Annotated in this window: 43 protein-coding genes and 3 pseudogenes (1 of these 46 only partly in view); 9 read left to right on the top strand and 37 right to left on the bottom strand. The window is 38.6% G+C overall.

Translation table 11 applies throughout. From position 1 onward, the window contains the following. From HUS26_RS19515 to HUS26_RS19470, 10 genes and pseudogenes are all read right to left on the bottom strand, one after another. Nucleotides 1-705, bottom strand: a 705-nt coding sequence (locus HUS26_RS19515; protein WP_173918693.1) for a glycosyltransferase family A protein, incomplete at its 3' end; no start/stop codon positions are given. Nucleotides 706-1,601: 896 nt separating this feature from the next. Then, on the bottom strand, nucleotides 1,602-2,846 hold the full coding sequence (locus HUS26_RS19510) for an oligosaccharide flippase family protein (RefSeq protein WP_173918692.1): 1,245 nt from the start codon (nucleotides 2,844-2,846) through the stop codon (nucleotides 1,602-1,604). Between the two features lie 54 nt (nucleotides 2,847-2,900). After that, nucleotides 2,901-3,785 (bottom strand): UTP--glucose-1-phosphate uridylyltransferase GalU, encoded by an 885-nt coding sequence (gene galU / locus HUS26_RS19505; RefSeq protein WP_173918691.1) that lies wholly within the window; start codon nucleotides 3,783-3,785, stop codon nucleotides 2,901-2,903. A 14-nt stretch (nucleotides 3,786-3,799) separates the two neighbouring features. Then, a complete protein-coding gene (locus HUS26_RS19500; RefSeq protein ID WP_173918920.1) occupies nucleotides 3,800-5,644 on the bottom strand; it encodes a nucleoside-diphosphate sugar epimerase/dehydratase in 1,845 nt (614 codons plus the stop codon). A gap of 31 nt (nucleotides 5,645-5,675) precedes the next feature. After that, a pseudogene (locus tag HUS26_RS19495) lies at nucleotides 5,676-6,435 on the bottom strand (tyrosine-protein phosphatase). A gap of 295 nt (nucleotides 6,436-6,730) precedes the next feature. After that, nucleotides 6,731-7,498 (bottom strand): tyrosine-protein phosphatase, encoded by a 768-nt coding sequence (locus HUS26_RS19490; protein WP_173918690.1) that lies wholly within the window; start codon nucleotides 7,496-7,498, stop codon nucleotides 6,731-6,733. A gap of 156 nt (nucleotides 7,499-7,654) precedes the next feature. Beyond that, nucleotides 7,655-7,993, bottom strand: coding sequence for a helix-turn-helix domain-containing protein (locus HUS26_RS19485; protein WP_256371073.1), 339 nt, complete (start codon nucleotides 7,991-7,993; stop codon nucleotides 7,655-7,657). 363 nt (nucleotides 7,994-8,356) lie between these two features. Continuing rightward, on the bottom strand, nucleotides 8,357-9,124 hold the full coding sequence (locus HUS26_RS19480) for a tyrosine-protein phosphatase (RefSeq protein ID WP_173918688.1): 768 nt from the start codon (nucleotides 9,122-9,124) through the stop codon (nucleotides 8,357-8,359). Nucleotides 9,125-9,685: 561 nt separating this feature from the next. After that, nucleotides 9,686-10,015, bottom strand: a complete 330-nt coding sequence (locus HUS26_RS19475; RefSeq protein WP_173918687.1) for a helix-turn-helix domain-containing protein — start codon at nucleotides 10,013-10,015, stop codon at nucleotides 9,686-9,688. 164 nt (nucleotides 10,016-10,179) lie between these two features. Next, complete coding sequence (locus HUS26_RS19470) at nucleotides 10,180-10,431, bottom strand: hypothetical protein (RefSeq protein ID WP_173918686.1); 252 nt, start codon at nucleotides 10,429-10,431, stop codon at nucleotides 10,180-10,182. 275 nt (nucleotides 10,432-10,706) lie between these two features. Here HUS26_RS19470 and HUS26_RS19465 point away from each other — a divergent pair, with 275 nt between their 5' ends. Next, entirely contained in the window at nucleotides 10,707-10,949 is a 243-nt protein-coding gene (locus HUS26_RS19465) for a hypothetical protein (protein ID WP_173918685.1), read from the top strand. A 181-nt stretch (nucleotides 10,950-11,130) separates the two neighbouring features. Here the strand turns inward: HUS26_RS19465 and HUS26_RS19460 are convergent, their stop codons facing one another. Then, the gene (locus HUS26_RS19460) at nucleotides 11,131-11,745 is read right to left on the bottom strand and encodes an HAD family hydrolase (protein ID WP_173918684.1); all 615 of its coding nucleotides are present in this window, start codon (nucleotides 11,743-11,745) and stop codon (nucleotides 11,131-11,133) included. A 188-nt stretch (nucleotides 11,746-11,933) separates the two neighbouring features. On the opposite strand from HUS26_RS19460, the gene HUS26_RS19455 reads away from it, so the two are divergent. The 3 genes from HUS26_RS19455 to HUS26_RS19445 all read left to right on the top strand — a co-directional run bounded on the left by HUS26_RS19455 (nucleotide 11,934) and on the right by HUS26_RS19445 (nucleotide 14,310). After that, a complete protein-coding gene (locus HUS26_RS19455) occupies nucleotides 11,934-12,233 on the top strand; it encodes a hypothetical protein (RefSeq protein WP_173918683.1) in 300 nt (99 codons plus the stop codon). A gap of 83 nt (nucleotides 12,234-12,316) precedes the next feature. Beyond that, a complete protein-coding gene (locus HUS26_RS19450; protein ID WP_173918682.1) occupies nucleotides 12,317-13,810 on the top strand; it encodes a potassium/proton antiporter in 1,494 nt (497 codons plus the stop codon). A 263-nt stretch (nucleotides 13,811-14,073) separates the two neighbouring features. After that, nucleotides 14,074-14,310 carry a hypothetical protein gene (locus HUS26_RS19445; protein ID WP_173918681.1) on the top strand — a complete coding sequence of 79 codons (237 nt, stop codon included), beginning with the start codon at nucleotides 14,074-14,076 and terminating at the stop codon, nucleotides 14,308-14,310. 238 nt (nucleotides 14,311-14,548) lie between these two features. Here HUS26_RS19445 and HUS26_RS19440 read toward each other — a convergent pair whose 3' ends face one another. The 3 genes from HUS26_RS19440 to HUS26_RS19430 all read right to left on the bottom strand — a co-directional run bounded on the left by HUS26_RS19440 (nucleotide 14,549) and on the right by HUS26_RS19430 (nucleotide 16,566). After that, nucleotides 14,549-15,184 (bottom strand): hypothetical protein, encoded by a 636-nt coding sequence (locus tag HUS26_RS19440; RefSeq protein WP_173918680.1) that lies wholly within the window; start codon nucleotides 15,182-15,184, stop codon nucleotides 14,549-14,551. A 15-nt stretch (nucleotides 15,185-15,199) separates the two neighbouring features. Continuing rightward, nucleotides 15,200-15,832, bottom strand: coding sequence for a hypothetical protein (locus tag HUS26_RS19435; RefSeq protein ID WP_173918679.1), 633 nt, complete (start codon nucleotides 15,830-15,832; stop codon nucleotides 15,200-15,202). A gap of 116 nt (nucleotides 15,833-15,948) precedes the next feature. After that, nucleotides 15,949-16,566 carry a hypothetical protein gene (locus HUS26_RS19430; protein WP_173918678.1) on the bottom strand — a complete coding sequence of 206 codons (618 nt, stop codon included), beginning with the start codon at nucleotides 16,564-16,566 and terminating at the stop codon, nucleotides 15,949-15,951. Between the two features lie 380 nt (nucleotides 16,567-16,946). Here HUS26_RS19430 and HUS26_RS19425 point away from each other — a divergent pair, with 380 nt between their 5' ends. Further along, nucleotides 16,947-17,816 carry a DMT family transporter gene (locus tag HUS26_RS19425; RefSeq protein WP_173918677.1) on the top strand — a complete coding sequence of 290 codons (870 nt, stop codon included), beginning with the start codon at nucleotides 16,947-16,949 and terminating at the stop codon, nucleotides 17,814-17,816. A 312-nt stretch (nucleotides 17,817-18,128) separates the two neighbouring features. After that, a complete protein-coding gene (locus HUS26_RS19420) occupies nucleotides 18,129-18,305 on the top strand; it encodes a hypothetical protein (RefSeq protein WP_173918676.1) in 177 nt (58 codons plus the stop codon). A 117-nt stretch (nucleotides 18,306-18,422) separates the two neighbouring features. Here HUS26_RS19420 and HUS26_RS19415 read toward each other — a convergent pair whose 3' ends face one another. The 14 genes from HUS26_RS19415 to HUS26_RS19350 all read right to left on the bottom strand — a co-directional run bounded on the left by HUS26_RS19415 (nucleotide 18,423) and on the right by HUS26_RS19350 (nucleotide 32,534). Beyond that, nucleotides 18,423-18,716 carry an antibiotic biosynthesis monooxygenase gene (locus HUS26_RS19415; RefSeq protein WP_173918675.1) on the bottom strand — a complete coding sequence of 98 codons (294 nt, stop codon included), beginning with the start codon at nucleotides 18,714-18,716 and terminating at the stop codon, nucleotides 18,423-18,425. Between the two features lie 110 nt (nucleotides 18,717-18,826). Then, entirely contained in the window at nucleotides 18,827-19,489 is a 663-nt protein-coding gene (locus tag HUS26_RS19410) for an HAD family hydrolase (RefSeq protein ID WP_173918919.1), read from the bottom strand. Between the two features lie 645 nt (nucleotides 19,490-20,134). Beyond that, a complete protein-coding gene (locus HUS26_RS19405) occupies nucleotides 20,135-21,385 on the bottom strand; it encodes an MFS transporter (protein ID WP_173918674.1) in 1,251 nt (416 codons plus the stop codon). 317 nt (nucleotides 21,386-21,702) lie between these two features. After that, nucleotides 21,703-22,278 carry a flavodoxin family protein gene (locus HUS26_RS19400; protein WP_173918673.1) on the bottom strand — a complete coding sequence of 192 codons (576 nt, stop codon included), beginning with the start codon at nucleotides 22,276-22,278 and terminating at the stop codon, nucleotides 21,703-21,705. Continuing rightward, on the bottom strand, nucleotides 22,279-23,493 hold the full coding sequence (locus HUS26_RS19395) for an MFS transporter (RefSeq protein WP_173918672.1): 1,215 nt from the start codon (nucleotides 23,491-23,493) through the stop codon (nucleotides 22,279-22,281). It lies immediately after the preceding gene. A 172-nt stretch (nucleotides 23,494-23,665) separates the two neighbouring features. After that, nucleotides 23,666-24,901, bottom strand: a complete 1,236-nt coding sequence (locus tag HUS26_RS19390; RefSeq protein ID WP_173918671.1) for an ATP-grasp domain-containing protein — start codon at nucleotides 24,899-24,901, stop codon at nucleotides 23,666-23,668. Nucleotides 24,902-24,926: 25 nt separating this feature from the next. Then, on the bottom strand, nucleotides 24,927-25,850 hold the full coding sequence (locus HUS26_RS19385) for a transketolase (RefSeq protein ID WP_173918670.1): 924 nt from the start codon (nucleotides 25,848-25,850) through the stop codon (nucleotides 24,927-24,929). Continuing rightward, the gene (locus HUS26_RS19380; RefSeq protein ID WP_173918669.1) at nucleotides 25,847-26,662 is read right to left on the bottom strand and encodes a 1-deoxy-D-xylulose-5-phosphate synthase N-terminal domain-containing protein; all 816 of its coding nucleotides are present in this window, start codon (nucleotides 26,660-26,662) and stop codon (nucleotides 25,847-25,849) included. The genes HUS26_RS19385 and HUS26_RS19380 overlap by 4 nt, the downstream gene beginning before the upstream one ends. After that, on the bottom strand, nucleotides 26,631-28,520 hold the full coding sequence (locus tag HUS26_RS19375; protein ID WP_254434252.1) for a M20/M25/M40 family metallo-hydrolase: 1,890 nt from the start codon (nucleotides 28,518-28,520) through the stop codon (nucleotides 26,631-26,633). Before HUS26_RS19375 ends, HUS26_RS19380 begins: the two co-directional genes overlap by 32 nt. Beyond that, nucleotides 28,511-29,554 carry an N-acetyl-gamma-glutamyl-phosphate reductase gene (argC, locus tag HUS26_RS19370; RefSeq protein WP_173918668.1) on the bottom strand — a complete coding sequence of 348 codons (1,044 nt, stop codon included), beginning with the start codon at nucleotides 29,552-29,554 and terminating at the stop codon, nucleotides 28,511-28,513. The genes HUS26_RS19375 and argC overlap by 10 nt, the downstream gene beginning before the upstream one ends. Beyond that, nucleotides 29,551-30,870, bottom strand: coding sequence for a DegT/DnrJ/EryC1/StrS family aminotransferase (locus tag HUS26_RS19365; RefSeq protein WP_173918667.1), 1,320 nt, complete (start codon nucleotides 30,868-30,870; stop codon nucleotides 29,551-29,553). Before HUS26_RS19365 ends, argC begins: the two co-directional genes overlap by 4 nt. Continuing rightward, complete coding sequence (locus tag HUS26_RS19360; protein WP_173918666.1) at nucleotides 30,860-31,480, bottom strand: degT/DnrJ/EryC1/StrS aminotransferase; 621 nt, start codon at nucleotides 31,478-31,480, stop codon at nucleotides 30,860-30,862. The genes HUS26_RS19365 and HUS26_RS19360 overlap by 11 nt, the downstream gene beginning before the upstream one ends. Further along, complete coding sequence (locus tag HUS26_RS19355) at nucleotides 31,473-32,336, bottom strand: RimK family alpha-L-glutamate ligase (protein ID WP_256371087.1); 864 nt, start codon at nucleotides 32,334-32,336, stop codon at nucleotides 31,473-31,475. Before HUS26_RS19355 ends, HUS26_RS19360 begins: the two co-directional genes overlap by 8 nt. A gap of 24 nt (nucleotides 32,337-32,360) precedes the next feature. Continuing rightward, nucleotides 32,361-32,534 (bottom strand): lysine biosynthesis protein LysW, encoded by a 174-nt coding sequence (locus HUS26_RS19350; protein WP_173918664.1) that lies wholly within the window; start codon nucleotides 32,532-32,534, stop codon nucleotides 32,361-32,363. A 133-nt stretch (nucleotides 32,535-32,667) separates the two neighbouring features. Here HUS26_RS19350 and HUS26_RS19345 point away from each other — a divergent pair, with 133 nt between their 5' ends. Both HUS26_RS19345 and HUS26_RS19340 read left to right on the top strand, forming a co-directional pair. Then, a complete protein-coding gene (locus HUS26_RS19345) occupies nucleotides 32,668-33,558 on the top strand; it encodes a LysR family transcriptional regulator (RefSeq protein ID WP_173918663.1) in 891 nt (296 codons plus the stop codon). Between the two features lie 167 nt (nucleotides 33,559-33,725). Continuing rightward, a pseudogene (locus HUS26_RS19340) lies at nucleotides 33,726-34,448 on the top strand (AraC family transcriptional regulator); the annotation flags it as partial. A gap of 490 nt (nucleotides 34,449-34,938) precedes the next feature. Here the strand turns inward: HUS26_RS19340 and HUS26_RS19335 are convergent. The 8 genes and pseudogenes from HUS26_RS19335 to HUS26_RS19300 form a co-directional block, all read right to left on the bottom strand. Next, complete coding sequence (locus HUS26_RS19335) at nucleotides 34,939-35,076, bottom strand: hypothetical protein (protein WP_173918661.1); 138 nt, start codon at nucleotides 35,074-35,076, stop codon at nucleotides 34,939-34,941. A 106-nt stretch (nucleotides 35,077-35,182) separates the two neighbouring features. Further along, the gene (locus HUS26_RS19330) at nucleotides 35,183-35,323 is read right to left on the bottom strand and encodes a hypothetical protein (RefSeq protein ID WP_173918660.1); all 141 of its coding nucleotides are present in this window, start codon (nucleotides 35,321-35,323) and stop codon (nucleotides 35,183-35,185) included. Nucleotides 35,324-36,110: 787 nt separating this feature from the next. After that, nucleotides 36,111-36,581: a peptide-methionine (S)-S-oxide reductase gene (locus tag HUS26_RS19325; protein WP_173918659.1), complete on the bottom strand. Its 471-nt coding sequence runs from the start codon at nucleotides 36,579-36,581 to the stop codon at nucleotides 36,111-36,113. Nucleotides 36,582-36,808: 227 nt separating this feature from the next. After that, on the bottom strand, nucleotides 36,809-37,390 hold the full coding sequence (locus HUS26_RS19320) for a type 1 glutamine amidotransferase family protein (protein ID WP_173918658.1): 582 nt from the start codon (nucleotides 37,388-37,390) through the stop codon (nucleotides 36,809-36,811). Between the two features lie 397 nt (nucleotides 37,391-37,787). Beyond that, nucleotides 37,788-38,159, bottom strand: coding sequence for a sporulation protein (locus tag HUS26_RS19315; RefSeq protein ID WP_173918657.1), 372 nt, complete (start codon nucleotides 38,157-38,159; stop codon nucleotides 37,788-37,790). A gap of 524 nt (nucleotides 38,160-38,683) precedes the next feature. Further along, nucleotides 38,684-41,011 carry an RNA polymerase recycling motor HelD gene (gene helD / locus HUS26_RS19310; protein ID WP_173918917.1) on the bottom strand — a complete coding sequence of 776 codons (2,328 nt, stop codon included), beginning with the start codon at nucleotides 41,009-41,011 and terminating at the stop codon, nucleotides 38,684-38,686. Between the two features lie 158 nt (nucleotides 41,012-41,169). Then, nucleotides 41,170-41,361 (bottom strand): annotated as a pseudogene (locus tag HUS26_RS19305) (PEP-utilizing enzyme); the annotation flags it as partial. A gap of 401 nt (nucleotides 41,362-41,762) precedes the next feature. After that, nucleotides 41,763-42,287: a cysteine hydrolase family protein gene (locus HUS26_RS19300; protein WP_173918656.1), complete on the bottom strand. Its 525-nt coding sequence runs from the start codon at nucleotides 42,285-42,287 to the stop codon at nucleotides 41,763-41,765. Between the two features lie 283 nt (nucleotides 42,288-42,570). Here HUS26_RS19300 and HUS26_RS19295 point away from each other — a divergent pair, with 283 nt between their 5' ends. Then, nucleotides 42,571-43,428: a triacylglycerol lipase gene (locus HUS26_RS19295; protein WP_173918655.1), complete on the top strand. Its 858-nt coding sequence runs from the start codon at nucleotides 42,571-42,573 to the stop codon at nucleotides 43,426-43,428. Between the two features lie 142 nt (nucleotides 43,429-43,570). On the opposite strand, the gene HUS26_RS19290 is transcribed toward HUS26_RS19295, so the two are convergent. Beyond that, nucleotides 43,571-43,590, bottom strand: the end of a protein-coding gene (locus tag HUS26_RS19290; RefSeq protein WP_173918654.1) for a PTS mannitol transporter subunit IICB. It continues 1,417 nt past the right edge of the window; the window shows 20 of its 1,437 coding nt (coding positions 1,418-1,437); its start codon lies beyond the right edge, outside the window — the gene reads right to left on this strand; the stop codon is at nucleotides 43,571-43,573.

Below are 43,590 nucleotides of genomic sequence, written 5' to 3'. Positions count from 1 at the left end.
ATACGTATCTATAGCACCTTTAAACATTTTTATAATACTTCCACTAAGACCATCTCCCAAAAAAGGATGAGAATAAGATTTAGATAAAGGTACATCTAGTATTTGAATTTTATAATTAGAAGCAGCCACTTCTAGCCAAAGGAGGTAGTCTTCAGAATGATATTTCCCTTGTCTAAATCTATTTTCTATAGACCTTTTTAACATAACTGTTCGAGTTCCTATTCTATTTCTATACAGTAGTTGTTTAAATTTAATACTTTCAATATTAAACTGTTGATCGTCTAAAATCTCCTCTGAAGACTCAAATTGGCCTTCTAAAACTTCCAAGTTTTTATGACAGGTAAAATCTACACCAGGATTATTAATCATATAATTATACTGAATTTCGATCTTTTGCTTATGCCAAGAATCATCGGAATCTAAAAATGCTATAAATTCCCCATTACTGACCTTCCACCCGGCATTCCTTGAGACTCCAGGTCCTTTGTTACTTTGGTTAAGAAGAATTTTGAAATCAAAATAATCACTGTATTTGGTTTTTATCCTACGTAACACTTTCTCCATTCTTTCGTCAGTGCTGCAATCATCAACGATAATTACTTCTTTAGGAAGAAGGCTTTGGTTAGCAATTGACTTAACTGCTCTTTCGATAGTGGAAGTGCTATTAAAACTAGGAATTATTACACTAACTGATGCTTTATTCATTTAATTTTCCTACCTTTTAATATTTTTTCTATTTTCTCATCCAATATGTTCATTTCATTTGCCATAGTGCACACTTCCAAACCAAGCTTAAACTGACAAGAATTTTTAATCAAGACTGTTAATCTTGTTACAAGTTCATCTTTGTTTTTTTTCTAATGTCAAAGAAAGCTTTTTATTGTAATTAGTATGATGCATAAATTCTAGACATTTTTGGTGATAAGAAAGATTAAACTGTGGAACTTTCGTATATGCAAAGACAGCCACATGAAACCTCCTACTTAAGCTTATTTCTTTCTCAAAGATTCGTATGGAGTTTTGATTTGGTACGATCTTTTGGTTATTTGTAGCTAAGCAAAAAAAAAGTAAGATTAATATTAGGGTATAATTGTTTTGTTCTTATAATAGCTTTTTTAATATTATTAAATAATTGATTTTGAACTTTTATATTCTCCACTAGTGTTTTTGTGAAAAGGGAGAACAATGATACCCAAATTTAAATCTTTAGGAAGTTTATTAGCATCCTCTTTACTATCTTTTATTTAAAATGTAAGATCCGGTAATTGGATTAATTGGACCAATACTAATTCCTAAATGAATTAGCAAGTGATATCCTTATTAATTTAAATATAAAACCTTTTATATTTTGTCTCTCCCCAAAATCTTGAAATTGACTCTCCCTCTACCAATTACTAACGTAATATGGACCGATATTTGCTTTAAAATATTTATATTATATTTAATATTCTCGCACCTAAATACCCTTATTATTAGAAAGTACAGTAACTTTATATTTAGACCTATCATTAAAAACTTTATTTAACATTGTAGAAAGTAATGCGTCATCTCCAAAGTTATTATAGCCATAGTAACCTCTTAAAAGTATATTCTTCATTTTTTCACATCTCTCTCTTTAATCTTGCTGATAAAAAATAATATAATAGGAATATGAATATTTCTGTTATTACAGTACTTATCGCTGCGCCTATTACTCCTATTTGATTAATAAAAATGAGATTGAGGAAAATGTTAAGTAATGCTCCTCCTGCTTGTATATAAACTTTATAAGTGACCATTCTTTCAGTAGCAAAAATCATTTCTAACGAATTAGTAACAAATCTAAAAGGAACTGATAATATAAGCACTTTAAATAATAATGCAGAATCTAAGAATTCAGCTCCAAACAATAAAGTAATTAAAAATTCACCTATATAAAAAAGAATTAAAGTGATAGAAATCCCCAAAAGAAATAAAATAATTGACAATTTTTTCCTTATGAAATTTATTTTATTTAATTCATTATTAGCTATCCATACATTTGCTTTAGGTAACAAATATATTTGAAATAAAATGCTAGGGAAGACAAATATTAACGATACTATGGTGAAAGAGGCGTTATAAAGCCCTGTTGAAGTTGTACCCAAGAAAAAAGTTATCATCAGTATGTCTACTTGGTAATAAAGCATATATAAGATTCCTTGAGCTCCAAAAGGCCATGCTAATTTTAAAACCAATTTTGTTTTAGGTTCTTCTATCACACCACTCATTTCTGCCCTATATGTAGATATGTTATAGAATCCTTTTACTATAGTTAAACTGTAGAGAAGGACTAATAATGATAATATTCCATATATAGCAACAAAGGAATTGAAATCAAATAGAAACAATATTAGAGCAGACAACAAAAAAATTGAATTCTTAATTAACATATAATAGGATAGTTTATTATATTTACCTAAAATTTGGAAGCAAGCTCTCACTATCTGACTAAACCCTTGGAAAATCAAAAGTGGTAATAGGGCCAATGAAATAAACAAAGAGTGTTCTCCCAAAGAGAAATAAGGAACTATAAAATATATAGGCATAGTTATTCCAGTTAGACATATCCCGCTCATTAACGAGGGCTTTATCCATCTTTTTACATTAAATCCTTCGACAGCGTATCTTCTAAGCCAAAAATTTCCTAACCCATAACCGATAATTGAAGATAAAATATTAATAAAAACTATATAAAAAGATACTGTCCCATAATCTTCTTGAGTTAGCAATCTGGCAAGAATTATTTGTGCTATAAAAGCAAAGGATGATGCTACGCCCTTGGATGTAAATAAATAAAGTAGATTTTTAAGGTGTTTTAAAAACATTTTTGTCACTACTCTCTAAGGTAGAAAATATTCCTCAACTAGTTTCTCAGAATGTTACTTATTTATGATGGAATTTTCTTCCAATATTGACCTTAAATATATAAGTAAGTCATTTTTTAATTCTTCGTTTTCCAATGCTAAATCAATTGTAGTTTTAACGAACCCTAACTTTTCTCCCACATCATATCGTCTTCCTTTGAAATCATATGCATAAACCTTTTGCACCTTATTTAAGGTTTGAATTGCATCAGTAAGTTGAATCTCTCCGCCAGCACCAATTTCTTGTTTCTCTAAAATTGGAAATATTTCAGGCGTAAATATGTACCTCCCCATAATAGCCAAATTAGAAGGAGCGGTACCTTGTCGAGGTTTTTCTATAAAATCATTTGCTTGATAACGTCTTCCTTCGCTTGCAAAAGGGGCTACTATACCGTAACGATGAGTTTCATCATCTGCTACCTTTTGCACTCCCACTATTGAACATTGCGTATTATTATACTCTGAAATAAGTTGTTCCAAACAAGGTGTTTTTGCCCTTACTATATCATCGCCTAATAAAACTGCAAAAGGCTCTGATCCAATAAATTTCCTGGCACTCCATACAGCGTGACCTAAACCTTTAGGTTCTTTTTGACGGATATAATGGATATCGACATTAGAAGTTTCGTTCACTTTTTCAAGTAGATCAAACTTTTCTTTCTTCATTAAATTATCTTCTAGTTCAAAGTTATTATCGAAATGATCTTCAATCGCACGTTTCCCTTTACCAGTTACAATAATAATGTCTTCAATTCCGGATTGAATAGCTTCTTCAACGATGTACTGGATTGTCGGTTTATCTACAATTGGCAGCATTTCTTTTGGCATAGCTTTTGTTGCTGGTAGGAATCTTGTTCCTAATCCTGCTGCAGGAATTATGGCTTTTTTTACTTTTTTCATCTTACATCCTCCCATTAACTAGATATAGAGACTTTATCTTCTATTAAATGGAATACCGTCTCTTTCACTTCATCTGTAGTAATTTGTTCGAATTCTACATTTATAAAATTCGCGAGTTCATCTATTGGAAACTCATTGTTCTTCCCAATATATATCTTTGGGTAAATCTGCTCTGGGTGAACTTCCTTATCCCCAAGTAATTCTTCATACATTTTTTCCCCTGGTCGAATCCCGCTGAATTCAATTGGAATCTCTTTTTCAGAGAAGCCAGATAGAGAGATTAAGTTTTTTGCAAGATCTACAATTCTTACCGGCTCTCCCATATCTAGCACAAATATCTCTCCTCCACGAGCTAATGCCCCTGCTTGAATCACTAATCGAGAAGCTTCAGGAATTGTCATGAAATATCTTGTCATATCTGGGTGAGTGACAGTCAGCGGACCTCCATTAGCAATTTGCTGTTTAAATAACGGAATTACACTGCCTCGGCTTCCGAGCACGTTTCCAAATCTCACAGCGACGAATTTAGTTTTACTTGTTCTACTTAATGATTGAATCACCATTTCAGCTACACGTTTAGTAGCTCCCATGATATTAGTAGGGTTAACGGCTTTGTCAGAAGAGATGAGAACAAAGTTCGGTACTCCATAAGTGTCAGCTGCTTCCGCTATGTTCTTAGTGCCAAACACATTATTTTTAACCGCTTCTTTAGGGTTTGCTTCCATTAATGGCACATGCTTGTGTGCTGCTGCATGATAGATATAAGAAGGGGCATAGTCTTCCACAACCTCAAAGATTCTCTCCCTGTCCTGAACATCCGCTATAGCTGTAACCAGTTCGGTTTCGAGGCCTAACTGTCTTAGTTCCATATGAATAGTATAAATGCTATTTTCGCCATGACCTAGAAGGATAAGTTTGTCAGGTCCAAACTTAATAAGCTGTCTGCAAATCTCAGAACCTATGGAACCTCCTGCTCCTGTAACTAATACGGTTTTTCCATTGACCTCGCTAGAGATGGACTGAATATCTAACTCAACCGGATCTCTTCCCAATAAGTCTTCAATAGAGACATCACGAATGCTGTTTACTGAAACATTACCTAATGCTATATCCTCGATCATTGGAAGTGTCTGCACGTTTTGAACCACTTTTTTGGTGGCTTGAATAATTTCCTTAATTCTAGATTTTTCCGCGGAAGGCATTGCGATAACTACATGGTTAACATGATGTTTCTGCACGATTTCTTCAATTGCACTTGTACTTCCGAGCACAGGAAAATCATTTACTTTCAGATGGTGCATTGTAAAGTCATCATCGATAAACCCGACGATATTTGTATTGATTTCATTCGAGTTTTTCATCTGTCTTGCCAGCATCTGACCTGCTGATCCAGCACCGATAATCAATGTCTGCTTGGCATGGGGATTATTTCTGATTAACTTGGCTTTCTTCCCTTTAGGATTAACTGTTAATCCATAAGTCTTATAATAACGCCAAGCAAAACGCACCCCGCCAAGTAATAAGATATGTAGCATCCACGTGATAATCAGAGCTCTGGTATAAATGCTTCCAAAAGCTAAAAGCTGTACAGCTGTGGTCGATATAATAGATAATGTGACCACAACGATAATTCCAATAAGTTCCTCCATACTTGCGTAACGCCACTTGCGGCGATACATTCCGAACACACTAAAAAACAGATGGTGGGTCAACAATAATACAAGGGCTGACACGAGCATCATCTCATCAAATGCTGTATCTGTTGATGGACTTAAGAAAAAGTGTGAGACAAAAATTGAAAAGGAAACGATAATGGAATCAATTCCAATTAATGTAAGTAATCGTTTCTTAAAGGCTATTGTCATCTCTCTTTTTCACTCCTTTCATATTTTAAAAGATTCCTAAGAATTTTTTCTTTTTAATTCTTTCTGGCACCTCTGCAGCTAAAACATCACCGCTAACGATACATTCCGCATTTTCGACAAACAAATAAACCATGGACATGCCATAGTTCTCTTTGATTTCTTCATATGCATCTCCCATACAGAACCCGCGGCTCGTGGTGTTATGGGCGTCCGATGCAATCAGGTGGGTCATGTTTGATTCAATCAGCTGATGGGTAAACTTCTGTATATTCTTACCAAACCATCCGGTTAAGCTGGCGGCTGTTATCTGTGTATAAGCACCCTTGCTGACAAGGTTATAAAGAATGTCTGGATGCTGGATAATCTGCCGGTTCCTCTCAGGATGCACGATGATCGGCTGATAGCCTTTGACTTGAATATCAAATAATAAATGCTTGGCATATCTTGGCACGGCATCAGAAGGAAATTCGACACATACATAGTTTCCTTGATTAAGTGTAAGGATTTCGTTATTGAGAAGGCCGTCGAGCATATCTCCGTAGATTCTCGTCTCCTGGCAGTACGGTTAAAGGGATGTCATGGTGTTGGATTAGTTGATTGAGTTCAGCGACGTGTTGGGTGATGTTATGTTTGAAGTTATTGTATGTCCCATTTTGATGATGGGGGATTGCGATGATTGTATGTATGCCATCAGCTGCGGCTGCTCTTGCCATGTCCAGGCTGGCTTCGATGTCCCGAGCGCCATCGTCTACACCTGGTAGTATATGACTGTGAATGTCAATCAAATATAGGCCTCCTCTCTCATAAATTCCCTTTTACAAATCGTTCAAATTTTTGGCTTAGAATGGTAACAGTATAGCATTTTATCCATGTAATTTGAAGCCAAGATTAGTATAATTTACACTAAATTTGTAAAACTTTAACGATTTATCTAGGATTCTCAACGCTTACGCGTCGGAAAGTTTTTTTGGATGTTAATAGGACTTTTACATTAAAACGCTTTCAATTACTAGAATAACCCCCATAAAAAAGTGACTAAGCCGAAATAAGCTTAGTCACTTACTATTGAAAGTATATTATTTAGAACAGGCCAAATACTTTTTTCTTCTTCACATGCTCTGGTGTTTCGCTTGCCAGGTTATCATTTTCAATTAAATAATACGCGTTTTCTGAGAAGAAGTAGACCATGTCCTGACCGTATTCCTTCTTGATCACATCGTACGCCTTCTTCATATGGAAGGTACGGCTCTTCACGTTATGGGCGTCTGAAGCAATCAGGTGCACGAGGTTCGCTTCGATCAGCTGTTTGGAAACCTTCTTAGCCGTTCCTCCAAACTTTCCTGTTAAGCTCGCGGCTGTCAATTGAGCAAAGGCACCGTTCTTAATCAATGAATAGAGGACATTCGGGTTCTCCTGGATTCTCTTATTTCGCTCCGGGTGAACAATGACGGGCTTGTAGCCTTCTACCTGCAGATTAAATAACAGGTTGCTTGCGTACTTTGGAACCGTATCAAATGGGAACTCAATAAACACATAGTCGGTCGTTTCATTGAGCGGAAGGATCTCATTGTTCTGCAGTCCTTCTACAAATTCTCCGTAAATCCGCGTTTCTTGTCCCGGCAGGACGGTTAAGGGGATATTTTTTTCTCGGAGTTGGCGGTTCAGTTCATTCACTTGTATTAAAATATCGTTCTTATAGTTATTATAGTGCCCGTTTTGATGGTGAGGGGTGGCGAGGATTGTTGTGATCCCTTCCTCTACGGCTTCTTGAGCCATTTGGATACTTTCTTCCATCGTTTGAGCGCCATCATCTACCCCCGGCAGAATATGGCTGTGAATATCAATCATAATTGATCCCTTCCCTTTTAAAGACTTCAATACCTATTCGGAAAATTTTTCTCTTTTGTCCATCCTTGTCGATATCTGCTTTACCGTAAAGGGTTTCTATATTTTCTCTTTACCTTTTAACGGCTTCTATAAACCCCAAGCGACAGATGTTTTTAGTCATTCACTGTGGTTGTTTCTCCAGCTGGTGAATTCCATAAATTCACGAAACTGCTTCTTTGTTAGTCCTAACTCAACGGCTTCTTGCACTAGTTTTGTCCATTCCTCATCAAGTCCCTGGTTCTGCTTCTCTTCTTCTCCGTGCAGAAGCTCGTTCACCGAAACGCCGAGGGCTTTTGCGACTTGTTCAATAAAGTGGATGGAGGGATTTCTTTGGTTGCTGCGCTCTATTGAGCTGACATATGATTTCGCAAATCCCGCGCGCTTCGCGACCTCTGTCATCGAAAGGCCTTGTGCTCTCCGGATTCTTCGAATGCGCTCCCCAATCAATTGTTTCACCTTCTTTTTTGAATGTACGTGTCTTTGATGTTCTCTTTATTGTGCCACTTTAATCCTTAATCGCAAGAAACAAATAGTTCTAGAACTTTATAACCATGAATATACCACAAGCCGTACCTAAATCCAATATTTAGAATACATATTATTTTATAGTGAACAAATTGGGCTTAAGGTGCACTATAGCGGAACTTTTCGAAGTTCGAAAGGTTCATTTGGTTCACGGTATGATGAATGATTTACCAATAAATAAGTCCTTAAGACTTAACTACGATAATGATATCGGTTACATTACTCTTACAACGGTATTTTTTGATAGAGAAAGGGAATCTGCTTATGATTGATTCCCGCAGATTCCCTTACTGTTTAAAAGATAAACATAGCTTTCTTTTTCTTTATATGTTCCGGCGGATCGCTGATCAGCGGTTCTCCTTCAATAACCGCCTGAGCATTCTCCATTAACGCATAATAGGCTTCGGTGCCGTGCTGCTTACGGATCATGTTATAGGCTTCCTGCAAATAAAAGCGGCGTTTCTTTGTAAAATGTACGTCTGACGCCAGAACGTGAGTTAAGTTGTGGTCGATCAGCTGATGGGCGATCTTTTTCGCGTCTCGTCCAAATTTTCCGCAAAGGCTTCCAGCTGTGACTTGCGAGAAGGCCCCATTTTTAACAAGTGTGTACAGGAGGTTCGGATTCTCCTGAATCTGCTCGTTGCGCTCGGGGTGCACAATGATCGGCTGATAGCCTTCGACCTGCATGTTAAAGATAAGGGTATGGATATATTGCGGGACATGATCACGCGGCAGCTCTACAAATACGTAGGGAGTGGTGTTATTGATCGCAAGGATCTCCCCTTTATGTATACCTTCTACCATTTCCCCGTAAATTCTTGTTTCCTGGCCTGGCAGGACAGAGAGATCTATCCTTCTGAGCTTCAGCTGCTCGTTGAGGGCTTTCACCTGAAGCAGAATGTCGCTCCTATAGTTGTTGTAGCTGCCATTGTTATGGTGCGGCGTCGCTACTATGGTATCGATTCCTTGTTCTACGGCGGCTTTCGCCAATTCAATACTGTCCTCCATGGACTGCGGTCCATCGTCAATCCCCGGTAGGATGTGGCTGTGAATGTCTATCATTTTTCAATTGATCTCCTTTCTCTCTCTTTTTCCCTATATCTTTTGTCTTCCATAATTCTATTTTTTTACATTTTACTATAGACAGAAGGGAGAAATTTGTCGAAATGCCCTTTTGATGTCCAACTATTTTTGTCGAATAGAAATACCCTTCATCCTGGACGAAGCCACTGAAAAAGTCCTTTCTAATTTAAAGGAGCTGTTAACGTTTGTTGTTTAGAACCGCTTGTCGGTGGGTGCTTGCCGCGGGCACGGCCTCAGCTAACTTGGTCAAGAAGATCACTTGACCAAGTGGATCTTCGGCTCGCGCTGTTCCCGCAGGCGTCACCACCGAACGCTCATCAAGGAATCAACAGAGGCCGATCTAAAAAGAGTGATTTTCTTTGGTTTATAAAATAAAGTCACTCTTTTTTCTTGGATTCGATGTTAGATCGTCAATTATCCATGAATTTGTACATCCATGGAAAGCGATCCGTTTCCCGAAAGCCATTTGCAGTACCAATCCTTAGCACGAGGTTTCTCTACAAGCTGAAAACCCTCCATCCTCTAGTCGGATGAAGGGCTTTATTCTTTGCGTGCTGTTCGCCACTTATTAAATTCCAGATACTCACGAAACTGTTCTTTTGAAATACCGGATTCCTGTGCTTCCTTCACAAGGTCAAGCCAATCATCATCGAGGCTTGAGGTGTCCTGTTTTGACTCTCCATGCAGCAGATAGTTCATAGATACATGGAGTTCTTTCGATATTTTCTCAAGAAATTGAATGGAGGGATTGGATTGTAGGTTTCGTTCGATGGAGCTTAAATAGGATTTAGCGACACCTGCTCGCTCGGCTAATTCCGATAGCGATAGTTGGCGGTTTTTGCGAATTTCTTGTATTCTTTTGCCGATCATCAACTTTCACCTTCTTCCTAACTGTAACTATATTGTAGCATAATTAAAGTAAGCGTTCTATTTAATGCACGATTTTTTATATGAGAAGGTTGTCCCTTTTTATGTAAAGAGAACTGGTCATTTAGTCGGGGACCAGCTCTCTTGTTTCTAGTAGATGATTTCTTTTAAATAGTTAAAGGTATTGCGGGTGTTATTGCCGTCGTGCATTTGACGAGATGGCTGAATTGCTTCATGTAGTGCTCTTTCTGCCTGGAATCAAAGTTGTGGCGGATCGCCTGATCGAGCTCCTGGAAGCTATAGGTCACATCTCCAAAGGCGATATTCTCCTGAAGGATATTCGGAGCGCCGTATTCCGCTTCGCATCTTGCTTTATCCTCCCAGTAAAAGATGACGTTCGTTCCGCCGGTGAAGGCCATATAACGTCACTGAGGAATAGTCGGAGATGAGCACCTTCGTTCGTAATAGTATTTTTTATAGCCTTTACATTCTAGAATTATTCGACAATTATTCCAAGATTATGGCGGTAATAGGCCGTTATAATTAATGACTGCAAGAGTGCCTTGTTAAGGGTTTAGTGGGAAGAGCAGGACAGAAAAACGTGAAAAAAGCCCAGATTACCCACGTAAAGTAACGGGTAACTGATCAAACGACAAAACAGATTACATTCCTTTATGTAAAGGGGTTGTCTTTTATGGGGTATTTCGATCATTCTTTCTATGAAAGGCTTCAGGTTCTCTTAACCGATGAATTTTTAAAGGATACGACGCTCTTCAGCAGCTTCGAAGAATTCATCCGACTGCTGCCGGTTATGATAACGGACGATCAGTCCCTGATGAAGGGGGTAAACGACGGGAGGCTTGACCTGTTTATCGATGATACGACCGACTTTGCCACCTGGACCGACTTCCTCAAGGCAGTAAACCTGGGAGTGTGATCCTATGAAGACTATATACAACACATCACGAGCGCATCTATAGAACTATTACAAGAACCTTCGCATGAGGTGGAGGCATTAGATTAAACGAAAAGGGAGCCCGTATTTAACGGAACTCCCTTTTTTTCGTACCTATACTTCTCTACTTACTTCTCTTTTTCAATCAACGAATTATAATGTCTTAGTAGAGCTTCAATAGATCGCTAAACTGCTCGACCACCTCATCGTACTCACTCGCCTTACCAAAGCCATATTTGGCATAAACAAATGGGATGCCTGCATGTCTTGCTGCTTTCAGGTCCCCTTCTGTATCTCCGACATACACAGGGTCAGAGAGGTTATTCCTTTTCATGATTAAGTTGATATTCTCGCCCTTTGAAAGGCCGGTTCTTCCGGGATTTTCATAGTCGATGAAGTGGGTGTCCAGGTTATGGGCTTCATAAAAGGCTTCAATATAGCCGTCTTGGCAGTTGCTTACGATGAACAGCTTGTAGCGCTTGGACAGCTCCTTTAATACATCCTCGACTTTAGGGTAAAGCTGCCCGCCCTGTTTCTTTATGTAAGCCTCTTCGATGTCACAGCAATCGTTGATTAATGTTTCGCGCTCCTTTTCCCTGAGATCAGGAAACAGGCGTCTGCCGATCTCATGCATCTGCAGACCCATCGTTTTTTCAAAATCAGATCGTGTGAGTTTTTTGAGTTCCCTATTGCTTTCGATATGGCTGTTCCATGCGCTTACGACGGTATCGATCGGATCCCAAATCGTTCCGTCTAAATCAAAGATGATGCTGTCCATCTGTCATTCCTCCATTGTTTTACCGGATTTATTTCAACGATACATTTTCTGCTTAAGAAAATCCAGCCTTTACATCTTGTAAAATCGCATTTATTCCTTAACGGACCTCCTCTTGGTATAATTAATGGAGAGACTTATATAAGGAGGGGAGAGACATTCGGTTATTTATTGTCATGATGGGGTTGTTTGTGGTCTGCTTCTCCGCAGGCAGTCATCCCCATGAAAAAATAGAAAGGCTGAAAGACAGCTCGATTATCGAAGAAACCCTCACGTCTGCCCATGCGATTGCCGATCATCCAGCGATTCACACTCAAAAGGTTTCTCTTCCGCTCCCGGCAAGTCCTAATCCGAAACCTCTTTTCCATTTCTCTGAACCTTTGCTGCCTCCTCATGTTCTTCCATCAGAGATCACCGAGCACTCCTATTTAAGGGCTGAGGAAACGTTTGGTTTTACCATGGCGGTTTATTACCAATCCAGCTACACATAAATTCTCCGGACCACGTCACTCTTGAACCTATACTTTTTAGCTAATGCCCTTATTAAACTTATAAAGGAGAATCTTCTACTACTATGTTTTTTGACGCTTTTGGAACGGATGCTTTCTTATTGCTTACTGCGTTTTTACTTTTCAGCGGGATATTGGCTTCCAAATTCTCGAACCGCTGGGGAGTCCCTGCGCTGATCTTGTTTATGATTGTCGGGATGCTTGTCGGAAGTGACGGTCTTGGGATCGTGTACTTTGATGATGCAGGCACCGCCCAGCTCATTGGTGTATTTGCCCTTGTGATTATTTTATTTGAAGGGGGTCTGCATACGAAATGGGCGACGGTCCGCTCGGTCGCCCTCCCCTCTTTATCTCTGGCTACGCTGGGTGTGGTGATTACTTCTTGTCTGATCGGGGTATCGGCTTATCTGATTTTTGACCTGACGTTATTAGAAGGGATGCTGCTTGGAGCTATCGTCGGTTCAACCGATGCGGCTGCTGTATTTGCTGCGCTGAAAGAACGAAATATTAAAGCCAAAATGGGAGCTACGCTTGAAGCGGAATCAGGGACGAATGATCCGATGGCGGTCTTTCTGACGTTATCCTTCATTGAACTGATCACGATGCAGGACCGCTCGATCTGGATGCTGATCCCTACCTTCTTCCTGCAGATGGGGATTGGATTAATCTTAGGGATTCTCTTCGGAAGACTTGCCTCCTTCTCGATTAATCGAATCAGGTTAAGCTCCAGTGCTCTTTATCCTATCCTGTCTGTCGCCTTTGCCCTCGTCACTTATGGGATCACTGCCTTTATTGGAGGAAGCGGCTTCCTGGCTGTATATGTCGCGGCCCTTGTCATTGGGAACAGGGAACTCACGTATCGCTATTCCATTTTTCAATTTAACGAAGGATTTGCCTGGATGGCCCAGATTGCGATGTTTATTATTCTCGGGCTCCTTGTGTTTCCTGAGCAGCTCTTCTCTCCTGAGATCATGATTAATGGACTGATCTTGTCTGTCATTCTCATTCTTGTCGCCCGGCCTGTTGCTGTCTTTGTGTCGTTATTCAAAATGAATTATTCCTTGAAACAAAAGCTGTTTATTTCATGGGCCGGCTTAAGAGGAGCTGTCCCGATCGTCTTAGCGACCTTCCCTATTGTCGAAGGTCTCGAAAACAGCCAGACCTTATTTAACATCGTCTTCTTTATCGTCCTGACGTCTGCTTTAGTTCAAGGCTCCAGCATTTCCTGGGTGGCCAAGAAGCTGCAGCTGGTCGGACCTAAAAAAGATGTGCCCCACCATTCGATTGAATTAATCTCAATGGGGAAGGTGGCCGCCGAGATGATCCAATTTCAAACAAACGAAGAATCAGCCGTCGTTGGCAGGAAATTGCGTGATCTCTCCCTTCCCAACCGGGCCAACATTAATGCGATCATCAGGGATAATCACGTCATTACCCCTTATGGAGAAACAGAAATCAAAGCCGGCGACTTTTTGTATATTCTCGTTGAAACGAAATATAAAGAACAGCTGAAGAATCAGCTCGAACAGAAGGTTACACGTGATACGACGGCTCAGTAAGGATTTCAGCCTGCTGAGAAACCCCCGGGTTTTTCGGCAGGCTTCTTTTATTTATCATCAAAATCACTTCCCCGCCTGTTTCATCCTCACTCCCAGTCCATGTGGGGAAAATCGTTCACTCTCTATTATTCTTCCGAGAGAATGTATCATTTATCATATTAAATTTTTATTTTAAATTGATATATTTTATAACGATGTTCCTTTTAAATGGAATACATAGGCATTTCATCTATTAATCTAAGAAAGGATGATCGTATGAAAAAATGGGTCGATTGGCAATGGCCTTGATTGCCGTTTTCGTGCTGAGCTTTGGAAGTTTTACTGGAACGAATATTGTGGAAGCTAAAGAGGAGAAACCTCCTACCGCCCGTGAAACCATGGGTTCCACTAAATTTGGAGGCTCCTGGAAAGATGGACAGGTTGGATTCGAAGCAGGCTGCGCCCTTTCTGAGTGGCTTGGCTGGTTTGAATGCCATGAGTCCCAGGTCAGCTGGAAATAATCACTTATCAAGAAAGGGACTTCCTCATTGGGGAAGTCCCTTTCTTAAGCACTAAGATCAGTTTTAGGATATGAAACTACCCAAAACAGGCAGAAACAAAGCAACTGCCCGACAAATAATGGCGGCCGATTTTGACTGCTTAGTAATACTTCCCTCTCTGTGATGTACATTTTCAATATATGTAAGAGCCCGCTCAACAAAAATAAAAAGAGTCCCAGTTGAGGACTCTTTTTGCTGGTCATTCTGTTTCTGTATCTTCAAGTGCATCAGGATAAACCACTTCATCAATCGTCTCGCCCGTTCCCTCATCTTCTACCGTGATGGTAACGGAATACTTGTCTGTATCAGCCCCGTCATACAGTTGATACATCATTCCAGCTATCCCAAGGGTCAAGGCAGCAAATCCATCCATACTGTTTTCATAATCAGACTGATTGACAACCATCGTGAAGGCGGAAAAATCATGGTTATGGGTGATGTCTTTGATGGATATATAATCTTCACTGTTTTTCGTTTCTTTGATGGTATCCTTCAGGCTGGTTTCCAGTTCGTTCATCAATTCTTTGTGAGTAGATTTTGACATCTTATAGGTGACGGTTCCATCTTCATGTTGTGTCACTTCTTTGATGCCTTTTTCTTCCGCTTTGTCTTTCAAATCCTCGATGTTTTCCCCTTCCAGCATGGACGCAGGAAGCGTAACTTCCACGTTCATCAACCCTTTGTCGACAGCCACGGATTCATCTTTCTCTTTATTCGCTTCTTCTATATTCTCTGATGTTTCTTCGTTTTTCTCTTTGCTCTCACCCTCGGCTGAACAAGCTGCCAGAAAGCTGAATGTCAGCATGAAAAACACCATCAATATTACTTTTTTCATTTTTACTACCCCTTATTATTTCAAGTCTATCTTAACTTCATGGTCATAATATTTATCTTTCTCATAGTTGCCGTCTGGATCTTCATAGCTGGAACTCCAAGTAAGTTTCACCCATTCGATGTCAGCAGCGTGTCCTCTTTCCAGGTAGAAGACCACCTGACCTTCTTTAATTACTCCTTCATGTATCTCTCCACCTAAATGATCGGAAACCAACATGTCTGCTTCTACTTGTTCTCCTGTAGAAGTCACTAATGTCGTCTGGTCAGGATAGGTGGTGTATACCTTCGAGTCAGATGTGTTTTCTACTTGCATTTTTACTCCGACAGCAGAAGAATTTACTTCATCTCCGTTATCGTCAATCATGGGAGCTTCATCACTGACAGCAATTTTTTGGATAGTGAATGTTACATCTTCAAAAGTATCCGTTGCTTCTGCATCGTCGTAATAAGTCCATATATCTTCTTCCTCGGAAGCCTCTCCATTATCTTTCTCAGCAGCTGCCGCTTCTTCAGTACCCGATTCGTTTACTTTCGCTTCTGCTTGTTCATCGTCGTTCGCATTGAGTTCCTCTTTCGCTTCATTTCCACCGCAAGCAGATAAAACGAGTACGACTATACCAATTATTAAGAATTGATAGTATTTGTTCATATATTGTTTCCCCCTTAGTATTTTTGTTTATATGACAAATCAGTTACAATTGTAACATAAATGTAATATAATTAGGGAGGAAAAATAAATATAATTATTCTGTTTTTTTTAAACTATCATTCCGTTTCTTCTTTTAATTCCACTTTAAAAACGGCCGCATATTCTGCATCTTTAACTGAGTTTGGTAAAGTTGTCAAATCCGAATTAGCCTGCATGGATAATTGATTCTGACTAGATCCAATCAAATAAGCCAAATAAATGGGTTCGCCTTTTGTTATCTTAATTTCTTCTTCTGGTTGTTCAAAGAGAAAGCTGTCTATATTATCAGGAATTGCCGTTGACCCTCTTACATATCCATTATGGGAACCGATGGTGAGATAAGCAGCTTCCTTCTCCATCTGCAGCTGGAAAGAGTGCAGATCCTTCTTATACTTCTCACCAGTTCCAGACACAGAAGTGAGTGCTTCTTCTGTCTGCTCCCCCTTTTTTATAACGACAATAGAAGTTACCAGTACCTCGCCTTCTTCCACTTCTCCATCAACTGTGTAGAAGGTTTGGTAATCTCCACCGATTTGATTGACAAGGCTTTGTTCTCGTTCTGAAAGTTTTGCTGGTTTAACCTTCAAAGAAGACGCTGAAGTCTCTTTGTTATCTTGTTTCGTTTCGCTGCTGCCTTCATTTGTACAAGCGACTAAAATTACCATGACTCCCACAAGAGTGATGAACCACTTCATCTGCTCCCTCCTTCACTTGTTCTTAACCATTTGTATGGGGTTCTCTAATTTTGATGACAACTCCATCGGAAAATTATTTAATTATGAAATAGTATTATGGTAGATGCATCTGAAGACCATGATAACTTTAGCGTTTCAGAAACGTTGTTTCATTTACTCTTTTAGAGGATACCGTCCTTTCACACTGCATGCGAGCTGATTTAGGTTTAGGTATGAGATATTAAAGGAATTACCATTAACACCTATTTTTAAAAACATATGTTTGATTAGGAACATAAAAAGGTTGGTTTTGCCCTTTAATTTACGTGATTAAGTTCACGTTAGGTTTCTAAAAGCGTGATCAAAAATTCGTACCATTACTTATCTTTAGGAGGCACACGATGAGATTTGCAGGTGTAGGCTTAGTTATGCTAGCCGCTATATGCTGGGGCATTAGCGGGGGAATTGCCGATATTTTAATGACCAGGGGATGGGATCCTATTGTGATTTCATTTTACCGGGGGGCTGTTGGGTTTATATGTTTCTTCACGTGGTTTCTCTTTCGCTTTAGACAAATTTGGATCGTATCTAAACGTTTATACATATGGTCTCTACTTGCGGGTGTTGGGGTTGCTGGCAATTTCACTTTTTATTTTCTAGGTATCCAGGCCTCAAGCGTTGCGGTTGCCGCTACTTTAATGTACACCGCACCTGTGTTCGTGCTGTTAATCTCCTTTTTATTACGAATCGAACGTTCGACTTGGTTTAAATGGGGGTGCATTTCCGGTGTACTTATGGGGATTATCCTGCTTACAGGTGCCTACAACACCGATTCACTTTCAGTGAGTTTGCTGGGAGCGGCAGCGGGGCTTGCTGCTGGGCTTTCCTATGCATTGTTTATATTCGGGTTTAAAAATGCCTCTTCTATCGGAAAGCCGCAGACTAGTTTAACCATCGCCTTTTTTTCATTTTGTCTCATCCTTTTTCTATTTACGGACAAGGGTGAATCAGCAGCTGTGGTAACCTCAAGCGATATCGGATGGTTTCTTCTATTAGGGCTTGTGGGTGCTGGTATTTCATTTATATTGTATGTGATTGGCATTCGAAAGACTGCCGCATCAACGGCTTCGATGGTCGCTATGGTCGAGCCGGTAACCGCTTCATTATTTGGCGTTCTGCTTCTCGGAGATCAATTGACCCTCATACAAGTTTTGGGAATGGTGCTCATACTGGTTACGATTACCGTCCTTAGTGTAAAGCAGTCCGACTAAAAAAGGGTGTCCCGTTCCTTAAACCGCGTCAGTTTCTATGCAATATTAAAGAACCTGGTCAAACTGTCCAGGTTCTTTCTTGTAGTATAAGAAAGTTTGGGAGAGCCTGCTGCCGGCTCCCCAATTTATGTTTTTCCGGCAAAATAAGAGTATCGAGACGAACATACTGAAGTAGATGTTTTTTCCACTACCATTAGTCATATAAAAAACTAGTTCAACCCGCCTCCGCCCTCCATAGTCACCTTGCTGTTGTACGCAGCCCAAGAAGCCAGCCTGTTTATTAAGGTAACACACCTATTAGGAGGGAGACTTATGAAGTGGAAAGTGATTTTTAAGATTATTTATGTTCCTGTTATGGCTTATGTCATATATTCAATTTTGGATCTATACATTACTTTTGATCCTGAAGCTAAGATACCGATCCTTATTTCTGTAACCTTAACGGGATACTGGCAAGTGTTCTTTATGAAAAAGAAGGAAGAGCATTAAAAAACAGGGGCTGCCCTCCTATTAACAGAGGTGGAATATACGCCAATCTTAAATTTTGTTCATTAAAAGGCTAATTGATCCCTTTTTTCCAAAGAATTATTGTTCAATTCCTCCAAATTAAAGAGAAATTCTTTCAAAATGTTCCACTGTTGGAAAGGGCTCATAGAAATGATGAAGTTGTCTTTTCCATTCTTGATACTCTTTCGATTGTCTAAATCCCACGGTATGATCTTCCAGGGTTTCCCACTTCACCAATAATAAATATTTCCCCTTAACTTCCATACATTGCTGCAATTCGTGTGATTTGTACCCTTTCATTGAACTTATGATTTTTGATGCTTCACGAAATGCTTTTTCATATTCCTCTTCCAATCCTGGCTTAACTTGCAGCATAGCCGCTTCTAAAATCATCTGAACTCTCCCTTTCCCCTATGATATGTAAAGTTACTGACCTTGCAGTAATTGTCCTTATTTCCTAAAGCTTTCGATTCAGGATATAAGGACATCAGGCAATGACTACCCTATAAAAACTTCTGAATTATTTTAGGAATTTCATCTAATTCATCAATCACAACATCTGCTTTTACTCTATTCCATTGGTGGTCCCTTTTCCAAATACCTTTCATTCCAACGGCTTGTGCTGCTTGCACATCTTTCTCTGGATGATCTCCTATAAACACACAATCTTCCGGAGACACCTGGAGCCTTTCCGATGCTCTTCTAAAAATGTTTGGATCCGGCTTTTTAATCCCTTCCCAATCCGATATAAGAATAATATCCATGTATTTATCTATTTCCAGAGCCTTTATGTTATCCATTTGAAACTGACCCTTTCCATTAGTTATTATCCCAATAAGTAAGTTATTTTGCTTTAATCTATCAAGAGTTTCCAAAAGATTAGGGAACGGAACACAGTTTTCTTTGAAATAACTTAGGTAGTCCTGTAGTAATTCATCCCACGTAACCCCCTGTATAGAAAATTCATTTATAAGTTGTTTATATACCTTGTCCTTCCACACATATCCACGGTTATCTAGTTCAATAAATCTTTTTATGTATTCCTCTTTCGGGATAGGATGCAGCCACTTATTCAATCGCTCATATTGTTTATCTATAAATTTTTTTACTGACTCATCTCGATTTAATAAAGTTCCATCTAAATCAAAAATAATGGCTTTCATAATGGGAACACCCCCTATATGGTACTGAACTACCGTGTTAAATAAACATAACTTGCTCCTGCGTGTTTTATATAGCAATTAAACGGTTACTAAATATTGTAAAACCAGGGAGGGACTATATTGGAAGTACTAGCTGCACTCTTAATGACTATCGGTTTAATAGCTGCTCCAGTAATCAGTTTCTTTTACCCCAGTTGGAGGAGTATAAAAGGGAACGAATTATCAGAACGGGAACTTTATGGAGTAAGAGGATTAGGAATTGGAATTTTACTTATCATGTATATTCTAAGCCAACTCCTTCTCTAAAAAGGGAGCAATTTTTGCGCAATTGACCTCTACTCTCAATTTTACGTGTAAATAATGGTTCATCAAAGAATGGCTTGATTTTTTCCTCAAACAACCTTACTCGATGTGAATGATCTCGATATTTTTCTTATTATATGTATTGGAAAAACAGTTAAATTGGGTTTAAACATTCCACTAAACTGCCTCTTCAGTTAAGAAGCTAAAATTCCCGGTTTGTCCCTATAATTATGTAATAAAGGGCGAATGCTCTATTGAGCAATTGCCCCTATACAGGAAGTATTGATTTTGAGATATCTAGAAGTAGAGCTTAAATTATCTACTCGTTACAAGCATTTACATATTTTATTTTACTTCTATATTTAAATCTCCATTATCATTATCATCTTCTTTGTAAAACTTCTTTTTATTTGGCTTTAATACTGAAATTGAAAAAATAATAGAAGATAGCAACATGACCAGTGCTAAAGTGACAATGGTAAGTCGCAAGGATACAAGATCTGCTGCAATACCAATAACTAAAATAAAAATAATTTGGATAACACTTTGGATTAAATCGTAAATGCTTGTCACTCTTCCCATAATATCAACAGAAACATTGTTTTGATAGAATGTCATAATTCCTGCATTTAAGAAGACGTTAAAGAACCCTAACACTACAAATCCAACAACGATGGAGATGAACGACCACGCAAATGCATAGATAACATAGCCAATCGTCATCATGATTAACCCAATCGTCATCATATATCTAAGTGAGATTTTATTGGAAAATACCGATAATAAAAAGGCTCCTACCACAGAACCGATTCCCGTTATACTAATCAACAAACTATAATCAAATTCCGAAAGTCCCACCACTTGCTGGGTAAAAACGACCTCTTGAGCATCCATGGCATAGGAAAATATCATAATCATAATAAAGCCAAGATATACAAAAGATATGTATTTATTGTTGACCATAAATTTCTGAACGACTGTAAAGTCACGAATCACTTGAGCAATAGTTAATGTTGGAATTGTGTCTTTATCAATGTTTTCTTTTTCAGGAAGAAAACATAATAAAATTGCTGAAAATAAGAAGAATAGAGCATTCATCCATAATGTCATTTCAACAGATGTTAATAATATAAGTGAACCACCAATTGCAGGTCCGACGATAAAAGCTCCTGAACTCGCAAATGAGCGAATCGAATTGAAACGTTTTCTTCTTTCTTTTGGAACAAGGATAGCAACGTACGTCATTGAGGATGGATTAAAGAATGCTTTTGCCACACTTAAGATAACCAATATTCCATAAATAACTGCCATATTTGAGGCAAATGGAATCAGGAAAATGAAAACAGCTCTGATTATGTAGGTCCCTATCATTACTTTTCTTTTACTACGATACTCAATAAAACTCCCAGTCCAGAATTTAGTTACAATATTCGTTAAAGGTCCTATGATCCAAAGACCAGCTACAGCCGTTGCTGAACCTGAAAGCTGAAAAACAATAATATTAATGGCAACTAAATAAATAAAGTCACCGATACTTGAAATTCCAATTGAAGACAATAATAATATGGGGTATTTCCATTTTTTATTTATTATCATACACTACCTCTTATGGGCCTCCAAGGTGGACGATTTTCTGATATCCGAAAATACCCAGCTGGAACCACACAGCGGACATATCCTCCTTCATTTAAGGCTTTAGTATTAACTTATTCCATATTAACTTCTACTTTTAAAAACGAATAAAACTTACTTTAGTTTCAATATTTTGATTTATAGGGGCATAATTCTTTATTATCTCGAATTCAATTCTTACGCAATAACAGCTATTTAAAATCATGAGGAGAAAAGCAATACCCTTAGTTTAAATCCAAAAGACACAAACGAATACGTTTGTGTCTTCAATGTGTCTCTTACTATAGTTGGTTCAAAGCCGTTATCTGAGCCCTCCGCTTTAACAATTCTCCTAGTTTGTGAGCATCTTCTATAGCTTTCTCGTCTTTCAAAATATCTTTAGGTTTTGCTCCCTCTCCTAATACGTATCCCTTATAGTTCAAACCAATAAATTGGCAAATATACGTAAATTGCTGTACAAGAGGCAGCCCTTTCACACGAGGGTTATCTCCTCCGACCGCAATAATATAGGCTTGTTTCTGACTCATTTGCTCTTTGAAATTTGGGTATTTTTCATCCCTGACTGTTTGCGACCAACGATCGATAAAACGTTTCGTCACACTGGTCATTCCATACCAATAAATGGGTGTAGCAAAAATTAAAACCTCACAGTCAATGATTTGGTCAATAATTTGATCATACTCATCTTTTACTGGAGAAAATCCGTTCTTTTCATGTCTTTGATCAATAATATCTTTAAATTGATACCTCTTGAGATCAATTCTTGTGACGTCTGGTAAGTTTTTAACAACCTCTTCTGTTAAACATTCTGTATTTCCCTGCTCTCTTGTACTTCCATAAATGACTCCAACTTTCATTTAAACCACCTCATATCGATAATTCGTTTGGCTTTTACGTTTGGAAACGTAATAATGCATGATTAACCCTGAGAACATTAATCCTCCCATACAAATAAATCCTACGCTTGGAGAAAAAATATCAATAAGCAGGCCGAGCCCACTTGCAAATACAGCTTGAAGAAATAATGCTATCCCCATCCATACAGACATCGCTCTGCCCATTAATGGTTTGGGAACCACCTCCATAAGCATTGTGTTCATAATAATTCTTAGAGATGAGTTGGAAAAACCAATTAAGAAACTTCCTAGATAGATCATGATCACTAGTGAATTAAAGGACAATCCCACTAAAGTGAGAACGGATAGCAAGAAGATAACACTGACCGCTTTGTGTTCCGTTATTTTTTTCGCAAAAGGAGCGGCTATAAATCCAGAAATCAAACCACCAATTCCATAAGCCATATCTGAGAATCCAAATACGACCGAATCTGCATCTAAAGTCCCGCTGACATACTCTGGCAAGACAACATTAAAAATCATGGTTCCTACTAAAGGAACAATGGCAACAAACCCCAGGAGGAACGTCAACTGATGGGACCGTAAATAATGAATCCCTTTTTTAAAGGAGCGAATATAACCCTCTTCCTTATCCTCTAACAAAATGGACTGGTACTTAACGAAGATCATAAACAGACTACTCATTACAAACATTAAGGAATTTATCAGCAGGATGGTTTCAAAGCCGTCAAACTTATAAATAAAGCCGGAAGCTGCCCCGGCCATAAACATTCCCACTTGCAAACTAATCTCAATTAAAGAATTTCCTTTGGATAATTCCTCTTCAGGCAGTAACTCTTGAATGAGACTGCGGGATGCCGACATATAAATGCTCCAACCAATACCATTAATGATGGCAAATAAATAAATATATCCGATGGTAAATCCATTAAACATAAACGCAGCCGTCAGTATTCCGATGGCCACAGCCCGCAGGATAAACGTTAATTGAATTACTCCTTTTCGATTAAATTTATCTGTAAGAATTCCAGTCAATGGGGAAACAAGAAAACCGGCAATTACGTTAAGAGCTAACATAATGCCTACTGCTCCTGTCGATCCAGTTTCATCTAATAAGTACCAATTCGCCCCAATCGTACTCATCCCTACCCCAAATCCAGATAGGATATCCGCAAGAAAAAAGAACAAGAAACCTTTCCTGGTTAAAACCGACATCTCATCACCTCGTCATTAAATTTAGCTTTATAAAAATACTATCGCAGGGATCACGGGCCGTAAAACGGATAATTCGAATGGTTGCCATCGAAAAAAACGTTGGAACCAATGAAGAACTTTCTTCAAATAAAAACCCCATAGAATTTATGGGGTTTTCCATTGAAATAGAAAGCTATGCGTATTCTAATTGAATGGAGTTAATCAAATGAATGGCTTTCTTTTTGGCTTCATTCGCATTCTCACCTGTTGTAATTACATAGCCCAGACGATCATCTGAACTCTCGGGAATTCTAACTATATCCCCGGGTTGAACATTTACTTCATATTTAATGACAGAAGGATCATTCTTAATATGTTCGATTCCATGGATCGTTGAGATTTTCCCATTGTTTCGTGACGTTAAATAAGCAATAGAAGTTGCTTTTTTAACTGGAAAGTGTTTATTTATGGGTAGTTGTAAATAGAAATTAACGGTCTCTTCAAAAATATCCAGTCCATACGTATTAAAAAGTAATTGGGAAGCAATTTGATCTCCGCCAGGCCGGCCATTGACTTCAATAATCTTTGGCCCTGTGCTCGTTAATTTTATTTCAACGTGGCTGGGACCGTTATCAATGCCTATAGCTTTCATGGCCTGGGCACTTACATCCACGATCTCTTCTACTCTGTCTATTTGAATAGAGGTAGGAACGGTATGAGAGATCTCAACAAAAAAAGGTAAATCTGAGGTCTCCTTCTCCGTAACAGATGAAAAAATAACCTCTTGATCCTTTAGAAAAAGCTCGACACTAAACTCTGGTCCCTCCAAGTATTCTTCAATTAAATAATCCGTACTTACATCAAACCCCATATAGGTTTTTTTGAACTCTTTTAATTTTTGAAACGCATGAAGCAATTCTTCTTTATTATTGATAAAAAAGACTCCTTGGCTGCTCGCGCAATTCGTTGGTTTTAAAACGACCGGATATCCAATCCAAGTGGCAGCTTCGCATGCTTCCTCATCGTTTGATACTTTAGCAAATTGAGCACTTGGTACTTTGTTCTTTTTGTAAGCATGACGCGCCAAATCTTTATTTCTTGCGTTATAAGCAGCAAACGATGGAATCGTTGGCAAGGACAGCCATTCGGCTACCTCAGCTGTATAGTGTGAAGCATAGTCTGTGGCAGGAATCAAAGCGTCTAATTTTCCATCATAAACGGAATTCTTGATCGCATGAAAAATAGATTTCGGATCCCTAATATCAGCGATTAAAAAATCATCATAATAGTTTTCATAGCCATATTTTTTAGGATTGTCTGAAGATGATCCTATGGCAATGACTTTGCACCCTTTCCGGTAGGTCCTCTCCACAAAATCCACCCCATAAAAACTCGGCTCTACAAAAGCTACAATCTTTTGAGCATCCAATGTGTCCTCAGCTCCTTCTCTATTTTTAAATAGTAATCGGGTCATTCAAAAGGTCAGTAATTCTTTTTTCTAATGTTTTAGGCTCAAACTTTAGATGAGCAAGTGTCTCTTGATGAGTTCCTCCATATACGGGCCATTCTTCGCCGCAGTCAAAAGAATATACTTGTTTGTCAGGTAGAAGAACAGATAGCAAAGATGCTGTTCCGCCAGCTAACCGATGTTCTTCAACGACAAGAAAAGATTCTCCCAGTCCTGTTAACTGATCAACTGCAGCCCTTAAGCTTAACTGATCGACATAACAAAGGTGAACATGGGAAACCTCAGGATAAACTTCTTGCATTTTTTTACATAGTTCTGTTCCCTGCTCTCCTACAGAAACTAAGCAAAGCTCACCCGTTCCCTTTTGATTCACTAAAGGAGAAGAAGCAGATTCCCCTTCTCTTTCTAAACTTACAAAAGCTTCATTCCTCGACAATCGAACATAGTAAGGGTGAGGCGAAGAGGCAGCCTCCCTAATCACTCTTCTTGTATCTTCTTCTCCATAAGGGCAGGCAATCTTAATATTGGGAAAGGCTCTTAAAACTGCAATATCTTCTAAAGAATGGTGTGTGGTTCCAAACCACCCTCCGGATACCCCTCCATAAGGTGCTATAACTTTAATATTCTTCTCCATGTATCCCATCGCCAATTTAATACTTTCTGCTGATCGTAGAGAAGCGAATGGTGCAAAAGTGGAGAAAAAAGGAATATAACCCGCTTCTGCTAACCCAGCAGCCATATCAATACTTGTCATTTCGGCAATACCCATGTTAAAAAAACGATCGGGGAATTGGGATTCAAACTTGTGTGTTGATCCCCCTAAATCGGCTTCTAGACATAAAATGTGATCATTATATTCTGCAATGTTCGTTAATTCCTCACGATAAGTGTCCCGGCCAGATAAAGTCATACAATACTCCTTTTCCATTTGTTTTTTAGACGTTGTGGGATTTTTGCATAGTGAGCCTTAGGGTTTCCTTCAATATCTGGCACACCCTTTCCTTTGACTGTTTGAGCTAAAACAGCTAATGGCTTAGCAGAACTCTCAACCACCTGTAAGGCTTTACCTATTTCTCGAAAATCATGACCATTAATCTCTAACGTATGAAAGCCAAACGATTCAAATCTTCCTCTTACATCTTCTAAAGGTGAGATATTATGGACAAACCCATCATTTTGAGCTCCATTCATATCAACCACACATATGAAATTATTAATCTGTTTTGCCTGAATCACTTGAAACGTCTCCCAACAAAGCCCTTCTTGAAGTTCACCATCTCCACACACGGCTACTCCGATTCCTTCAGATCCTTTCAACTTCTGAGACAATGCCCAACCTGCTGCATAAGGAATGCCGTGGCCGAGACTTCCCGTTGAATATGGAATGCCCTTAATTTTGTGGTTGGGATGTCCTGTCAATAAAGAATCCCTTTTTCCGTAACTCTCTGCCGGGTTCTCTTCCAAGATGCCTTGCACATAAAGTACGGAATACAAGGCTGCAGCAGCATGCCCTTTGCTTAATACAATTTGATTACGATGATCAAAGTAAAATTCATCAAACAAAGTAATTAATACATCGATTACAGAAAGACTTCCCCCTATATGGCATCCCGTTTCAGTAGCTGCAATGTCTACAATGGTCTCTCTGGCTTTCTTCGATAATTCCTCCAGCCTTTTTACATTCAGAGGGTCAATGCTGGGTAACTTTTGGTCGATGAGCATTCTTATCCACCTCCGGTATTTTAGAAAACCAATGGTCAATGGTACCTTTTAATATAGTCCGTGATTGATCAATCTCTTTATATAATTGAAATTCTTCATTCGTGTGGTCAAGGTTCGAGTCTCCCGGTCCATAGGCTACAATTGGAATATTTGTCCATGTGGTTGCAAGTGTATTCATATCGCTTGTTCCGGTTTTCTTTAAGTACTTAAACTTTACCTTTTGAGAAGCAAAGCTTTTTGCAAACGCCTTTACTAATGGACAATTCCTTTTATTAATAAATCCCGGAGTTGCTCTTAGGACTTTAATAGAAACTTCTTTTGAAATAGTTAAATTGAGTTCACTTAGATAATCTATATCAACACCTGGAGAGATTCTAAAATTTAAAATCGCCTCTAAAACATCCATGTCTTCTTTTTTGTGTTGATTTATCTTTGTAGTGGTAGCCACATGATCCGGATCCACTTTCCTTACCCTCATTTCTAACTCATTTTTTATTGAATAAAAATGATCAGCAACGCTTACATTCTCTCTTGAGGCACTATGCTTTTGGCTCTTTTGGATAGTAATCCCTAATTTGAGTAATCCATGATAACCTAAAGTAAGATTATGCTCTCCACTCGGCTCTCCAATGATGACGGCATCGGCTGGATGATGATCCCGCACATAGTAGGCTCCGGCTGAGGAAGATACCTCTTCTTCCACGGCCCCAATAACCTTTAACTTACCATTTTCCGGAACCTTTACATCTCTTAGCATCTGGATGAAATTTGCAAAACAACCTTTTGCATCCACAGATCCTCTTCCTGTGATCATCTTCTTGTCACTTTTCACCTTCCACAAGTAAGGAACTGTATCTACATGTCCTAATAACAAGAGAGTGTTTTCTCCTTCTCCTTTTTCAAATACAATGTTCCCTGCTTTATCCACGGTGTTTTTAACCCCTGGTAATTGGACATTATTGAAAAGGTACTGAGTAAGTTCTTCTTCATTACGCGAAACAGAAGGAATACGAACGATCTTATTTATTAAATCGTGGTTACCTTTATAATTTTCGATGTCCCAAAACCAAGTGGAGTGTTGATGTTCCATAGAAGGCCCCATTATACAAACATCACTGATTCCTTTTTTTATAGCTAATTGAGCGGCCCGTACTTTTTGCTTCATTCTACCTTTGACAAAGTCTAAGGAATCATTTAAGTAAATATCGTTAATTGTCGATGATGGTTCATCAATATCCTTTAATAATCCATTGGTCCCTGTAACAAACCTCAAATGGTGGGCTTTCATATGAACAGATAAATGGGCTGCAAGCATATCAGCATCAATATTGAGATATTGATGAGGATTGTCTACATTCTGAAGGGGCGGCGTTAAGCACACGACATCAAAGTCATCTAATAAAGATTTGATTAATTGCGTCTCACACGAATAGTAAGAACCATACAACGAATCCCGTACAACTCTCTTTTTGCCATTCTCCTGAGCCTTAAGAGGCGGCCCCTGCTTTCCCGTTACTACCTCATGGTCACCCGCACATTGCACATAAGTTTTTAACCCTTGTTCTTGGAGTTTATTTCTTACGGTTGGAATCATTACTTGATCATAAGCTTTGTAGATATGGTCCATTTCTTCTTGGTTACAATACCTCGCCTGGCCTCCATTGCTCAGCTCCAGAAACGTTACTTCCCTCTGGATTTGCTCATAATACTTCTCTATTCCTTTAGCTCCTCCTACGACCAGAATGATTTGGTTTCCTTTATCCGCAATCCTCCTAACCTCTTCGTAAATCGTGTGATTCGAAGAAAGAACGGTGCTGCTGCCTACCTTAATCACATACAATTGACTAATTATGGCCACATCCCTTCGTTATGAAAGTTCAGAGACTGGAATTCGGGATAACCGAAATATTGATTAAACGCTTGGATAGCTTGTCCAGCGGCCCCTTTAATCATGTTGTCTAATGTACAAATGGAAACACAGTTTTTCCCGTCTACATAAGCTGCGACTTCCACTCTGTTAGTTCCTGCTGTAGATTTAATCATCGGGTTAAATCTCCCGCCCTTGTTGTCTCTTAGATAATCAATAAAAGGCATCCCCTTAAAATCACGATAAAAAAACTTTTTGACGTCAACTTCCGAAATGTTATCTTTCAACTGAGAGTAGGAAGTTACCATAATCCCGCGAGGTAAATCTAAACTGTAAGTTGAAAACTGCAGATCTAGTTCAACCCCAAACATGCCTTCAAAGGCATGATTAATCTCTGGTTGATGCCGATGACCATGAACTTTATGCGGGTGTAGGTTATGAGCCCTCTCTGCCGGATGTTCCGGAGATCGTTTTCCGCCCCCACTAGATCCTGTCTTCGCATCAATCACTACCCTGTTCTCAATCAAATTATTTTTAACAAGAGGATAAAGAGAGTAAATGCTTGCCACAGCCATACACCCTGGTAAATTAATGATTTTAGACTTTTTATCTAACTCATGAAATTCAGGGATGAAATATTGTGATTCTAAATAAGTTTCTGTTTTAAGGGATTGGGGGTAGTATTTTTCAAGCTGATGCTGATCCCGAAGTCTAAAATCTCCACTCACATTAAAAACAACCGTGGATTTTGGTATGATTTCGTCAATATACTTCGGTAAAACTCCCGTTGGAAGGCACGAAAACACGACATCAAATCCATCTTCAAGTTGGCTGATTGGTTTAAATTTTAGTTGTTTATTTTTGCTGTTTAACATACGATAATATTTCTCAACAGGTTGACCAGCTAATGATTCTGAAGAAACAAATTCAATAGAGACGTCCATTTGCTTATTTAATATTCTGTAAATTTCCATTCCAACAAAGCCACTGCCACCTAAAATTGCCGCCTTAATTTTTGTACTCATCCTAACCTTGCATCCCTTTCATAGGGTGGTCTACTATCTCCAAGTTCTTCAACAACTTTACGAATCATGTCCGGGTTTTGATCAATTTTCTTGAATGCAAGCGCATATGATTGAATTCTCTCGTACTCTATTGGAGATCGTAATTCTCTACAGATTGTTAACGTGTTTCGAAACATTTTTAAGGTTTTGGGATAATCGGAAACTTTATAATCTGGTTCCTCATCACTTAGACTGAAAGGGAATTGATTTCCAAACCCTTTTAAGTTTTGGAACGGGAGATGTCCAGGGATTGGCCTATTTTGCCATTCTCTTGCAAAGACGCCCTCCTCCATAATAATTTTTTGGATAGCTTCCTTCACTTTATAGTCTTCGAGGTCGTCTAACCCCTTTTTTGAAGGATTTAACTTTATACGATACATGTTGTAGCTGTGTCTATAACCTTCTGGAACATGAGGGGGGCTGAATAAATCGGTATCCTCTAAAGCATCACTTAAGAATTTAGCATTACGTGCTCTTACTTCATCGTAATAAGGGAGCCTTTCCAGCTGACTAATGCCAAAAGCTGCAGCAATCCACGACATTCTGTAATCGATCCCAGAGTCGTTCAGGAAATCTAAAGCACGATGATAATCTTCTTCATCCTTAAAGAAAGCAATCCCACCTTCTCCCCCCACAGGAAAGTTCTTATCAGCCATTAGGCTTTGTCCAGCAGCATCTCCTATAGATCCGCAAACCTTGTTATCAATCGAAGCTGAATGAGCATGAGAAGCATCTTCGACAAGTTTCAATTCAAATTGATCACATATTTTTTGCAATTGTGGGAGATCAGCAGGAAGCCCATGGACATGGACTGGCATGATTGCTCTTGTGTTAGGAGTAATCAATCGTTTCACCTGAGAAACATCCATACAGTATGTATCCGGATCGATATCCGTAAATACCGGAATCGCTTTAGCAGCTACGACTGCCTGAGCCGTGGCTATAAATGTAAAATTGGGAATGATGACTTCATCACCCGGCTGAATACCGGCTCCCACTAAAGCGAGGTGTAAGCTCGATGTACCACTTGCTGTTGGAATGGCATAATTGGCACCAACATAGTCCCTATATTTATTTGCAAACTCATCAATGACCTTATTGGGGTCATGTTGAATCGAAACCAGCATTTGCATAATATCTTCCTTTGTAATATAGGGGAAATTTGTCTTTCGGTTATCTTCAGGAAGAACAGCTCCCCCCCCAAAGTAAGCAAGATTTTCATAAATCATATCCTCTGATGGAAAATCAAGGGGCTTTTTAATAAAATCAGTTCTCAACAGCTACACCTCTTTTTATTAAAGATAATTTGGCACAAGCAGCAACCAAAGGACTAACTCTATAATTAAACTGAATCCCCGGCTGTAAATCTGGATGACTTTCCTCTTGGGTCCACATCGTTCGAAGGTCAAAAGCTCCAAATATTTTTAACCTTTCCGCTTTCTCCCATACTTCTCTCTCGTCAGTTGCAACTGCAGCACACGGACCAAATCCTAAATCCGTCAAATCTAGAACTAAAGTAGATTGATTGTTGAACCTTTTGTCAAAGTCGCCTATGTTTTCCCAACCTATTGATATCCTCTCGAATGCTTCTGTTTTTGTATCCCTTAGATTGGATATACCTAACCAGTTTAAAAACTTTTCTTCTTTATCTGTAGCGTTCGATAAAGTAACTGAGTCCCCATACCCTAGATCCTTACCATGAAGGGCTCCGTGAAGAGCACCGGTATAGCTGTTAAAAACCGAAACATAAGATAGCTTTGTAATTTTAGCCATTAATTTTTCAAGACCATTTATCTCTTTTTCATTCTTTTCTATACTCATGATAATTCCGGAATTTAAAACTCTAGATAAGACAAAAGAAATTTGAAATTGCTTATTTTTATCCATAGACCTTCTCCTTTCGTTCTTGATTAATGACATCTTCCACATAACTAGCTAGTAGAAAAGGAATATTTACATTATGTTCTTTTGATGATTGAGCAAATTCAGGGTTTTGATTAATTTCACAGACTACATATTTCTCTTGAGCAAAGTCATACAATAAATCTAAGCCATATATTCCAGAACCCATAGCTTTTACCACTTGGTGCACTAATCCATCAATTTCAGCATCAATTAGTAATGGAACCACGGACGCGCCTAAATGCGTGTTTGTCTTCCAAGAATCATCAGACACCCTTTTAAAAGCAACTACAGGAGACTCCCCGATAATCACAACACGAACATCAAAGTTTCCTTTGTTAATAAATTCTTGAGCGAGAACTGGGAATTCTTTATTTTTGACGTCTAAAGATTCTCTAGCAGCTACCCAGGCATCTAAACATCTTTCGTTCTCAATTAAACTGATTCCTCGTCCCCATGAAGAAGTCGCGGGCTTGATTAAGAATTCCTTCCCTAGTTTGAATGAACTTCTCGTTAAATCTGCAGGGGTAAACGCAATCATATAATTAGGCTGTGGAATATTATTCTTTTGAAACAGTAAGGCTTGTAGAATTTTATCCGTACATACATTAATAGCATCAGAATTATTCATTGTTATCAAACCAGCTTTTTCTAAGATGTGAGCTCTTTTTTTTCCTTCAACCTGAGATAAACAGCGAATAATTGCTATATCATACTTTCCTTTGAAGATGTCCTCCAAAGGAAGACTCATAGAATCTAAGATGACTTTCACCTTAATGTCTTTTTGATTTAGCTGGGTAATGATCATTTTCTCTTCTTCTCTCAACTTAGTGACACACATTAAAATTTCCATAAGTATTATAGGTTACTCTCCCCAAGATTCTTCAATTTCCGGTGCTAAGCCAAGTGTCAGCGATCCATTCTCTTCAACAACTTCATGTTCTTCACCACAATCGGAGCATTCAATGATTTCACCAACAAACGTCTCATCCTCCAATTCGATCGTTGATTGACATACTAAGCAATTAGAATTTCTCATCATAAATTCCTCCTGTTTTTTACATTTTTTTCACTTTTTATGTGAACAACATCATTCTATGATAATATGACTCTATATCCCAGATGAAAAATCCGATGGTTTGTATCGGGAATCATGATAGGAGTGAAAAAGAATGGATATGAAGCAACTAGCAACATTTCAGATTGCAAGTAAAACGTTAAATTTCACCAAAAGTGCTGAAATTTTAAACTATGCTCAATCCAGTGTGACTTCTCAAATCAAAAGCTTAGAATCCGAATTAGGTGTGAACCTGTTCGAAAGACTGGGAAATAAATTAGTTTTAACGACATACGGAAATAAATTCCAGGTGTATGCTGACACCATCACTGCTCAATATCAATCGGCCATTGAAGAAATCAATTACGATAAAAATATGACAAGTACCCTTGTAGTGGGGGCAACTGAAAGTCAATGTGCGTACAAGCTCCCTGACGTATTAAAGGAATTAAAAGTTTTATTTCCGAATGTTGGAGTCATTGTCAAACCCGTTCATAAATTTCAAGAAATTCAGTCAGAGCTGCAGTCCGGTGACATGGATTTTGCTTTTATGTTTGGGGAAGGTGTAGATGAAGGACATAACTTGAAGGTTTCTAAATTGTCAAAGGGAAGCTTAGTTTTGGTGGCCTCTCCCGTTAATAAAACCACACAGCTCGAGAAGCCAAAATTACAAGATTTAATTGAAGAAACCCTCATATTAACCGAGAAAGGTTGTTCTTACAGAAATTTATTAGAAGGCATGCTCCTGGATCACAAAATTAAGTTCAATTCCACTTTTGAGATAACTAATATTGAAACCCTCAAAAACTGTGTGAAATCAGATCTTGGTATTGCCCTATTACCATATGAAGCGGTAAAAGAAGAAGTTAAGAAAAATGAATTAAAAATCATCGATTGGTCACAAGGGAAAGACCATGAAATATATCACTTTATCTCGTGGCATAAAGATAAAAAACTTACTTCATTGCTAAATACATTTATATCAGTTAGTGAAAATGTCTTCTAAATACACACGAAGCACAAACGTCAACTTCTAAAGTAAAGTTGACGTTTGTGCTTTATTTAAACTGCCTCACTATTGAAAAATAAGTACCATCCAGCATTACTAGATGTGGTAAATGAACGTATAGGAATTGAAGTTCCCTATAAGCCCCCGACTATACCTATCATAATGAGGAGGGATGCGAAATGGATTTTTCAGAAAAAATGAGGGTTAATCCCATACAAATCGAAACCAGTGATTTATCTAATGAACATGTACTCCATATCTTAAATGGGCAGGTTATGTATGAGGAGTTTAAGCATAAAGAAATTATGGGGAATTCAGATTACGCTCCATTTAATGAAGCTATGTGTGTAAACGCCACTACCAGGAATATATTTAATAAAGAATTCATAAAGAGAAGAGCAGCTGGACACCTTGAGTCAGTGGAAGATTATATCAATAAAGTCATAAACCCTTTAAATAACCTCTTTAACAACAAATATAAATATATCGTATTATGGTTTGGCGAAGATATGTTTTGTCAAATGAACCTTCTTACACTTCTCGCTTACCTTGAACAATCCGATTACAGGGGAAGAGTTTTCCTGAATAGTTTTAGAGAAGATGAAGGTAAGGTAAGACAAACGGAACTTCAGTTAGGTAATTATAGTACTGTTTATGAAGACATCCTGTTAGATCATAAAAAAACATCAGTTGACGTAGTTCCAGTTATGTACCAGGCAATCGATCTATACTTAGAGATGCTGAAAGATGATAATCCAGTCATTCAGTATATTAAAAGCAATATAAACTTATCGACATCTGAATTACTTGAAAGGTTATTTGAGCTTTTTCCAACCATCGGATATGGAGATGTACAATATAAAAAACTTATTAGTAAAATTAAATAAACACACTTTTTCCTGGATTTTAGAATTACCAAGTCCAATCATTCACTCGAAATTGGTGATTCTTTATTCATTAGTGAAAGGAGGTGTGCGCATTCCTCCAATTTATGGGGGGGTTCATCCATTTAAGCGTTACAATCCTTATTCCTTCACGAGAAGGAGCCTATTGTTAAACTTTAACAATATGAAAGTCCTAAGGCGTTTCTCTAAGGGAGACGGCTGTATGCCCATTTGCACAAAAACATGATAGAGCTTTTTGAAAAACCCCTCTTTCCAACAGCAAGGTATTACGAGTGGGGCTTGGGCTTATTAACCAATACTTTACCATTTATCCGTACTGTACCAGAAAATAAAATCGTACATGTATGATTCTATTTATTGTCGAACTTTTCAAAGATTAAACTGCCAGACTCCAATAGAATTGAGAGTCATGGCAGCCTGGGTGTTTTATTTAGTTTTATTTGACTGTGTCACTCCAAAAAGCAAAGAGTTTTTAATACAATTTATTGTGTTTCATTTTTGTTTCGTTCATGCGCTCACTGATTAATCGGGCACGCTCAGCCGAACGATCTCTAGCTTCCGGCGCCATTTTTTCAAATGATATCACAAAAATTAAAAAGTTAATTCTCATCGTTTATTCCTCCTATGTGATTGTCACTAAGCGGAATCCTTCTCCGCATTTAACCAGTTCATAAATTCAATCCTTAATAATTCAACCATTGGTTACACTCCCTTTCTTAGATGATATTTTTGTTCATTGCTTTTCGGTCAAGCCATTGATCTTGAGCACTCGGCCGGTAACCGGGGAGCGGTGAATACCTCTGTTTTTTGCGACGGTTCACACGAATAGTGAAAATAAAGAAATGCATGGTCATCATTGCCCACCTCCTTAAAAATGTAAAATTGTATCAAAAGAGTAAAAATACCTTTGATTCCATAAGAAAAAGCCACAGGTGTCCTGTGGCTCTGCTTTAAATGCTCTCCATTTATGAAGGCGCAAAAAAGCCACAGGTATCCTGTGACTCTGCTTTAAAGCTCTCCGTTTATGAAGATGCAAAAAAGCCACAGGAATACAATATGCATCACCTGCGGCTGTTATGATCCTATTTTTCAAGAAAAATTTTTAGGGTCTAATACATAGCGCAGGTCGATTTAGTTGTACCGTTTGATTCCAAGTTAAAGTGTTCATCATTGGTTTCGACCTCGCTTTCTGATAATTTTTTCTTTCTCTGGAAATTATATGCGAAACCCATCTTAAAGTAAAGCCTATTTTTCAAAAAAGACATACTAATACAAAATAATACAAATTATTAACCTGCCTGGCCGTCAATTTCCAAAGCATGGATCCGCAGAATGGCTTCGCTTTTATCCACGTTCTTATCATTTCGAACTTTGTTTCTAGGTATCTTCTAAGAGATCTTTAAATCACACACAGTGTATTCCTTCACAAAGTCAGACAAGTAGATGTCGTTTGAATGTACAGTATCCTTGTACTTCGCAGCAAATTGATCGGTTGTTTTTTCCTCGTGCTTATTGAACATTAACGCCCTAAACAAAAAAACGCGTTATGAGATAAACGCGTCCGACTAAACTATTTTGTGTTCCTTAGTAAAGGGAAAAGCATTTCTGAAAGCTAGCTCATCAACCACCTTTTACTATTTTCCCTTACTTATATTTACTTAATATTTCTTCTGGAATATGACAATAATCATCTGGACATCTAGCTAACCTGTCTTGATGTTCTTCTGCACTTCTCACATAGTTTGTAAGAGGTAAGACTTCAACAACTATAAGGTCATAATCATTTCTCTCACTAAGAAACGCCTTCGCCTCTTTTAAGTGTTCAGGCTTTTCACTATATACTCCTGTTCTGTATTTCTCGCCAACATCCTCTCCTTGTTTATTCAAACTGTATGGATCAATGATTTCAAATAAATACCCCATTAATTCCCTGATCGTTACAACCGTCGGATCAAATCCTGTTTTTACACATTCGGCGTAGCCATCATAATCTCCCTCAAGTGTATGACTGGTTCCATTAGCTCTTCCCGCTTCTGTAAACTTAACTCCAGGTAAAGTTTTTATAAAAGCTTGTACTCCCCATAAACATCCACCTGCAAGATATACTACTTCCATATGGACTCTCCTCTTTGTTTAAAACACAAAAATTTTATTCTAAGTAAATAAAAAAGAAAAAAATGCAGTTATTTATGTTACGGTTCATCCAAATTTTTGTGGATTTTAATGGCCACTTCTTAATTATAAGTATGGACGGTCAAATTACGATCGTTTACCATTTCCAAAGCCAGGACGGCCTCTTCATCCTCCAAAAAGTTGACCTCCCTGCAACTGCGAAATTCATACTAACTTTTAATAAAGCCTTTTTTGAATAATTCATACCACTCTCTTAGTTCTTCACCTTCTAAGACGTTCAATTTGTTTAGAATATCTCTTGAAAATTCGACTGCTCCACTTCCATTAGCTGTGATTAGACATCCATCACTAACAGATTGTTCATCTATATAATTTTTATTACCTTCATAATTAGGTGCTTCTTCTTTTAAGTATGGCAATGAATTACCAGTATGTTTATGTTGATTTAGAAATCCGTGATTCCCCAAAAAAGTAGTTGCATCACATATCGCTGCAACAGGAATGTCGTTTTCAAAACAGAACTCAACTAGCTTCTTTATCTGTTGATTTTTCTCTTCTTTCCATCCCGTTCCCCCAGGAATAATCAACATCTCAAATGGCAACTCAAAAGAAAAGTCTTGTAAACTATACTCTGGTATGACATTTAATCCACCCATTGAAGTTTTTGGAAGGCTATCAATCGCAATTGTTTTAACTTGATAACCTGATCCTGGTTTATTTAACTCTGCAGTCACATAGCTTGCCTCCCAATCAGCAAATCCATCTGTGATAAAAACCAAGACATTCTTCATATGTATGTCCTCCCCATTCTCCGTGATTATTGATTAAACAAAACCTTCAATACCAATTATTTCAAATTGGTTGCGATAACTCAATCTTTTATTTCAACTAAAAAAAACCTATCTAGTTATAGATAAGCACCCTTTAATGCAATAGCATCCATTTAAAATCATGAGGTTAAAAGCAACACCCTTAGTTTAAATCCAAAAGACACAAACGGATATGTTTGTGTCTCTGAAATTCAGCAGTGCCAAAGCACCACATATATATTCACAGAAAAAAACACCAGCAGCCACCCGTTGATTTGGAGCATTATACAGGTGTTAATTGGAACGTCTAAATGTATCCGCACCTTTAAAAAAGATTAAAAAATAACTCCTTGGGACTTAATTAGAAAGCACTTTCTGATTAAGAAAGTTGATGCATAGTTGTTAATTCATCCGTATCTGTGCATTTCATATTCTTATCTACAACAAGTCTTGTTTGAAGTTGATAAACTTCCCCTTTTTGTAAAGGCGGAAGATCTGCTGGCAGCTGGTAGTGGAATGGTACCTCAATATATTCCTTAGGTTTAATACTTTGAGCCATGAGCCTTGTAACTACTGGAGCTACAAAATTTGGTTTTTCCCCACTAGATACTTTAACAAGATCACATTCAAGGCGGTGAATACGGTGTTCTGTCCAGCCACCGTATAGAGAAAATATCCCTTCAATTTTACTTGATTTCTGAGAATCGAGAATCAGGTCGATTTTAGGCCGCCCTATTCTTAAAAAATTCAACAAATTCTTTTTCAGTTTGAATGCCCTCCTAAAAAATTTTGAATGAAGCACTTAGATTATTTATATCACTTAACTCTTGTATTAAACTTAAATATTTTGACTTTACCTAACGAAAGCTTTTGATAAAATCAAAAAAGACCTTTACCGATTGTTGGTAAAGGTCTTTCAACGTAATTTCATACCTTCACCTGAAATGGCAAAGGTCTCGCAAACAACATAATGTTGCCAGTTTAGCCGGTGGCCATAGACCACGTATTGTCGACGCAAACTGTAAGCTACTCCCCTTTGGAGTATGATGGGCTCTGTTGTGCACAGTCTATACTCATAAACTGTAAGCTCATCTTACAACACCCCTCAATCCCCGTCAACAAGTTAAGCATACAAAAGAAAGGAACACCTATAATAATAAGTTGTATCTTTACTAACCTGCTTACGTTAATGTAGATAGGTGAAAATAGTTTGGCCTCTATCGTTATGCAAGAAACTAAATTTTGATCATCGCGAGGATAAATACTCGCAATATATCAATCCTGAGTGATCAGCAATCTTCCAGACCGAATGTTTGTTAGAAAAGGACTTGGTTCGCCTACACTATAAATGTGCAGGTGATGCATAGCTCTCGTACACGCGGTATAAAACAATCGGCGCAGACTTTCATCTCCATAGACTTGCTGTGAGGCATTATAAATAATGACAGAATCAAATTCGATCCCTTTTGCCAGGTAGGCCGGAATCACAATCACCCCTTGTTCATACTCATCGGTGCTCTTCTTCACGAGTTTAAGATTTTTTATGGTACTTAGAGATTGATAGGCTGATGAACTTTCTGCAGCTGATTTACAAATGATGGCGATCGTATGAGACCCGCGATTTTGCAAGTCTTCTGCTTTAGCTATGATTTCTTCGTGCAGTTCCTTTTGGTCAGGCAGCACTGTAAGGGTTGGTTTCTCTCCCTCCCGGTCAAAAGCCTTGATTTGTTCACCTTCTGGAACAAGTTCACGGGTAAACTCAATAATCTGCTTGGTCGATCGGTAACTGCGGTCTAACGTGATACGCTCCGTTTCATCCGGTCCATATAAGCTGGTCAGTGCGTGAAAGTCTGCCAAATTATTTGAGTGGGCAAAGATGGCCTGATTAAAGTCACCCAGCACCGTCATCCTGGCTCTGGGAAATAACCTTTTAATAAACTCGAATTGAAAGACAGAATAATCCTGCGCTTCATCTATGAGCACATATTTAATTGAAGTATTTGACTGAAAGCCTTGAATGAGCTCCTTCAGCAGCAAGAATGGCGTAGCATCCTCGTGATAAAGCTTCCCTTCCTCCAGCATTTCTTTCGTCAACAGGCAAATTTCTTCCCACTCTTTAGGAATATCTTTTTCATCCCATAACTTGTTACTCGTCGAGTGATCAAAAAGCTGCTTGTATAATTTTTTCACATGGATAAATTCAAGAGCCTCTACCTTTTCACGCAAAGACTTCAGCCTCCTGCGTACGATGATCCGGGCCAGGATCTGATTCTCTTTTTCGTAGAATTCAAAGGAATCTTCCTCTAATTGAGTGAATACCTTCTGAAGTTCATCTTTGCTGAGCAGCTCGATTTCTTCCTGTACCCACGGCTTCTTCACTTCTGTCTTCTCCACTTGATCGATTTCCTTCAATAACCACTCTTTCAACTTGTCAATTCTATTAAGAAAGCGCAGCGAGGTATTCTCACTATAAAAAGTGTCTGTGATTTGTTTAGCGGAAACGAGCGTCTGCCCGCGGAACTTAATCCCTCTAAAAATCAATCCAGATTCCTCTAGAGCTTCCCGATACCTTTTGATGCCTTCAAAGAAGGCCGATGAAGCCTTAAATTGAATACTGGCTTTTCTTATTTTATAGTGAGGGTCATCCGCAGCCTCCAGAAGATATTCCAGCTGATCATAAGGATCCTCAACAATAAATAAGCGATCCAGCCGGTAGTCCAGATAATCCTGAAAGGTTTCCTGCTGCATGTTCTCTTCTCCAAGCTCTGGTAACACATGCGATACATAGTTGCTGAACATTGTGTTAGGAGTAAATAAAAGGATCTGATCTGCCTTTAGAGTGTCCCGATATTTATAAAGAAAATAAGCGATGCGCTGGAGGGCAGCGGATGTTTTACCGCTTCCCGCCGCCCCCTGCACGACTAAAAGTCTCCCGCTAACGTTGCGGATAATTTTATTCTGCTCCCTCTGAATCGTTGCCACGATGCTATGCATTTGCTTATTGGATCCTTTACCCAGCACTTCCTGCAGGATCTCATCACCGATCGCAAGGCTCGTATCGAACATGGACTCGATCACACCATTACTGATGTTATACTGCCACTTCTTCTCAAGCTCCCCTCGAATAATTCCTCCACCCGGGATACCATAGTCCGCCGGTCCAGGGGGATAATCATAATAGATACTCGAAATCGGAGCTCTCCAATCGTAAATAAGGATTGTTTCGCTCACTTCATCCGTAACCGTCGAAACTCCGATATGAATCTGTTCTGTCTCATGAGTTCCCTCTTCCGTGAAATCAATCCGGCCGAAATAAGGGTCCTTCTCTATTCGTTTAAGTCTCGCCAGCCTATGATAGGAATGCCTGTGTGTACTCTGACTGACAGACAAATCCTGCGCCTGCTGCCTCATTCCGATAATGGTCTCCAGGTAATCATCAAACGTATCCATATTAATTTTAAGATCATCCCAAAAGTGCTTACGGATATGGATGACTTCTTCTTTACGCTTGGCCGCATCTGCTTCCACCTCGTAGATTTGCTTCGCAATGGTACCCATCACCTTATCCAGATACTCCTGCTCTTTTCGAATTTCTTTGTTCAGATTAACCACTCCTTTAGAAAACGCAGATTTGGGATTGACTTGCACTATCATAACCGTTCGTTGAACCATAAACCTTAATGTTTTGCCCAAAATCTTGGCACACCGCCCTGATAACCACTGAAGCGGTGCTGCTCATTCAATCTGGACGTATTCAGTTCTTACAATATTTCGATATATCCTTCTGTACCATGCACGCGAAGTCGCTGCCCCTCTTTTATCAGTTGAGCGGCATTTTCCACACCAACTACTGCTGGTAATCCGTATTCACGCGCGGTAACTGCTCCACGGGTCATCAGTCCACCAACCTCGGTTACTATACCTTTTATCGATACAATTTTTGATAATTCCCCTAAATTTAACCCTTTTCCGCAAACGAGCGAAAGCTATGTTTTTTTCTAATTCCTGAAAACCGAGAACCAAAAAAACTCACTCCTTCTCTCCTAACCATTAAATTGAGAAAAACATTTGACAACAGTTCACCGGCATGGTATTATTAAAGTGTAAGATGGGATATTTTTATATATTTTTTAATATCACAGTAGTGATCTGATTATATCATCGCGTCTGTTTATGTGCAATATAAAAGAACCTGGAAAACCATCCAGGTTCTTTCTTGATGTATAAGAAATTTTGGGGGAGCCAGCAGCTGGCTCCCCTATTTAAATTTTTCTTGAAGCGTATCGAGACGAACATTCTGAAGTACATCAAAATAACTCGTTCAAGCCTACTCCGTCACTTCATAACTTCCCCATCAGCTATCAAATGTAATATTTTCACTTGGATTAACATCGGCAAACCAACGCAATACCCCGTTATGATGGTTTATGATTTGTCGGGCAGTAATGTCTTGGGAATCCCAAGTGCTGTGCGTATCTGAAACTAAAGTCACTTTATATCCCATACTAAAAGCTCTTCTACAGGCCGTATCCACACACGCTTCTGTTTGAATTCCCGCGATTACTAGATGTCCAATCCCTTGTTTTTTCAGTTCATCATCTAAAGAAGTATTAAAAAATGAATCAGGAGTATTTTTTTGAATGATTACATCTTGGCTGTTTGGCGTAATGTCAGGATGGATCCCCCATCCTTTTGTGCCATACTCTAGAGGTTTACCTGAATGGGCATTATGCTGTACATAAAAAATGGGTGTCTCAGTAGATCGTGCTTGTCCAATGAGATCTTTTAAATTCTGCAGTAACCTGTCCCCTTTATATACAACATTACCTTTTTGAAACATCCCATTTTGAACGTCTATAACCAGTAGTGCTTTCCTCATTATTTCCCCCTTAAATAAAACATATGATCGTTATTATCTATTGTATCCTATTCTTTAAGACTTGTTGCACACCCTGCCTTTCAATTGAAATATCTAAATATTTTTAATATACAGATTAATTTGACAAAATGTAAGCGCTGTTATATCGTAACCAACAAAGGTAATACATAGTGCAGAGATAGGGATCGTTCACTCAGAAATACTGCAAAAGCAGAAATACCCTGAGTGAACTCTTTTTACACCCTTGATGAACCGTCATTCATTTTTAGAGAGGAGAGTTGATTTGGATAAGTATTTCTTTTACACGTTTAGTTTGTTCATCGTTTTCTTTCTCGTAGTACCGAATTCATCCATGGCTGAAAGTGAGGAAGGTTTTTTATTAGAGCAAGGCACACCGCCGCCTGGAGCTAATAATCCGAGTTGTGAGCCAGCTGACGATAAACCCAACCCGGTCATTCTTGTTCCCGGTACATTTGAGCGCAGTGCCCAAAACTGGATGGAGCTGTCCCCTGCACTTGCAAGTAAGGGATACTGTGTCTATGCATTAAATTACGGGTTTACTCACGCCGGGGCTTCTACAGGTCCTATTGAAGAATCCGCTCAAGAATTGAAAAGTTTTGTTGACAATGTTCGTCAACTCACCGGTGCAGATCAAGTAGATATTATAGGGCACAGCCAGGGTGGAATGATGCCGAGGTACTATCTCAAGTATCTAGGCGGGGACAAGTATGTAGATAACTTAATTGCTTTTGTGCCTTCTAACCATGGAACAAAGGGATTTTTTGGTTTCGAAAGACTAAACCCAAAGCTGGCTGACATCTCTTCTTGTATAGCCTGCCAGCAGCAACTAGCAGGATCGGAATTTCTTGAAAATCTAAACAGCGGAGAGGAAGTCCGAGGAAACGTTTCTTATACTGTTTTAACTACGGAAACTGATCAAGTGGTCATCCCCTATACCTCAGCTTTCCTTGAAGGACCAAAGAAACAAATATCTAACATTACGATTCAAGACCACTATCCATTGAACAAAATCGGTCATCAGGGAATAGTCTATGACCCATTCTCTTATGCCTTTGTTTATGATGCGCTTGCTCATGATGGTCCGGCAGACGCTGAACGAGCGTTAAGCCCATTTAATTAATTTTACACTTTCCGGTACGAACTTATATATTAAAACCTGAGCTTAGTGATAATTAGTGATATTCAACCTAACGCAACATAAAAAAAGGAAGCTGTTATTTTACAGCTTCCTTTTGACATATTGGACTACTTCATGAAATTATTTAATCCCTTTTCAATCTCT

It is taken from the genome of Halobacillus sp. Marseille-Q1614 (genome assembly GCF_902809865.1).
Lineage (GTDB): Bacteria > Bacillota > Bacilli > Bacillales > Halobacillaceae > Halobacillus_A.
This window is presented reverse-complemented; position numbering and strand designations above follow the sequence as displayed.

What these genes read in the sequence shown, in the direction of transcription:
- HUS26_RS19300 (WP_173918656.1), bottom strand. Translation starts at nt 42,287, where the DNA reads ATGAGGAAAGCACTACTGGTTATAGACGTTCAAAATGGGATGTTTCAA.
- HUS26_RS19335 (WP_173918661.1), bottom strand. Translation starts at nt 35,076, where the DNA reads ATGAGAATTAACTTTTTAATTTTTGTGATATCATTTGAAAAAATGGCG.
- HUS26_RS19435 (WP_173918679.1), bottom strand. Translation starts at nt 15,832, where the DNA reads ATGAACAAATACTATCAATTCTTAATAATTGGTATAGTCGTACTCGTT.
- HUS26_RS19480 (WP_173918688.1), bottom strand. Translation starts at nt 9,124, where the DNA reads ATGATAGACATTCACAGCCACATCCTACCGGGGATTGACGATGGACCG.
- HUS26_RS19450 (WP_173918682.1), top strand. Translation starts at nt 12,317, where the DNA reads ATGTTTTTTGACGCTTTTGGAACGGATGCTTTCTTATTGCTTACTGCG.
- HUS26_RS19415 (WP_173918675.1), bottom strand. Translation starts at nt 18,716, where the DNA reads ATGATTTTAGAAGCGGCTATGCTGCAAGTTAAGCCAGGATTGGAAGAG.
- HUS26_RS19405 (WP_173918674.1), bottom strand. Translation starts at nt 21,385, where the DNA reads ATGATAATAAATAAAAAATGGAAATACCCCATATTATTATTGTCTTCA.
- HUS26_RS19380 (WP_173918669.1), bottom strand. Translation starts at nt 26,662, where the DNA reads ATGCTCATCGACCAAAAGTTACCCAGCATTGACCCTCTGAATGTAAAA.
- HUS26_RS19460 (WP_173918684.1), bottom strand. Translation starts at nt 11,745, where the DNA reads ATGGACAGCATCATCTTTGATTTAGACGGAACGATTTGGGATCCGATC.
- HUS26_RS19350 (WP_173918664.1), bottom strand. Translation starts at nt 32,534, where the DNA reads ATGAGAAATTCTAATTGCTTAGTATGTCAATCAACGATCGAATTGGAG.
- HUS26_RS19400 (WP_173918673.1), bottom strand. Translation starts at nt 22,278, where the DNA reads ATGAAAGTTGGAGTCATTTATGGAAGTACAAGAGAGCAGGGAAATACA.
- HUS26_RS19360 (WP_173918666.1), bottom strand. Translation starts at nt 31,480, where the DNA reads ATGGATAAAAATAAGCAATTTCAAATTTCTTTTGTCTTATCTAGAGTT.
- HUS26_RS19490 (WP_173918690.1), bottom strand. Translation starts at nt 7,498, where the DNA reads ATGATTGATATTCACAGCCATATTCTGCCGGGGGTAGATGATGGCGCT.
- HUS26_RS19330 (WP_173918660.1), bottom strand. Translation starts at nt 35,323, where the DNA reads ATGATGACCATGCATTTCTTTATTTTCACTATTCGTGTGAACCGTCGC.
- HUS26_RS19475 (WP_173918687.1), bottom strand. Translation starts at nt 10,015, where the DNA reads ATGATCGGCAAAAGAATACAAGAAATTCGCAAAAACCGCCAACTATCG.
- HUS26_RS19325 (WP_173918659.1), bottom strand. Translation starts at nt 36,581, where the DNA reads ATGGAAGTAGTATATCTTGCAGGTGGATGTTTATGGGGAGTACAAGCT.
- HUS26_RS19320 (WP_173918658.1), bottom strand. Translation starts at nt 37,390, where the DNA reads ATGAAGAATGTCTTGGTTTTTATCACAGATGGATTTGCTGATTGGGAG.
- HUS26_RS19440 (WP_173918680.1), bottom strand. Translation starts at nt 15,184, where the DNA reads ATGAAAAAAGTAATATTGATGGTGTTTTTCATGCTGACATTCAGCTTT.
- HUS26_RS19345 (WP_173918663.1), top strand. Translation starts at nt 32,668, where the DNA reads ATGGATATGAAGCAACTAGCAACATTTCAGATTGCAAGTAAAACGTTA.
- HUS26_RS19420 (WP_173918676.1), top strand. Translation starts at nt 18,129, where the DNA reads ATGAAGTGGAAAGTGATTTTTAAGATTATTTATGTTCCTGTTATGGCT.
- HUS26_RS19395 (WP_173918672.1), bottom strand. Translation starts at nt 23,493, where the DNA reads ATGTCGGTTTTAACCAGGAAAGGTTTCTTGTTCTTTTTTCTTGCGGAT.
- HUS26_RS19510 (WP_173918692.1), bottom strand. Translation starts at nt 2,846, where the DNA reads ATGTTTTTAAAACACCTTAAAAATCTACTTTATTTATTTACATCCAAG.
- galU (WP_173918691.1), bottom strand. Translation starts at nt 3,785, where the DNA reads ATGAAAAAAGTAAAAAAAGCCATAATTCCTGCAGCAGGATTAGGAACA.
- HUS26_RS19470 (WP_173918686.1), bottom strand. Translation starts at nt 10,431, where the DNA reads ATGGCCTTCACCGGCGGAACGAACGTCATCTTTTACTGGGAGGATAAA.
- HUS26_RS19430 (WP_173918678.1), bottom strand. Translation starts at nt 16,566, where the DNA reads ATGAAGTGGTTCATCACTCTTGTGGGAGTCATGGTAATTTTAGTCGCT.
- argC (WP_173918668.1), bottom strand. Translation starts at nt 29,554, where the DNA reads ATGAGTACAAAAATTAAGGCGGCAATTTTAGGTGGCAGTGGCTTTGTT.
- HUS26_RS19355 (WP_256371087.1), bottom strand. Translation starts at nt 32,336, where the DNA reads ATGTGTGTCACTAAGTTGAGAGAAGAAGAGAAAATGATCATTACCCAG.
- HUS26_RS19465 (WP_173918685.1), top strand. Translation starts at nt 10,707, where the DNA reads ATGGGGTATTTCGATCATTCTTTCTATGAAAGGCTTCAGGTTCTCTTA.
- HUS26_RS19385 (WP_173918670.1), bottom strand. Translation starts at nt 25,850, where the DNA reads ATGACTTTATCTGGCCGGGACACTTATCGTGAGGAATTAACGAACATT.
- HUS26_RS19445 (WP_173918681.1), top strand. Translation starts at nt 14,074, where the DNA reads ATGGGTCGATTGGCAATGGCCTTGATTGCCGTTTTCGTGCTGAGCTTT.
- HUS26_RS19425 (WP_173918677.1), top strand. Translation starts at nt 16,947, where the DNA reads ATGAGATTTGCAGGTGTAGGCTTAGTTATGCTAGCCGCTATATGCTGG.